This is a genomic window from Pseudomonas sp. 05L36 (genome assembly GCF_056398125.1).
Genome location: NZ_JBFTOU010000005.1, coordinates 219467 through 277137, shown reverse-complemented (window position 1 = coordinate 277137; position 57671 = coordinate 219467). Strand labels below are relative to the sequence as shown.

Below are 57671 nucleotides of genomic sequence, written 5' to 3'. Positions count from 1 at the left end.
TTCATTGAACACCGAGGTGTACAGCGGATTGCCCTTGAAGGTGCGGCGCATGAAAAACGCACCGCCGCGACGCAGCAGGCCGCCGATCACCGGCATGTTCAGGTTGATGCCGGCGGCGATGTGCGGCGGGGTCAGGCCGTTGCGGAACAGCAGGTATGACAGCAGCAGATAGTCGATGTGGCTGCGGTGGCACGGCACGTAGATCACTTCGTGACCCTGGGCGACCTTCTGCACGCCTTCGATGTGATTGACCTTGATACCGTCGTAGATCTTGTTCCAGAACCAGCTCAGCACCACTTCCATAAAACGGATCGCAGTGTAGGTGTAGTCCGAGGCGATTTCGTTGCCGTAGCGTAGCGCTTGAGCTTTGGCCTTCTCCGGTGAAATGTTCTCGCGTTCGGCTTCGTCGAGGATCGCTTGTTTGACCTGCGGCTGGTTCAGCAGGCCTTTGACCAGGTTGCGGCGGTGGGAAATGTCCGGGCCGATCACCGCCGCCTTCAGGTTGCGGAAGTGTACCCGCAGGATCCGCTGGGCCATGCGCACGGTGCGTTCATGGCCCTTGTCGTGCTCGATCAGTTCGCGCAGGTGGATCGGCGCGGAGAACTGCACACGGGTCTTGCGTCCCAGCACGATGACGCTCAGTAATCGGCGCAAGCGCCCGGTAACGGCCCAGCTGTCGGCGAACAGGAGTTTCCACGGGCTGTTTTCGCTGTCCGGCGACTGGCCCCAGAACACGCTGACCGGGATGATCTGCGCATCTTCGGCGGCGTTCTGGCTCAGGGCGCTGACCAGGCGGGTCAACGTCGGCGGCGCGCCGCGCTTGTCCTGGCGGCCCAGCCAGTCCGGGTCCGGCGTCAGGTAGAAGAACGCGGCGGGTTCCAGCAGGTTGCCCACCGATACCGGCAACACCGGGCGTGGCAGGCCGGCCTTGCTGCACTCGGTGTCGACCACGGCGAGGTCGGTCAGCGAAGGGTTTTGCAGGACGTAGAACACCGGACGACTGCGGTCGAGGTTGAGGGTGAGCGACGACTGGTTGATCGTCTCCGAGCGAACCCAGAGGTACAACAGGCGGCGCAGGGTGCCAAACACAAGACGGCGGAACGGGGAGCGGGTCATACGGCTTCTGCGTGAGTGAATAAAACCGAGCGTTTGCTTGGGAGGGCGATAGTGTGCCGGATTCATCGAAAATCGGCAAAAAAGCGCGAAAGTAAACTCCTGTTGAGAGTTTTAACGTCTGTCATATACTCGGCGCTCTGTCGCCGTTGCCCTCATGGGACCGGTATGCGCAGGCTGACGTTCCCGAGGCTTTCCTGCGAAAAGCCCGATCAATAATAAAAAGGGAGTATGAACAAATGGCAACACGCGAAACCGGCAACGTGAAGTGGTTCAACGACGCCAAGGGCTACGGCTTCATTCAGCGCGAGGACGGGGTGGACGTGTTCGTGCACTACCGCGCGATTCGAGGCGAAGGCCACCGTTCCCTGACCGAAGGCCAGCAGGTCGAGTATGCGGTGGTGGAAGGGCAGAAGGGGTTGCAGGCTGAGGATGTGGTGGGGTTGTAATCCCCGCGCAAAAACCACTGTAGGAGCGAGCTTGCTCGCGAAGAACTCAAGGACACCGCGCTTTTGCTGAATTGACGCGTTATCGTTGACGACCATCGTCGGAACGCCGCCCGGAGCAAGCTCGCTCCTACAGGGGCGGTGTTCAGGCTTTATGCAGTTTTCCAGGTGATCTCTTCTTCACCATCGGCGCTGATGCGAATCCAGCGATCCGCCGTCTCCTCACCTTCCTCCTCGACCCAGCTACCCGGTGCGCAACGCACTTCTACGTTCAGCGCGGCAAACGCGGCGCGGGCGCAGGCGATGTCGTCGTCCCACGGGGTCTGGTCGCTTTCCAGGTACAGGCTGTTCCATTTGCCGACGGCTTTTGGCAACCAGGTCACTGGCACGTTGCCGGCCTTGCACTTGTAGGTCTGGCCCTTCTGGACCCAATCGGTGCACGGACCCAATGCCGCACCGAGCCAGGCGGAAATGGCCTTGTGGTCGACGTCGGCGTCTTTCAGGTAAATCTCGATATCGGGTTGGCGCATGGATGTCCTCACTGCGGGTCTGAAAAATCCATTCGCGGATTTAGCCGGTCTTGAGCCGTTGCCCGAGACCAAAAATTTAAGTTATTGAAGAACAAAATAATCGTAGCGCATCGACACGGTGACCTCGAACGGCTCGGCCTGCTCGATAACAGCAGCACGGCGCTCGGCACTGGCGCGCCAGCCGTGGGGCGTCATCGCCAACAGGTTCGCCCGGTCCTGACCGCTTTCCAGCGTCAGCTTGAATTCCAGGGTTTCACTGTGGGCCAGCACCATGCCATCCGGTACCAGGGCCAGGTGCTTGTCGTCAGTGTATTCACGGACTTCGTCGTACAGCCGCTCACGCAGTTCCATCAGGTGGCCGCTGGTTGGCCCGACTTTCATCAGGCCGCCGCCAACACTGAGCAGGCGCTTGGCTTCTTCCCAATCCAGCGGGCTGAAGACACTGGCCAGGAACTGGCAACTGCCGGAAGCCAACGGCACCCGGGCCATACTGGCGATCAACCAGGTGAGCTTCGGGTTGCGTTTGCAGGCGCGTTTGACCGCTTCGCGGGAGATGTCCAGGGCATAGCCTTCGGCATCTGGCAGGGCCTCGGCGATTTGCGCGGTGTAGTAACCCTCGCCACAACCGATGTCCAGCCAGTGCTGTGGCGCTACACCTGCCGCCAGCTCCGCCAGACGCTTGGCTACCGGGGCGTAGTGCCCGGCATTCAGAAAGTCGCGGCGGGCTTCGACCATCGCCTGGTTATCCCCAGGGTCGCGGCTGTTTTTGTGCTGCACCGGCAACAGGTTCAAGTAACCCTGGCGCGCGCGGTCGAAACGATGTCCGGCGGGGCAGACCACGCCATTGTCCACCGCATTCAGCGGCTCACTGCAGATCGGGCACGCAAGCATCAGGCGAGCAACTTGATCAGGGTCTGGTAGTAGATTTCGGTCAGTACGTCGAGATCCGCTGCCAGCACACGCTCGTTGACCTGGTGGATGGTCGCGTTGACCGGGCCCAGCTCAACCACTTGGGTGCCCATGGTCGCGATGAAGCGCCCGTCGGAGGTCCCACCGCTGGTGGACGCCTTGGTTTCACGACCGGTGATGTCCTTGATGCTCGCCGACACCGCGTCCAGCAGCGCGCCCGGTTCGGTGAGGAATGGCAGGCCGGACAATGCCCAGTCGATGTGCCAGTCCAGGCCATGTTTGTCGAGAATGTCGGCGACGCGCTTTTGCAGGCCTTCGACCGTCGATTCGGTGGAGAAACGGAAGTTGAACACCGCCACCAGGTCACCCGGGATCACGTTGGTCGCACCGGTACCGGAGTTGACGTTGGAGATCTGGAAACTGGTCGGCGGGAAGAAATCGTTGCCGTGGTCCCAGTGCTCGGCTGCCAGTTCGGCCAGGGCCGGGGCAGCGAGGTGGATCGGGTTCTTGGCCAGGTGCGGGTAGGCCACGTGGCCCTGCACACCGCGCACGGTCAGCTTGGCGCCGAGCGAGCCGCGACGGCCATTCTTGACCACGTCACCCACCAGGGTGGTGCTCGACGGTTCGCCGACGATGCACCAGTCCAGACGCTCCTTGCGTGCGGCGAGGCGTTCGACCACGGCCTTGGTGCCGTGGTGCGCCGGGCCTTCTTCGTCGCTGGTGATCAGAAAGGCGACTTTGCCTTTGTGATTCGGGTAGTCGGCGACAAAGCGCTCGGAGGCGACAGTCATGGCGGCGAGGCTGCCTTTCATGTCGGCGGCGCCACGGCCGCAGAGCATGCCGTGTTCGTCGATCAGCGCGTTGAACGGCTCGATCTGCCAGGCCGCCACCGGGCCGGTCGGGACCACGTCGGTGTGGCCGGCGAAGCACAGCACCGGACCGTCGTCCTGGCCGTGGGTGGCCCAGAAGTTATCCACATCTTCGATGCGCATCGGTTCCAGGGTGAAACCGGCATCGCCCAGGCGCTGCATCATCTGCTTCTGGCAATCGGCGTCGATCGGCGTCACGGACGGACGGCGGATCAGGTCGATGGCGAGTTGGAGGGTCGGCGAAAGGTCGGCGTGGGCCGTCATGGAAAGCTCCGATGTGTGCAGCACGATAAACCTGTAGGAGCTGCCGAAGGCTGCGATCTTTTGATCCTGATTCTGAAAATCAAAAGATCGCAGCCTTCGGCAGCTCCTACCGAGTGTGTTGGCATTGAAAAGGGCGATCATTCTAAAGCAAAACGGCGACCCGAAGGCCGCCGTTTGACGTTATCTAATAACGGATTACGCTGTTGCAGGTTCTGGCTCAACCACCGGTTTGGGCAGCGACGACAGGAACGCCATGATCAGCGCTGCGACGTACGGCAGCGACTGCACCAGCAACATGGTGATCCAGAAGCGCATGTCGTTGCTCGGCATGCCGTTCACCAGGTAGATCCCCAGGGCCGCGCCCCACAACAGCAGCATGATGAACATCTCTTCCCGAGCTTCCGAAATCGCCACCCAGAAGCCGTGGTTGTCGGCATTCTTCGGCGTACGGAAGAACGGAATGCTGCTGGTGAAGAAGCCGTACAGCACCGCTTTGGCGATGGTATGGGACAACGCCAGGCCGGCCAGCGCCGCGCAGAACGCATCCTTCAGATTCACCCCAACCGCACGACGGTAGAGGAAGATGATCTTGGCGACCTTGAACACGAACAGCGCCAACGGCGGGATCGCGAAAATCAGCAGCGGTGGATCGACCCGTTGCGGCACGATGATCATTGCCGCCGACCACAACAGCGCGCCGACGGTGAAGAAGATGTTCATGCCGTCCGCCACCCACGGCAACCAGCCCGCGAGGAAGTGGTAGCGCTGGCCACGGGTCAGCTCGGTGTCCTTGCCGCGCAGCAGGCTGGCGGTGTGGCGTTTGATAATCTGAATCGCTCCGTAGGCCCAGCGGAAACGCTGCTTCTTGAAGTCGATGAAGGTATCGGGCATCAGGCCTTTGCCGTAGCTGGTGTGGTAATACGCCGCCGACAGGCCTTTTTCGAATACCCGCAGGCCAAGCTCGGCGTCTTCACAGATGCACCAGTCGGCCCAGCCCAGCTCTTCGAGCACCGAGCGACGGGTCATGGTCATGGTGCCGTGCTGGATGATCGCGTCACGGTCGTTGCGGGTGACCATGCCGATGTGGAAGAAGCCTTTGTATTCCGCGTAGCAGAGCTTCTTGAAGGTGCTTTCGTTCTGGTCGCGGTAATCCTGCGGCGACTGCACCACGGCGATTTTCGGGTCGGCGAAGTGCGGCACCATGTGCTTGAGCCAGTTGCGGTCGACGCAGTAGTCCGAGTCGATCACGGCAATGACTTCGGCATCCTTGGCAGTGTGCGGAATCAGGTAGTTCAACGCGCCGCCCTTGAAGCCGGCCAGCGGTGCCACGTGGAAGAACTTGAAGCGCGGGCCGAGGGTTTCGCAATAATCGCGCACCGGTTCCCAGACCGCCGGGTCCTTGGTGTTGTTGTCGATGATCAGGACTTCGAAATCCGGATAGTCGAGGTTGGCCAGGGCGTTGAGGGTCTGTTTGACCATCTCCGGCGGCTCGTTGTAGCAGGGCACGTGAATCGACACTTTCGGGCGGTAGCTGGAATCGCCTTCCACCGGCAGGAACTCACGCCGGCGCTTGTGCACCCACACCGCTTCGGCCAGTTCATGGGCTTCGGTCAGCAACACGATAAACACACCGAGCGCACCGAGGGCAAGCAAGAAGCCAACGGTCAGGCTGAACCAGGTGCTGTATTGCTGGCTGTAGTCGTAACCGATCCACACCAGCACCGAACCGCACAGGAACGCAATGAAGGTCAGGAAGGTACGGCCACGCTGGCGCAGGGCCGAGCCGTCGATCATCAGCAGGGTCAGCGACAACAGCGCCAGCACCACCGAACCGATGGCCAGTACACGCCACTGCGGAATCGCCACCACCGGGCCTTCGAAGTTGAACTTCTGCTGGCGCGCGGCGTTGAACACGCCCCAGTAGGCGCCGACGGAACCTTCGTCACTGGCCTTCCACGGCTGGTCAAACGCTTCGATCACGAAGTAGTTGAAGCCCTGACGGTTGAGTTTGTTGACCAGGGTTCGCAGGTAGATCGCCTGGTCCGCCGGGGAGGCATCGGCGCCACCGCGCATGCGGCCGTTGCTCGGCCAGCCCACTTCGGACAGCAGCAGTGGCTTTTTCGGGAACATCTTTTTCAGGTCGCGGGCGCGGTCGAGGACGAACTGCCCAGCCTTGTCCATCGGGATGAATTCCCAGTAAGGCAGGATGTGCGCGGCGATCAGGTCGACGTGCTTGGCCAGTTCCGGGTGTTCTTCCCACACGTGCCACTGCTCGGACGTGGTTACCGGCACCTTCACGGCCCCACGCACGCGATCGAGCATGACGCTGAGTTCCTGGGCGGTAATTTCCTTGCGGAAGATCGCTTCGTTGCCCACCACCACACGAACCACGCTACGCGAGGAGTTGGCGATTTCAATGGCGCGGGTAATTTCCCGTTCGTTGCGCTCCTGGTCCGGGCTGATCCAGATCCCCAGGGTCACTCGCAAGCCGAACTCTTCCGCCAGTTTCGGGATGTCTTGCAGGGTGCCATCGACCGAGTAGGTGCGGATGTTGTCCGTCAGCTTGCTCATGATCTCCAGGTCGCGACGCATTTGATCGTCGGTCGGGTACTGGTCTTTCTGTGGGAACTGGCCCTGCTGGAATGGCGAGTACGAGAAGCCGGAGATCTGTTCAGGCCAGTTGGGGGCGGTGACCGGGCGGTTGATCAGCGCCCAGAAGCCGGTAAACAAGGCTGCGATGGCGAGCACCACGACCAGGTTGAGTCCAAATTTACGCGATGACATAGCTATTTCGGGTTCCAAAGACTGTGGAACGAAGGAACGGTTGGCGGTCGCCAAGGGGCGCGCATCCTACACCGGGCATTCTCTTGTCGTACAGCGGACAGGGAATTGCCAGACATTGGGCAATATGGTTTCGCTAAAGTTCTTTCGCTTTTTCCTGTAACTGATTTTGTCTTCATATCGCCATATAATGCCCGCCGGTTTTTGGGGTAATGGTCATGAGTACAGAAGATCCGCGGTTTGCAGGCATCGCCCGTTTGTATGGCATCGAAGGCCTTGAGCGCCTGCGCGCGGCCCATGTGGCGATCGTTGGCGTCGGTGGTGTCGGTTCCTGGGCGGCGGAAGCCATGGCCCGCTGTGGGGTCGGCGAGATTTCGCTGTTCGACCTGGACGACGTCTGCGTCAGCAATGCCAACCGTCAGCTGCATGCGCTGGACAGTACCGTCGGCAAGCCCAAGGTCGAGGTGATGGCCGAGCGTCTGCGCGGGATCAATCCGGACTGCACGGTGCACGCGGTGCCTGACTTCGTCACCCGCGACACCATGGCCGAGTACATCACACCGAACATCGATTGCGTGATCGACTGCATCGACAGCGTCAACGCCAAGGCCGCGCTGATCGCCTGGTGCAAGCGGCGCAAGATCCAGATCATCACCACCGGCGGCGCGGGCGGACAGATTGACCCGACGTTGATCCAGGTCTGTGACCTGAACCGCACGTTCAATGATCCGTTGGCCTCGAAAGTGCGCTCGACACTGCGCCGCGACTACGGCTTCTCACGCACCGTGACCCGCCATTACAGCGTGCCGTGCGTGTTTTCCACCGAACAACTGCGTTACCCGAAACCGGATGGCAGCATTTGCCTGCAGAAAAGTTTTGTCGGTGATGGCGTGAAGCTCGACTGCGCCGGCGGGTTTGGCGCGGTGATGATGGTGACGGCGACGTTCGGCATGGTTGCGGCGACCAAGGCTGTGGACAAGATCGTGGCGGGTGTGCGGCGGCCGGCGGAGCGGGTCAAGCCGCAGGCCTGATCTGTAAGGCTGATGACCCCATCGCGAGCAAGCTCGCTCCCACAGGGATTTGTGTTCAATCCACCAGTTTTGGGGCAGGCATAGAACTTTGTGGGAGCGAGCTTGCTCGCGATGGGCTGCGAAGCAGCCCCTTTATTGAGCTAACTCCCGCATCCGCTGAAGCACCGCATTCAAGCCATTACTGCGCGATTCGGACAACTGCCGCCCCAACCCCAACTGATTGAACCAGTCCGGCAAATCCACCTGCTGCAACTCAGCCGCCGACAACCCGTTGACCCGCGCCAGCAGCAACGCCACCAACCCGCGAATCAGCCGCGCATCGCTGTTGGCGCTGAACAGCCAATGACCATCGCGCAATTCGCCCACCAGCCACACCTGGCTTTCACAGCCGTGTACCCGGTTGGCATCACACATCTGCGCATCACTCAAGGCCGGCAGACGCTCGCCCCATTGCATCAGCAGGCGCGCGCGTTGTTCCCAGCCGGCCGCTTTCTGAAAGGTTTCGAGTGCCGTCACGGCATCGGCAGGCAGGTTCATCGCAATAGCTCCAGCGCCTGATCCAAGGCTTCAAAGAACCGCTCCAGGTCTTCGGAATCGTTGTACAGCGCCAACGACACCCGAATCGCCCCGGCCAGTTCAAAGCGTTTAAGCAGCGGCATGGCGCAGTGATGGCCGGCACGCACTGCGATCCCTTGTTCGGTCAGCAAATGCGCGAGATCGGAGTTATGCACGCCCTCGACGGTAAAACTGGCCAGTGCCACTTGCGGCTTGCCCAGCAGGCGAATGCCGTTGCGCGCTTCAAGGCCCTTGAGCAGACAGGCATGCAGCGCCGCTTCATGGACGGACACGGCGTCCTGATCAAGCCCTGCGAGGTAATCCAGGGTTGCTCCCAGGCCGATCACACTGGCAATCGGCGGCGTCCCGGCCTCGAAACCCAGCGGTGCCGGGCGAAAGCGTGCGTCGTGATAATTGGCATCCAGCACCATTTCGCCGCCGAACTGCCAGGGACGCAGCTGTTGCAACGCTGTATTGCGCCCGAACAGTACGCCCAGGCCATCGGGGCCGTAGAGCTTGTGGCTGGAGAACACATAAAAATCGCAGCCCAGCGCTTGCACGTCGTGGCGGCCATGGACCACGCCTTGGGCACCGTCGATCACGGTCAGGGCGTTGTGCGCCTTGGCCAGTGCCAGCAATTGAGGCAGTGGCTGCCACGCGCCAATCACGTTGGACAGTTGACTGACGGCCAGCAGACGTGTGCGCGAGCCGATCAAGCCGGTCGCGGCTTCAAGGTCGATCACGCCGTCGGCATCCAGCGGCAGGATCACCAGTTTCAGGTCGCGACGGTGCGCCAGTTGCTGCCACGGCAGCAGGTTGGCGTGATGCTCCAGGGCGCTGATGACAATCTCGTCGCCCGGTTTGAAAAGATGTTCCAGGCCGTAGGCCAGGAGATTCAGCGCGGACGTCGAGCCGTGGGAAAAGATGATCTGACCGCAATCGCCAGTATTGAGCCATTGCGCGGCTTTGCGGCGGCTGTCTTCGAAAGCCTGGGTGGCGTGGGCGCCGGGCAAATGCTGCGCCCGATGCACGTTGGCCGCGCCGTTGGCGTAGTAATGCGCCAGGGCATCCAGCAGGGCTTGAGGTTTTTGCGTGGTGGCGGCGTTGTCCAGATAGGTCTGGCCTTGCCGTTGCAGGGCGGCGATGGCCGGAAAATCGGCACGCCAGGGAGAGAGAATCATCATGGTGTTCGCCTGTACGCCTGCCCCCTGTAGGAGCGAGCTTGCTCGCGATGGACGCGTGGACGACACGGGCTGTCTGATGCCGCGCGTTATCGTTGACGTCCATCGCGAGCAAGCTCGCTCCTACAGAGGTGCGGGTGGTCGTGTGGCTTAGTTGTGAGCGTGCAGCGCTTCGTTCAGTTCGATGGCCGATTTGTGGGTTTTGCATTCCACGGCACCGGTTTCCGAATTGCGACGGAACAGCAGGTCGGTCTGGCCGGCCAGTTCACGGGCCTTGACCACTTTGACCAGTTGATTGTTTTCGTCCAGCAGCGCGACTTTGGTGCCGGCGGTCACGTACAGGCCCGACTCGACGGTATTGCGGTCGCCCAACGGGATACCGATACCGGCGTTGGCGCCGATCAGGCAGCCTTCGCCGACCTTGATCACGATGTTGCCGCCGCCCGACAGGGTGCCCATGGTCGAGCAGCCGCCGCCCAGGTCCGAACCCTTGCCGACGAATACGCCAGCGGAAACGCGGCCTTCGATCATGCCCGGGCCTTCGGTGCCGGCGTTGAAGTTGATGAAGCCTTCGTGCATCACGGTGGTGCCTTCGCCAACGTAGGCACCCAGGCGCAGACGCGCAGCGTCGGCGATACGCACGCCGGCCGGAACCACGTAGTCGGTCATTTTCGGGAACTTGTCCACCGAGAATACTTCCAGCAGCTCGCCGCGCAGGCGGGCTTCGAGTTGCAGTTCAGCCAGTTCGCTCAGATCGACCGCGCCCTGGCTGGTCCAGGCCACGTTCGGCAGCAGCGGGAAGATGCCGGCCAGGTTCAGGCCGTGTGGCTTGACCAGGCGATGGCTCAGCAGGTGCAGCTTGAGGTAGGCCTCCGGGGTGGACGACAGCTGGGCGTCTTCAGCCAGCAAGGTGGCAACCAGCGGCTTGTGACTCTCGGCCAGGCGGGTCAGCAGGGCGGCCTGGGCAGCATCGACGCTTTTCAGTGCTTCAGCCAGTTGCGAGGCCTGGGCGGTGCTGAACGCAATGGCCTGATTGCCTTCGGTGTAACCCAGGATCGGTGCGATAGCGGCGAGGACTTCAGCCGATGGCTTGAGTACCGGGGCGGCGTAGAACACTTCCAGCCATGCGCCTTGACGGTTTTGAGTGCCGACGCCGAAGGCCAGGCTGAACAGGGTAGTGGACATGTGTATACCTCTAACAAAATTGAACGGGCTGCTTACTTGAGCGCGGCCGCGTAGATGTCTGGCTTGAAGCCAATCAGGGTTCGGTCACCGAGATCGAGCACCGGGCGCTTGATCATCGAGGGCTGTGCGAGCATCAGTTCGATGGCTTTCGTCTGGTCGAGATCGGCTTTGCGTTCGTCGTCGAGCTTGCGAAAGGTCGTGCCTGCACGGTTCAACACCACTTCCCAGCCGTGCTCGCTGCACCATTGGGTGAGGTGTTCACGGTCGATACCGACCGCTTTGTAATCATGAAAGTCATAGCTGACAGCGTGTTCATCGAGCCAGGTGCGCGCCTTTTTCATGGTGTCACAGGCTTTGATGCCGAAAAGGTGCAACGTTTTGCTTGAAACGGCCAAGGAATCGCCCCCTTTACAGGTGCTGGATTTGAAAGGTGACGGATTATGCCATGGCCGAACGGTTTCGCGGCGGCTGTGGCACAAAACCTGTTGTTGCGTGGCGCTGAAGCCAGTCCGGACGACAAACGGCGTAATGAAGTGCGCGGCGCCTGCGTTTGAAGGCGTTTCGGGCGCAGCGAGCCTCAGTCGTCATCACCAGATTGGCGATGACGTGTTGCGTGAGGTGTTGGGGGAACTGGATTTGAGTGAGGCCAAACCCGGCCAGGTGAAATAACACCTGGCCCTGAGCGGCGGCGCGGTTATTTGCGGCGCTGGATGAACGCGCGAATCCGCTCGGCAGCTTCGACACACTCGGCAAGCGGCGCCACCAGTGCCATGCGCACACGCCCGGCACCCGGGTTGACGCCATCCACATCCCGCGACAGGTAAGAACCCGGCACCACGGTCACGTGTTCCTGCTCGAACAGGTCGCGGCAGAAGGCGGCGTCGTCACCGGCTACATTCGGCCACAGGTAGAAGCTGCCATCCGGGCGCTGTACGTCCATGACCGGGCTGAGGATTTCCAGAACCGCATCGAATTTCTCGCGATACAGCGCACGGTTGGCGCGCACATGCACCTCGTCATTCCACGCGGCAACACTGGCCAGTTGTGTTTGAACCGGCATCGCGCAGCCGTGGTAGGTGCGATAGAGCAGGAAGCCCTTGAGGATGTCGGCGTCACCGGCAACAAAGCCTGAACGCAGTCCCGGCAGGTTCGAACGCTTGGACAGGCTGTGGAACACCACGCAACGCTTGAAGTCCTTGCGACCCAGTTCTGCGCAAGCGCTGAGCAGGCCAGGCGGCGGGGTTTGTTCGTCGAAGTACAGCTCGCTGTAGCACTCATCGGCGGCAATCACGAAGTCATATTCGTCGGCCAGGGCGATCAGCTTTTTCAGGGTTTGCACCGGAATCAAAGCACCGGTCGGGTTGCCTGGCGAGCACAGGAACAGGATTTGGCAGCGTTTCCAGATGTCTGGCGACACGGAGTCGAAATCCGGGTTGAAGCCGTTTTCGTCCAGGCACGGCAGGTAATGCGGCTTGGCCCCGGCGAGGAACGCCGCGCCTTCGTAGATCTGATAGAACGGGTTCGGGCTGACCACCAGCGCGTCATCGCCACGGTTGACCACGGTCTGGGTGAAGGCGAACAGCGCTTCGCGAGTGCCGTTGACCGGCAACACGTTGCGCGCGGGGTCGATCCAGCCCTTGGGGACGTCGAAGCGACGCTCGCACCATGCCGCGATGGCTTCACGCAGCTCCGGGATACCGAGTGTGGTCGGGTACACAGCCATTTTTTCCAGATTGCTGGCCAGGGCCTCGGCGACAAAGCTTGGCGAACGGTGTTTTGGCTCGCCGATGGACAGCGCGATCGGACGCTTGTCCGGGTTCGGCGTCACGCTGCCAAGCAGGGCGCGGAGTTTCTCGAACGGGTAGGGCTGGAGCTGGGACAGGGCGTTGTTCATCAATGTATCTCGTTCGGTGTGGGAACGGGCAAGCCCTGTTTCCTGTAGGAGCTGGCTTGCCAGCGATGGTCGTCAACGATAACGCGTGCTTACTGGGTAAGCGCGGCGCTCTTTAGTCCATCGCTGGCAAGCCAGCTCCTACAAAGGGCAGGCTCGCGTTGTTGGTTCAGATGCTGATTCGCGACAGTTTGATATCAGGTTCCTGGTTGACGCTCAGTTGTTCGACGATCGCATCCTGCAGGCGGCTGCACAGCAGCGGGTCGGACAACGGCTGATTGTTGGCGTCGGTGATGAAGAACACGTCTTCCACGCGCTCGCCGAGGGTGGCGATCTTGGCGTTCTGCAGCGACAGATCGAACTCCAGGAAGATCGTGCCAATCCGCGCCAGCAGGCCCGGGCGGTCGGGCGCCGTGAGTTCCAGCACCGTCACTGGGCGCTGGGCGTCGTTGTGGATCGTCACCTGCGGTGCAAAGGCGAAATGCTTGAGCTGGCGCGGCACCCGGCGCTGGATGATGGTCGGGTAGTCGTCCGGGTTGCGCAGGGCTTCGGTCAGACCCTCGCGGATCTGTTTAACCCGCGCCGGATTGTCGCCAATCGAGTCGCCGTCGGTGTCGAGCACGATATAGGTGTCGAGGGTGAACTGGCTGCTGGAGGTGATGACCCGGGCGTCGTGAATGTTAAGGTTGAGCTGGTCCATCGCCGCCACGGTCACGGCAAAGAAGTCGTGCTGGTCCGGGGCATAGATGAAGATCTGCGTACCGCCTTCGAACTCGCGCTGGGTGGTTTCCTTGATCAGTACCAGTGGCCCGCCGTCGGCCGGTTGCTGGAGGATCGCGTCGCTGTGCCAGGCGACGTCGCCGGCGGTGTGACGCAGGAAATAGTCATCACCCAACTGCGCCCACAGTTGCTCGACATCGTCCGGGTCGGTGCCGCCGCGCACCAGGATATCCAGGGCGGCGCTCTGGGTCTGGCGGATCTGCTCTTCGCGATCCACCGGGTTTTCCAGGCCGCGACGCAGGGCGCGCTTGGTCTCGGTGTAGAGCTGGCGCAGCAGGCTGGCGCGCCAGGAATTCCACAGGGTCGGGTTGGTCGCGTTGATGTCGGAGACGGTCAGCACATAGAGGTAGTCGAGACGGGTTTCGTCGCCGACGATCTGGGCGAAATCGTGGATCACCTGCGGGTCGGACAAATCTTTGCGCTGGGCGGTGGTCGACATCACCAGGTGGTTTTGCACCAGCCACACGATCAGGCGGCTGTCCCACACTGGCAGCTGATGGCGCTGGCAAAACGCCTCGGCATCGACCGCGCCGATGTCCGAGTGGTCGCCATGCCGGCCTTTGCCTATGTCGTGGTACAGGCCGGCCATGTAAATCAGCTCGGGTTTGGGCAGCTTGCCCATGAGCTTGCTGGCCAGCGGGAATTTTTCCGACACCTGGGTGTACTGCAACTTACGCAGGTGTTTGATCAGGTTCAGGGTGTGCGCGTCGACCGTATAGATGTGGAACAGGTCATGCTGCATCTGCCCGACGATAAAACCGAATTCGGGCAGATAGCGCCCCAGGATGCCGTACCGGTTCATCCGCCGCAGGTTGCGGTGGATACCGATCTTGCATTTGAACAGTTCGATAAACAGGCTGGTATTGCGAATGTCGTTGCGGAAATCGTCGTCGATCAGGTGACGGTTTTCCCGCAGCAGACGAATGGTATCGGCGCGCACGCCCTTGATTTCCGGCTGCTGGGCCATCAGCACGAAGATTTCGAGCATCGCGAACGGCGTGCGGCGGAAGACGTTGTTATTGCGTGCCTCGATATAACCGTCATGCAACTGGAAGCGCGAGTTGATCGGCTGCGGTGGGGCTTCGTCTTCCGGTGCGAGGATGACTTCCTCGAAGTGCTGGATGATCAGGTCGCTGAGCTGGGCGATGCTCATGACCACCCGGTAATACTGCTGCATGAAGTTTTCGATGGCTTGCTTGGCGTCGTCGCCTTTGAAGCCCAGCAGCCCGGCAATGGTGCGCTGGTGATCGAACAGCAGGCGGTCTTCGGAACGGCCGGCGAGCATGTGCAGGGCATAGCGAACCTTCCACAGGAACTCCTGGGAGGAGGCGAGCAGGGCGTTTTCACTCTCGACCAGGAATCCTTCGCCAGCCAGTGCCCGCAGGTTCAGGGTGCCGTACTCGCGACGGGCCACCCACAGAATCGTCTGGATATCCCGCAGGCCGCCGGGTGAGCCTTTGACGTTGGGTTCCAGGTTGTATTCGGTGTCGTTGTACTTGTGGTGGCGGGCCTTTTGTTCGGCACGCTTGGCCAGGAAGAAGTCCTTGCTCGGCCACATGTGTCCGGTGCTGGTGACGTCCAGCATGCGCTGGCGCAGATGCTCGGGGCCGGCGATGGTGCGGCTTTCCATCAGGTTGGTGACGACCGTCAGGTCGGCGCGGGCCTCGACGGCGCACTCCTCGACCGAGCGAACGCTCTGACCGACCTCCAGGCCGATGTCCCACAGCAGCGTCAGAAAACGCTCGATGGAATCGCGGAAAACTTCGTGGTCGGCGCTGTCCAGCAGGATCAGCAAATCGATATCGGAGTAAGGGTGCAATTCACCACGGCCGTAGCCGCCGACCGCGACCAGCGCGATGTCGGCGTCCTCGCTCCAGCTGAACTGCTCCCAGGCCTTTTGCAGGATGTTATCGACGAACCAGGCGCGATCCTCGATCAGCCGGCGAATGTCCCGGCCATCGCGAAAGCGCGTGTCGAGCACTTCGCGGGCCTGGCGGATCGCCTTCTTGAAAGCCGCGATCGGGCTTGCCTTCAGGGCCAGTTCAGCCTGGAACTGGCCTCGGTCGAAGAGTTCGGGATCCACCTGCGGCATCGATTGGCTTTCCTTTCTATAGGCGAGGTTCGGTGGCGGGATCAGGCCGAAACGCGAGGGATGGTGTCATCGCTGCGCAGGGTGAAGATCTCGTAACCGGTTTCGGTCACCAGGAGGGTATGTTCCCACTGTGCCGAGAGCTTGCGGTCCTTGGTGATCGCGGTCCAGCCGTCGCCCAGTACCTTGGTGTCGGCACGGCCCTGGTTGATCATCGGCTCGATGGTGAAGGTCATGCCGGCCTTGAGTTCCATGCCGGTGCCAGCGCGGCCGTAATGCAGGATCTGCGGTTCTTCGTGGAACACCTTGCCGATACCGTGGCCGCAGAATTCGCGAACCACCGAGAAACCGTTCTTTTCAGCGTGCTTCTGGATGATTTCGCCGATGTCGCCCAGGCGGCAGCCGGGTTTGACGATTTCAATCGCCTTGTACATGCATTCCTGGGTGACCTGGGACAGGCGCTCGGCCCAGACCGGCACGGTGCCGACGTGGAACATGCGGCTGGTGTCGCCGTGGTAACCGTCCTTGATGACGGTGACGTCGATGTTCAGGGTGTCGCCATCTTTCAGCGGCTTGTCGTTCGGGATGCCGTGGCAGACAACGTGGTTGATCGACGTGCAGATCGACTTCGGATAGCCCTTGTAGTTGAGCGGGGCAGGGATGGCTTTCTGCTCATTGACGATGTAGTCGTGGCAGATCTGGTTCAACTGATCGGTGGTAACACCCGGCTTGACATGTTCGGCAATCATTTCCAGCACATCGGCGGCCAGTTTGCCGGCGATACGCATTTTGGCGATATCCTCGGGGGTTTTGAGGGTGACGGTCATACAGGCTCTCTCTGCGCCAGGCGGCGCTTTCTAAACGGAAAGGGCGTTGCGCGATTGATCTTCGCAGCCCTGAAAAATGCGATTCTACCAGACGATCAGCGCAAATCTGCGCCTGTGTGCATCGCTTCTCTCTATAGAATGGTGCATTCTTGGCGGATTCCAAGGGATGGAGCAAAGCGTCCGCCAGGATTTCAGAATCCGGGTTCCGTTTTGCCCTGCCTTGTGATATAAAATGCGCCGCTTTCCGGGGATGTCCCGAAAAGCCTAAATCCACACACGTGTCGACACGATGACCTGGGTGCCTTCAGCTGATGCTGCTGGTTGGTCATTGGGATACGTGGAGGCCAAACCCGACTTATTAAGGAACTATCATGTCCCAAGTCAACATGCGCGATATGCTGAAGGCCGGTGTGCACTTCGGTCACCAGACCCGTTACTGGAACCCGAAAATGGGCAAGTACATTTTCGGCGCGCGTAACAAGATCCACATCATCAACCTTGAAAAAACCCTGCCAATGTTCAACGAAGCTCTGACTTTCGTAGAGCGTCTGGCCCAGGGCAAAAACAAGATTCTGTTCGTCGGCACCAAGCGTTCCGCTGGCAAGATCGTTGCTGAAGAAGCGGCACGTTGCGGTTCGCCGTACGTCGATCACCGCTGGTTGGGCGGCATGCTGACCAACTTCAAAACCATCCGTGCTTCCATCAAGCGTCTGCGTGACCTTGAAGTTCAAGCCGAAGACGGTACTTTCGCCAAGCTGACCAAGAAAGAAGCGCTGATGCGCTCCCGTGACCTGGAAAAGCTGGATCGTTCCCTGGGTGGTATCAAGGACATGGGCGGTCTGCCAGACGCTCTGTTCGTTATCGACGTTGATCACGAGCGCATCGCGATCACCGAAGCCAACAAACTGGGCATCCCGGTTATCGGCGTAGTCGATACCAACAGCAGCCCGGAAGGCGTTGACTACATCATCCCAGGCAACGATGACGCAATCCGCGCTATCCAGCTGTACATGGGTTCGATGGCTGACGCTGTCATCCGCGGTCGCAACAATGTTGCCGGCGGCACCGTTGAGTTCGCAGCTGAAGAAACTCAGGCTGCAGCTGAGTAATTGACGCCTTGGCGTTGACTCAGTAAGCAAAAAGGGGGCTTGGCCCCCTTTTTGCCACCTCGAAAACCATTTGTCGGCGCCCACTGCTCTATCTGTAACGTGCGGCAGCTAACAAGGGTGGTTCGGGAAGAATTGATCGCCCGTTCGATCGGGTGGAATGGTTGAAAACCTATCCAAGAGGATTTTGAAATGGCAGAGATTACTGCAGCGTTGGTCAAAGAACTGCGCGAGCGTACCGGCGAAGGCATGATGGATTGCAAAAAGGCCTTGACCAAGGCTGGCGGCGACATCGAGAAAGCCATTGATGACATGCGTGCTTCGGGCGCCATCAAGGCTGCCAAGAAAGCCGGCAACGTTGCCGCTGAAGGCGCTATCGCCATCAAGGCTGACGACAAGGTAGCCGTGCTGCTGGAAGTGAACTCGCAGACCGACTTCCTGGCCCTGCAAGACGACTTCAAAAACTTCGTTGCTGCCAGCGTAGAAAAAGCCTTCGACGAAAAACTGACCGACGCAGCTCCGCTGATCGCCGCTCAGGAATCGGCTCGTGAAGCCCTGGTGGCCAAAGTTGGCGAAAACGTCAACATTCGTCGCCTGGTACGCGTAGAGGGTGACGTAGTCGGCACCTACCTGCACGGTAACAAGATCGGTGTTGCTGTTGTTCTCAAGGGCGGCGATGTTCAGCTGGCCAAAGAGATCGCCATGCACGTGGCGGCAAGCAACCCTGAGTTCCTGCTGCCATCGCAGGTTTCGCCAGAGGCCATCGAGCGCGAGAAGGGCGTTTTCCTGACCTTGAACGAAGACAAGATGAAAGGCAAGCCAGCTGAAATCGTCGAGAAGATGATTGCTGGTCGTATCACCAAGTTCCTGGCTGAAGCCAGCCTGGTCGAGCAAGCTTTCGTCATGAACCCGGAAGTCACCGTGGGTGCCTTGGCCAAGAAAGCCGGCGCTGAAATCGTTTCCTTCACTTACTTCAAGGTAGGCGAAGGCATCGAGAAGCCAGTGGACAACTTCGCAGAAGAAGTTGCTGCCCAGCTGGCTGCCGCCAAGCAATAAGACGGTTTTTTAACTGTCGCCCAGAAGAGGCTGCCCGCTTACGCGCGCAGCCTCTTTTCAGATGGGGCACCAATTTTTATTTGGTTTCCTTTTGGAACTGGCTTACAAAGCCATGTTCCGATGGCGCTGAAGCAGCGCCAAGCTAGATTGAGCGCCAGCTGTAAACAGCTCGCAAAGAATTTTTAAAATACGCCGCAGGAGAGATTCGCAATGGCTCAGCAGGGCAGTGGTTATCAGGCTCGCTATAAACGCATTCTACTCAAGCTTAGCGGCGAGGCCCTGATGGGCTCGGAAGAGTTCGGGATCGACCCGAAAGTTCTGGATCGCATGGCATTGGAAGTTGGCCAACTGGTCGGCATCGGTGTTCAGGTCGGTCTGGTCATCGGTGGTGGCAACCTGTTCCGCGGCGCGGCGCTCAGCGCGGCGGGCATGGATCGGGTTACCGGCGACCACATGGGCATGCTGGCCACTGTGATGAACGCCCTGGCAATGCGCGACGCGCTGGAACGTGCCAATATCTCGGCCATCGTGATGTCGGCCATTTCCATGGTAGGCGTGACCGATCACTACGATCGCCGCAAGGCCATGCGCCACTTGAACTCCAAGGACGTGGTGATTTTCGCGGCCGGTACGGGTAACCCGTTCTTTACGACGGATTCGGCTGCCTGCCTGCGTGCAATCGAAATCGATGCCGATGTCGTGCTCAAGGCGACCAAGGTCGATGGCGTCTACACCGCTGACCCGTTCAAAGACCCGCATGCCGAGAAGTTCGATCATCTGACCTACGATGAAGTGCTGGATCGCAAGCTGGGTGTGATGGATCTGACGGCCATTTGCCTGTGCCGCGACCACAAGATGCCGCTACGCGTATTTAACATGAACAAGCCCGGCGCCCTGCTGAACATCGTGCATGGCGGCGCTGAAGGAACCCTGATCGAGGAAGGCGAACAATGATCAACGAAATCAAGAAAGACGCTAAAGAGCGCATGCAGAAGTCCGTGGAATCGCTGGCGCACAACTTCGGTCGTATTCGTACCGGCCAGGCGCACCCGAGCATCCTGGAAGGCGTGATGGTGCCGTACTACGGCGCCGACACTCCGATCAAGCAAGTGGCCAACATCTCCGTCAAGGACGCCCGTACCCTGCAAGTCGTCGCCTTCGAGCGCAACATGCTGGGTGCTGTCGACAAGGCGATCGGCAGTGCTGGTCTGAACCTGAACCCGACCAACCTTGGCGAGTTGCTGCTGATCAGCATGCCGGCGCTGACTGAAGAAACCCGTCGTGGCTTCACCAAGCAGGCTCGCGACGTTGCTGAGGATGCCCGTGTAGCGGTGCGTAACATCCGTCGTGATGCCAACAGTTCGCTGAAAGATCTGGTCAAGGAAAAAGAAATCAGCGAAGACGAAGAGCGTCGCGCCACTGGCGAGATTGACGATCTGACCAAGAAGTTCGTGGCCGAAATCGACGCGAAGCTGGCAGAAAAAGAAAAAGACCTGATGGCCGTATAAGGGTCGCGTTTTCATGGAAAAGACCAAGCAGACTGCACCGTCCGCGGTGCCGCGCCATGTCGCGATTATCATGGATGGTAACAATCGCTGGGCGAAAAAGCGCTTTATGCCGGGTGTCGCCGGGCATAAAGCGGGTGTGGATGCGGTGCGTGCGGTCATTGAGGTTTGTGCCGAGGCCAAGGTCGAAGTGTTGACCCTGTTCGCCTTTTCCAGCGAGAACTGGCAGCGTCCGGCCGATGAGGTCAGCGCCTTGATGGATCTGTTCTTCAGGGCGCTGCGTCGTGAGGCCAAGCGCCTCAACGACAACAACATCAGCCTGCGCATCATTGGTGACCGCTCGCGTTTTCATCCGGAGCTGCAGGCTGCCATGCGTGAAGCCGAGGCCATGACGGTTGGCGCCAATCGTTTTATCCTGCAGATCGCCGCCAATTACGGCGGTCAGTGGGATATCGCGCAAGCTGCGCAACGACTGGCGCGAGAAGTTCAGGCCGGGCACTTGCGTCCGGAAGACATCACACCTGGTCTGCTGCAGACCTGCCTGGTCACGGGCGACCTGCCGTTGCCGGACCTGTGTATCCGTACCGGTGGCGAGCGCCGCATCAGCAACTTCCTGCTCTGGCAACTGGCCTATGCCGAGTTGTATTTTTCCGACCTGTTCTGGCCGGACTTCAAACACGATGCCATGCGCAATGCGCTGGCCGATTTCGCTTCCCGCCAGCGCCGCTTCGGTAAAACGAGCGAGCAGGTCGAGGCTGGAGCCCGGGTTTAATGCTTAAACAACGAATCATCACCGCGCTGATCCTGCTGCCGATTGCCCTGTGCGGGTTTTTCCTGCTTGAAGGTTTCGGTTTTGCACTGTTCATCGGGCTGGTCGTGACCCTGGGTGCCTGGGAGTGGGCGCGCCTGGCGGGTTTCGCCGCTCAGGCGTTCCGCGTCGGCTATGCCGCCTTGGTCGCTTTTGCACTGTTCCTCATGTACATCCTGCCCGGCCTCGCGCCTTGGGTATTGGGTGCTTCGGTGTTGTGGTGGGCGGTGGCGACGTATCTGGTGCTGACCTATCCGCATTCGAGCGAGCATTGGTCCAATGCGGCGACCAGGTTGGTGATCGGCCTGTTGATTCTCCTGCCGGCCTGGCAAGGTCTGGTGCAGATCAAGCAATACCCGCTGGGTAACTGGCTGATCATGGCGGTGATGGTGTTGGTCTGGGGGGCCGATGTTGGCGCCTACTTCTCTGGTCGTGCTTTCGGCAAGCGCAAGCTCGCACCGCAGGTCAGTCCGGGCAAGAGCTGGGAAGGCGTGTACGGTGGTCTGGCGCTGAGTCTGGTGATTACCGCAATGGTTGCCCTGGTGCGCGACTGGACGGTGGCCGAGCTGCTCAAAGGGCTGATCGGTGCCGCGCTGATCGTGTTCATTTCGGTGGTGGGCGACCTCACTGAGAGCATGTTCAAGCGCCAGTCCGGGATCAAGGACAGCAGCAATCTGCTTCCGGGGCACGGCGGCGTGCTGGATCGTATCGACAGCCTGACAGCAGCGATTCCGGTATTTGCCGTGCTGCTGTGGATGGCGGCCCCATGAGCCGCTCGCAACAGATTACCGTTCTGGGTGCGACCGGCTCGATTGGCCTGAGTACGCTCGACGTCATCGCTCGCCATCCTGACCGTTATCAGGTCTTTGCCTTGAGTGGCTTCAGCCGCTTGAGTGAATTGCTGGCGCTGTGCGTGCGCCATGTGCCGCGATTTGCTGTCGTGCCTGAGGTCGCTGCTGCCCGCACCTTGCAGGATGATTTGCGCGCGGCCGGTCTTTCGACCCGTGTTCTGGTGGGTGAGGAAGGTTTGTGTCAGGTCGCTTCCGATCCGGAAGTCGATACGGTCATGGCGGCCATCGTCGGTGCAGCGGGATTGCGCCCGACACTGGCGGCGGTCGAGGCTGGCAAAAAGATCCTCCTGGCCAATAAAGAAGCACTGGTCATGTCCGGCGCGCTGTTTATGCAGGCGGTGCGCAAGAGCGGTTCGGTGTTGCTGCCGATCGATAGCGAGCACAACGCGATTTTTCAGTGCATGCCGCTCGATTATGCCCGTGGCCTCGAGGCGGTCGGTGTACGTCGGATTCTGCTGACAGCTTCCGGCGGTCCGTTCCGGCAGACGCCAATAGCTGAACTGGCGCATGTTTCTCCCGATCAGGCGTGTGCGCACCCGAACTGGTCCATGGGGCGAAAAATCTCCGTTGACTCGGCCAGCATGATGAACAAGGGGCTTGAGTTGATCGAAGCCTGCTGGCTGTTCGATGCCAGGCCATCCCAGGTCGAGGTGGTGGTTCACCCGCAAAGTGTGATCCATTCGCTGGTCGACTACGTCGATGGTTCTGTTCTGGCGCAGTTGGGTAATCCGGACATGCGCACGCCCATCGCCAATGCCCTGGCCTGGCCGGAGCGGATTGACTCGGGTGTGGCTCCGCTGGATCTGTTTGCCATTGCACGGCTGGATTTTCAGGCACCGGATGAAGAACGTTTCCCTTGCCTGCGTTTGGCCCGTCAGGCGGCCGAGGCGGGGAACAGCGCGCCGGCGATGCTCAATGCGGCGAACGAAGTGGCGGTGGCGGCATTTCTCGACGAACGGGTTCGTTACCCGGAAATCGCGAGTATCATCGAAGAAGTATTGAATCTTGAGCCCGTAGTAGCAGTGGGTGATCTCGAGGCAGTGTTCACGGCGGACGCGAAGGCGCGATTGCTGGCCGGACAATGGTTGAGTCGTCACGGGCGCTAAATGCTGCGGATAGTTGACCCAGGCAGCAGCGGATCGGATTGCGGAGAAAGTAGATGAGCGCGCTCTATATGATTGTCGGCACCCTGGTCGCTCTGGGTGTGCTGGTTACCTTCCACGAGTTCGGCCATTTTTGGGTCGCGCGTCGTTGTGGGGTCAAAGTGCTGCGCTTCTCCGTAGGCTTCGGCATGCCTTTGCTGCGCTGGCACGACAAGCAAGGCACCGAATTCGTCGTCGCCGCGATCCCGTTGGGCGGCTACGTCAAAATGCTCGACGAGCGCGAGGGTGAAGTCCCCCTCGATCAGCTCGGCCAGACCTTCAATCGCAAATCCGTTCGTCAGCGCATTGCCATTGTAGCTGCAGGGCCGATAGCCAATTTCCTGCTGGCATTGGTGTTCTTCTGGGGTTTGGCAATGCTCGGCAGCGAGCAGGTGCGTCCAGTCATCGGGGCTGTCGAGTCCGGCAGTATTGCGGCCAAGGCGGGTTTGAGCCCCGGCCAGGAAATCGTGGCCATTGATGGTGAGGCGACTTCCGGCTGGGCGGAGGTGAACCTGCAATTGGTTCGTCGCCTGGGTGAAAGCGGCTCGTTGCAGATAATGGTTCGCGAACAGGGGGGCACGGCTGATTCTCCTCGTGAACTTGCGCTGAACAAATGGCTCAAAGGGGCTGACGAGCCTGACCCTATCCACTCATTGGGGATTCGCCCGTGGCGCCCGGCATTGCCGCCTGTCCTGGCTGAACTCGATCCAAAGGGGCCAGCTCAGGCTGCCGGCCTGAAGACGGGTGACCGGTTGCTGGAGCTTGATGGTCGTACGCTGGATGACTGGCAGCAGGTCGTCGATACCGTCCGTATGCATCCTGATACCAAAATCATGCTGCGGGTTGAGCGCGACGGTGCTCAAATCGACGTCCCGGTGACGCTGGCCGCTCGCGGCGAGCGCAAATCACCCAGCGGATACCTGGGGGCGGGGGTGAAGGCGGTCGATTGGCCACCGGAAATGATCCGCGAGGTCAGTTACGGGCCATTGGCAGCGATTGGCGAGGGGGCTCGACGCACCTGGACCATGAGCGTGCTGACCCTTGATTCTCTGAAGAAAATGTTGTTCGGCGAGCTCTCGGTAAAAAACTTGAGTGGACCGATAACCATTGCTAAAGTGGCGGGCGCTTCGGCCCAGTCGGGCGTTGCTGACTTCCTGAATTTCCTTGCTTATCTGAGTATTAGCCTGGGCGTTCTGAATTTGTTGCCCATTCCGGTACTGGATGGGGGGCATTTGTTGTTTTATCTGATCGAGTGGGCGCGTGGTCGTCCCTTGTCGGATCGGGTGCAAGGTTGGGGGATACAGATCGGTATCAGTTTGGTGATCGGGGTGATGTTGCTTGCTCTGATCAATGATCTGGGTCGACTGTAACGCTTCGCTGAATTGCGAATCTGCCGCATTTTGCGGCAGTTTGTTTATTGCCAGTTGGAATAAGAAAGGACTTCATGAAACGTCTGCTGCTAACTGCGGTTCTCACCGTATTGATGATCGCCGAAGTTCACGCCGAGTCCTTCACTATCTCTGATATTCGCGTCAATGGCCTTCAGCGGGTCTCCGCGGGTAGCGTCTTTGGTGCTTTGCCGTTGAACGTCGGTGAACAGGCGGATGATCGTCGCCTGGTGGAATCCACTCGTGCGTTGTTCAAAACCGGTTTCTTTCAAGATATCCAGCTGGGCCGCGATGGCAACGTCCTGGTCATCACGGTAGTCGAGCGCCCGTCTGTTGCCAGTATCGAGATCGAAGGTAACAAGGCGATCTCTACCGAAGACCTGATGAAAGGCCTCAAGCAATCCGGTCTGGCCGAAGGCGAGATATTCCAGCGTGCCACCCTTGAAGGTGTTCGTAACGAACTGCAGCGCCAGTACGTCGCCCAGGGTCGCTACTCGGCTACCGTCGACACCGAAGTGGTGCCGCAACCGCGTAACCGCGTTGGCCTGAAGGTCAACATCAACGAAGGTACGGTTGCCGCTATCCAGCACATCAACGTGGTGGGCAACACGGTTTTCCCCGATGAAGACCTGATCGACCTGTTCGAACTCAAGACCACCAACTGGTTGTCGTTCTTCAAGAACGACGACAAGTACGCCCGTGAAAAACTGTCCGGTGACCTGGAGCGTCTGCGTTCCTACTACCTGGACCGTGGCTATATCAACATGGATATCGCTTCGACCCAGGTATCCATTACGCCGGACAAGAAACACGTCTACATCACCGTCAACGTCAACGAAGGCGAGAAATACACCGTTCGTGACGTCAAACTCAGTGGCGACCTGAAAGTCCCTGAAGACCAGGTCAAGTCCCTGCTGCTGGTGCAAAAAGGCCAGGTGTTCTCGCGCAAGCTGATGACCACCACCTCCGAACTGATCACCCGCCGTCTGGGTAACGAGGGCTATACCTTCGCCAACGTCAATGGCGTGCCTCAACCGCACGATGAAGATCACACCGTAGACATCCTGTTCGCGGTCGATCCGGGCAAGCGTGCTTACGTGAACCGCATCAACTTCCGTGGCAACACCAAGTCCGAAGACGAAGTGCTGCGTCGTGAAATGCGCCAGATGGAAGGCGGCTGGGCTTCGACCTACCTGATCGACCAATCCAAGACCCGTCTGGAACGTCTGGGTTTCTTCAAGGAAGTCAACGTTGAAACCCCGGCCGTGCCGGGTGTCGATGACCAGGTGGACGTCAACTACAGCGTTGAAGAGCAAGCCTCCGGTTCGATTACCGCCAGCGTCGGTTTCGCCCAGAGTGCCGGTCTGATCCTCGGTGGCTCGATCACCCAGAACAACTTCCTGGGTACCGGTAACAAGGTCAGCGTCGGCTTGACCAAAAGCCAGTACCAGACGCGTTACAACTTTGGTTTTGTCGACCCCTACTGGACGGCTGATGGCGTGAGCCTGGGTTACAACGCCTTCTACCGCACCACCGACTACAACGACCTCGACGTCGATGTAGCGAGCTATGCCGTGGATAGCCTGGGTGCAGGGGTGAGCGTCGGCTACCCGATCAGCGAGACTTCGCGCCTGACCTTCGGCCTGACTGGGCAACAGGACAAGATCAAGACCGGTCAATACACCGTCGACGAGATTTTCGACTTCGTTAACCGTGAAGGCGATCAGTACCTGAACTTCAAGGCTTCGGCCGGCTGGTCCGAGTCCACCTTGAACAAAGGCGTATTGGCGACCCGTGGTCATTCTCAAAGCTTGACGGCGGAAGTTACCGTACCGGGTAGCGACCTGTCGTTCTTCAAACTCGATTACCGTGGCCAGTTGTTCCAGCCATTGTCTGACAACTACACCATGCGCTTGCACACCGAATTGGGTTATGGCGACGGTTACGGTTCGACCGATGGCTTGCCATTCTATGAAAACTACTATGCTGGTGGTTTCAACTCGGTTCGTGGCTTCAAGGACAGTACATTGGGGCCGCGTAGTACTCCGAGCCGCGGCGCACTCAGCACTGGCAACCCGGGTACTCTTGCTGACCCGGACCAGGATCCACTGCCGTTCGGTGGTAACGTCCTGATTCAAGGTGGTGCTGAGGTTCTGTTCCCGCTGCCATTCGTCAAGGATCAACGATCCCTGCGTACCTCGGTATTCTGGGATGTGGGTAACGTGTTCGACTCCAAGTGCGAGCAGACGACCAATACCAACCCTGCGTCGAAGTCCAACACGCAGTGCAACGATGTCAGTCTGAGCAACCTGGCCAGTTCCGTCGGTGTAGGTGTGACGTGGGTCACCGCACTGGGTCCTCTGAGTTTCGCGTTGGCCATGCCAGTCAAGAAACCGGATAACGCTGAGACTCAAGTGTTCCAATTCTCTCTTGGCCAGACGTTCTAAGCGTCTGTCCCAAAATAACGACAATGGATTTTGTAGGAGTGCATCGTGCGTAAGTTGACTCAATTGGTTCTCCTGGCGACCGTACTGGTAGCAGGTCCGGCGTTCGCCGACATGAAAATTGCTGTTCTGAACTATCAGATGGCTTTGCTGGAGTCTGACGCGGCCAAGAAATACGCCGTGGATGCCGAGAAGAAGTTCGGTCCTCAGCTGACCAAGCTCAAGGCGCTGGAAACCAGCGCCAAGGGCATTCAGGACCGCCTGATGGCCGGTGGCGACAAAATGCAGCAGGGCGAGCGGGAGCGTCTGGAGCTTGAATTCAAGCAAAAGGCCCGTGACTTCCAGTTCCAGTCCAAGGAGCTGAACGAAGCTAAAGCCGTTGCCGACCGTGAAATGCTGAAACAGCTCAAGCCGAAACTGGACAGCGCTGTGGAAGAAGTCATCAAGAAAGGTGCTTTTGACCTGGTCTTCGAGCGTGGCGCAGTGATTGATGTCAAGCCGCAGTACGACATCACTCGCCAGGTTATCGAGCGCATGAATCAGCTGAAGTAACCCATGACCGTGACCATTAAGCTCGGCCAGCTGGCCGAGTTCCTCGGCGCCACGCTACGTGGCGACCCCGAGAAAGCAATTACTGGGCTAGCCACCTTGCAGGAGGCTGGCCCAGCTCAGTTGAGCTTTCTTGCAAACCCCCAATACCGTAAGTACCTGGCAGGCAGTCAGGCTGCAGCGCTGTTGCTCAAAGCCGCTGACGCCGAAGGTCATTGCGGGGATGTGCTGGTGGTGCCGGATCCGTACGCAGCCTACGCGCGTGTTTCTCACCTGTTCGATCCCAAGCCCAAGGCCGCTGCCGGCATACATCCCACGGCAGTGATCGCTGCGGATGCGGTAGTCGATCCTGCGGCGAGTATCGGTGCTTTTGTGGTGATCGAAAGCGGTGCGCAGGTTGCAGCCGGTACGACTGTCGGCGCGCATTGCTTCATCGGTGCTCGCAGCGTGGTGGGTGAGGGTGGCTGGCTCGCGCCGCGTGTGACCCTGTATCACGACGTTCGCGTCGGCAAACGGGTCGTCATTCAGTCCGGAGCGGTGCTCGGAGGCGAAGGCTTTGGTTTTGCCAATGAAAAAGGTATCTGGCAGAAAATCGCCCAGATCGGTGGCGTGTTGATCGGCGATGACGTTGAAATCGGCGTGAATACAGCTATAGATCGCGGCGCGCTGGCCGATACCATCATCGGCAACGGTGTGAAGCTCGACAACCAGATTCAAATTGCCCACAACGTTCAGGTCGGTGATCACACCGCCATGGCGGCGTGCGTCGGGATCTCCGGCAGCACCAGGATCGGCAAGCACTGCATGCTCGCCGGTGGCGTAGGGCTGGTGGGGCACATCGACATTTGTGACAACGTTTTCATTACCGGGATGACCATGGTAACCCACTCGATTACCGAGCCAGGTGCCTATTCTTCCGGTACGGCCATGCAGCCGGCAGCCGAGTGGCGCAAAAGCGCGGCACGCATTCGTCAGCTCGATGACATCGCGCGACGTCTGCGCCAGCTGGAAAAGCAAGTAGGGGAAGTGACCCCTGACGGTAATGCTTCATCAGATGGCTGATACCATTTCCATATCAAGTGTGCACAGCCGCTAGACTGCCTCCTTGATTTGCTAGAGGGGTGCGCGTCAGTCGCGCGCTCCCAATCTTTACATAGGCTTCCCCCCGAAATGATGGACATCAACGAGATTCGCGAATACCTGCCTCACCGTTACCCGTTCCTGCTGGTGGACCGGGTAGTGGAGCTGGATGTTGAAGGCAAGCGCATTCGTGCCTACAAGAATGTCAGCATCAACGAACCATTCTTCAACGGTCACTTCCCTGCGCATCCAATCATGCCGGGCGTATTGATCATCGAAGCAATGGCTCAGGCTGCCGGGATCCTTGGTTTCAAAATGCTCGACGTGAAACCGGCCGACGGCACGCTCTATTACTTCGTCGGTTCGGACAAGCTGCGCTTCCGCCAGCCGGTTCTGCCAGGCGATCAGCTGATCCTTGAAGCCAAGTTCATCAGCTGCAAGCGTCAGATCTGGAAGTTCGAATGCCAGGCTTCGGTCGATGGCAAGCCTGTCTGCTCCGCTGAAATCATCTGCGCGGAACGCAAGCTATGAGTTTGATTGACCCTCGTGCAATCATCGATCCGACAGCCGTTCTGGCTGACGGCGTCGAGGTCGGCCCGTGGTCGATCGTCGGCGCAGGTGTGGAAATCGGCGAGGGGACAGTCATCGGGCCACACGTGATTCTCAAGGGTCCGACGCGAATCGGTAAGCACAATCGCATCTACCAGTTTTCCTCGGTGGGCGAAGACACACCTGACCTGAAGTACAAGGGCGAGGAAACCCGCCTGGTGATCGGTGATCACAACGTCATCCGTGAAGGCGTGACGATTCACCGCGGCACCATCCAGGACCGTTCGGAAACGACCCTGGGCGATCACAACCTGATCATGGCGTATGCCCACATCGGCCACGACAGCGTTATCGGCAACCACTGCATCCTGGTCAACAACACTGCACTGGCGGGCCATGTGCATGTGGAAGACTGGGCAATCCTTTCCGGTTTTACCCTGGTTCACCAGTATTGCCACATTGGCGCCCACAGCTTCTCAGGCATGGGGACGGCGATCGGCAAGGATGTTCCTGCCTATGTCACTGTGTTCGGTAACCCTGCCGAAGCCCGTAGCATGAACTTCGAGGGCATGCGCCGTCGCGGTTTCAGCGAAGATGCGATCCACGCGCTGCGTCGTGCCTACAAGGTGGTGTACCGCCAGGGTCTGACCGTGGAACAGGCGCTCGTCGAACTGGCCGAGCCTTCTGCGCAGTTCCCGGAAGTAGCGGTGTTCCGCGACTCCATCCAGTCTTCGACCCGCGGCATTACCCGCTAATCATGGCCAATCTGCGTATTGCGCTGGTAGCGGGTGAGGCTTCCGGTGACATTCTGGGTGCGGGTCTCATGCGCGCGCTCAAGGCTCGTCACCCGGCTGTCGAGTTCATCGGTGTGGGTGGTCCGTTGATGCAGGCTGAAGGCCTGACCCCATATTTCCCGATGGAACGTCTGTCCGTCATGGGCCTGGTGGAAGTGCTGGGCCGGTTACGCGAGTTGCTGGCACGGCGCAAGAAGCTGGTCGCCGACCTGATCGACGCGAAACCCGATGTGTTCATCGGTATCGACGCGCCAGACTTCAACCTCAATATCGAACTCAAGCTGCGTCAAGCCGGGATCAAGACCGTGCATTACGTCAGCCCGTCGGTCTGGGCCTGGCGGCAGAAACGGGTGCTGAAGATTCGCGAAGGTTGCGACCTGATGCTCACGCTATTCCCGTTCGAAGCTAAATTCTACGAAGAGAAGGGCGTACCGGTGCGGTTCGTCGGTCATACCCTGGCCGACGCCATTCCACTCGAAGCCGATCGCACCGCAGCGCGGGCCGAACTTGGTTTGCCTGACGGGCCGCTGGTGGCGTTGATGCCCGGCAGCCGCGGTGGTGAAGTTGGCCGACTCGGCGCGTTGTTCCTTGATACCGCCCAGCGCTTGCGTGCGTTGCGCCCGGGCGTGCGGTTTGTCATGCCTTGCGCCAGTCCGCAGCGCCGGGCTCAGTTGGAGGAGTTGCTGGCCGGTCGTGATCTGCCGCTGACCTTGCTCGATGGCAACTCCCATCTGGCCCTGGCAGCCTGCGACGCCGTGCTGATTGCCTCCGGAACCGCAACGCTTGAAGCATTGCTGTACAAGCGGCCGATGGTGGTTGCCTACCGTCTGGCGCCGCTGACGTTCTGGATTCTCAAGCGCATGGTGAAAAGCCCCTACATTTCATTGCCGAACTTGTTGGCCCAGCGTCTGTTGGTACCCGAGTTGTTGCAGGACGATGCCACGGTCGAAGCGCTGGCCCAGACCTTGTCACCGCTGATCGAAGGTGGTGAAGAGCAGACCCGTGGCTTTGATGAGATTCACCGGACCCTGCGTCTGGATGCCTCCAACCAGGCTGCGGACGCAGTTCTGAACCTGATCGGCCAAGTTAAATGAGTAAAACAAGCATGCAGATGGGGCTGGATTTCACCTTGGTCGCGCAAGTCGAAGAGTTGGTTGCCGGTGTCGATGAAGTCGGTCGCGGCCCGCTCTGTGGTGCGGTAGTGACAGCAGCGGTGATCCTTGATCCGAACCGCCCGATCCTCGGCCTGAACGACTCGAAGAAACTCACCGAAGCCCGCCGCGAAAAGCTCTACGACGAAATCTGCGAAAAAGCCCTGAGCTGGTGTATCGCTCGCGCCGAAGTCGAAGAAATCGACGAACTCAATATCCTGCACGCCACCATGCTGGCCATGCAGCGTGCGGTCGCCGGGCTGCATGTCCAGCCGAAACTGGCGATGATCGACGGCAACCGTTGCCCGAAACTGCCGATGCGCTCCGAAGCCGTGGTCAAGGGCGATAGCAAGGTTCCAGCCATCGCTGCCGCATCAATTCTGGCCAAGGTCAGTCGCGACCGAGAAATGGCTGCGTTCGAATTGATTTATCCGGGTTACGGTATCGGCGGGCATAAAGGCTACCCGACGCCCGTTCATCTGGAAGCGCTGGCACGACTTGGGCCGACCCCGATTCACCGGCGTTCGTTTGCTCCGGTGCGGCTGGCGTATGAGGCGCGGGAAGGTCTCATCGAGAGTTAGTCGCGAGGCTGATTTTTTTTACCAAGGCCCGGTACAATCCGGCTCTTTAAAGCGTCACGAGCGCAGGTAAGACAAGGCGAACGGCAGCGAGAAAGCGGAGTTGACTTTAGTCAATGAGCATTTCGAGCTGCCGTTCAACGCAGTATTACCAAGTGAAGTAGCTTTAAAGCGCCGGATTTCCGGGCTTTGTTGTTTTCATGAATATACGCAGGATCACTATGCCGGCTTCATTCGTTCACCTACGCCTGCACACTGAATACTCCCTGGTCGACGGTCTGGTGCGGATCAAGCCGCTGGTCAAGACCCTGGTCGGCATGAACATGCCTGCCGTAGCGGTCACCGACCAGAACAACATGTGTTCCCTGGTCAAATTCTATAAAAACGCCATGGGTGCCGGGATCAAGCCGATCTGCGGCGCCGACCTGTGGCTGTCGAACAAGGATCCGGACAACCCGCTGAGCCGGATCAGCCTGCTGGTGATGAACGCCGAAGGCTATCGCAACCTCACCGAACTGATTTCCCGCGGCTATATAGATGGTCAGCGCAATGGCGCGATCATCATCGAGCGCGAATGGGTCGCTGAAGCCAATGCGGGCTTGATCATGCTGTCGGCGGCCAAAGAAGGCGAGATCGGCCAGGCCATGCTCAGCGGCAACTCCGCCGAGGCCGAAACCCTTGCCCGCGAATGGATGGACGTGTTTCCGGATCGTTTCTACCTGGAAATCCAGCGAACCAACCGCCCGAACGATGAAGAACAGCTGCACGGCGCCGTGGCGCTGGCCGAGAAGCTCGGTGCGCCGCTGGTGGCGACCAATGACGTGCGCTTCATCAAGCAGGAAGACTTCGCCGCCCACGAAACCCGCGTGTGCATCGGTGAGGGCCGCGCCCTCGACGATCCGCGGCGTTCGAAGAATTACAGCGATCAGCAGTACCTCAAAAGCGCCGAGGAAATGGCCGAGTTGTTCAGCGATATTCCCGAGGCGCTGGAAAACACTGTCGAGATCGCCAAGCGCTGCAACATCGAAGTGAAGCTGGGCACGCACTTCCTGCCCAACTTCCCGATCCCCGATGGCATGACCATCGACGAGTACTTCCGCAAGGTGTCCTTCGACGGCCTGGAAGAGCGCCTTTCCGTTCTGCTGCCCAAGGACACCACCGAAGACTACGAGGCCAAGCGTCAGGTCTATGTCGACCGGCTGAATTTCGAGCTGGATATCATCATCCAGATGGGGTTCCCCGGGTACTTCCTGATCGTGATGGACTTTATCCAGTGGGCCAAGAACAACGGCGTACCGGTGGGCCCTGGCCGTGGATCGGGTGCCGGATCGCTGGTGGCCTACGTACAGAAGATCACCGACCTCGACCCGCTGGAATACGACCTGCTGTTCGAACGGTTCCTCAACCCGGAACGGGTATCGATGCCCGACTTCGACGTCGACTTCTGCATGGACGGTCGTGACCGGGTGATCGACTACGTGGCCGAGAAGTACGGCCGCAACGCGGTAAGCCAGATCATCACCTTCGGCTCCATGGCGGCAAAGGCTGTGGTCCGCGACGTGGCGCGGGTGCAGGGTAAGTCCTATGGCCTGGCGGATCGTCTGTCGAAGATGATTCCGTTCGAAGTCGGCATGACCCTGGAAAAGGCCTACGAGCAGGAAGAGATCCTGCGCGACTTCATCAAGGTCGATGAAGAGGCCGCGGAAATCTGGGAGATGGCCCGAAAGCTCGAAGGCGTTGTGCGTAACGTCGGCAAGCACGCCGGTGGTGTGGTGATCGCGCCGACCAAGCTGACCGACTTCTCGCCGATCTATTGCGACGAGGCCGGTGACGGCCTGGTAACCCAGTTCGACAAGGATGACGTTGAAGCTGCCGGCCTGGTGAAGTTCGACTTCCTCGGCCTGCGGACCCTTACGATCATCGACTGGGCACTGAAAACCATCAACCGCGACCGCGCCAAGGTCAACGAACCGCCGCTGGATATCGCGTTCATCCCGCTGGATGACAAACCGACCTACACCTTGCTGCAAAAAGCCGAAACCACGGCCGTGTTCCAGCTTGAATCCCGGGGCATGAAAGAGCTGATCAAAAAGCTCAAGCCCGACTGCCTGGAAGACTTGATCGCACTGGTGGCACTGTTCCGTCCGGGCCCACTGCAATCGGGCATGGTGGACGACTTCATCAACCGTAAGCACGGCCGCGCCGAGCTGGCGTATCCGCACTCGGACTACCAGTACGAAGGCCTCAAACCGGTGCTGGCACCGACTTACGGCATCATCCTGTACCAGGAACAGGTGATGCAGATTGCCCAGGTCATGGCCGGTTACACCCTCGGTGGTGCGGACATGCTGCGTCGAGCCATGGGTAAGAAAAAACCCGAGGAAATGGCCAAGCAGCGCGGCGGCTTCATTGAAGGTTGCGCCACCAACAACATCGATGCGGACCTCGCCGGTAACATTTTCGACCTGGTGGAAAAGTTCGCCGGTTACGGCTTCAACAAATCCCACTCCGCCGCCTATGGCCTGGTGTCGTACCAGACCGCATGGCTGAAAGCGCATTACCCGGCGCCGTTCATGGCCGCGGTACTTTCGGCGGATATGCACAACACCGACAAGGTCGTGACCTTGATCGAAGAAGTGCGGACCATGAAGCTGCGTCTCGACGCGCCGGACGTGAACACGTCCGAATTCAAGTTCACGGTGAACGACGAAGGCCGGATCATTTACGGCCTGGGTGCCATCAAGGGCGTGGGTGAGGGCCCGGTCGAGGCGATCACCGAAGCGCGTCTGGCCGGTCCGTTCAAGGATCTGTTCGATTTCTGCGCCCGGGTCGACCTCAAGCGCATCAACAAGCGCACCCTCGACGGCTTGATCCGCAGCGGCGCGCTGGATCGCCTCGGGCCGTATTTCCACGATGAGCAGAAAGCCTACCAGGCCAACATCGACCGCAATCGCGCGGTGCTGCTGACGGCCATGGAAGAAGCGATCAAGGCGGCCGAACAAACTGCACGCACCCAGGACAGCGGTCACTCCGACCTGTTCGGCGGTCTGTTTGTCGAAGCAGACGCTGACGTCTACGCCAATCACCGCAAGGCCAAGGAGCTGACCCTCAAGGAGCGCCTGAAAGGGGAGAAAGATACCCTCGGCCTGTACCTGACCGGTCACCCGATCGACGAGTACGAAGGTGAAATCCGTCGCTTTGCCCGTCAGCGCATCATCGACCTGAAACCGGCGCGCGATACCCAGACGGTCGCCGGGATGATCATCGCCTTGCGGGTGATGAAGAACAAAAAGGGCGACAAGATGGGGTTCATCACCCTCGACGACCGCTCAGGACGGATCGAGGCCTCGCTGTTTTCCGAGGCATTCCACTCCGCGCAGTCGCTGTTGCAGACCGACGCGATGGTGGTGGTCGAAGGCGAGGTCAGCAATGACGACTTCTCCGGTGGCCTGAAGTTGCGGGTCAAGCGGGTGATGAGCATGGAAGATGCGCGCACCAACCTGGCCGAAAGCCTGCGCCTGAAGTTGCATGCCAAGGACCTCAAGGGCGATCAGCTACGCTGGCTGGGTGAACTGTTGAAGCGTCACCGTGGTGCGTGCCCGATCACCATGGATTACACCAGCCCTGATGCGAAGGCCTTGTTGCAGTTCGGCGAAGGCTGGCGGATCGATCCGGCGGATGCGTTGATTCAAGCCCTGCGTGACCAGTTCGGGCGAGACAACGTCTTCCTCCAATACCGTTGACCGGCAGGTGATATCAGAACGCCTGCCCGCAACCTGAATTTTTAATCTCGACCTTAACGCGCCTCTCCCTTAAGGTAGGGCGCGAATAGACAACCGGCCGGCCCAAGATCCCTTGGGACTCGACCCAAGACGGACGCCTATGAACCCGAATTTTCTAGATTTCGAACAGCCGATCGCCGACCTGCAAGCCAAGATCGAAGAGTTGCGCTTGGTCGGTAATGACAATTCGCTGAATATCGGCGATGAGATCTCCCGCCTGCAGGACAAGAGCAAAACGCTGACCGAAGACATTTTCGGCAAGCTGACCAGCTGGCAGATCGCACGTCTGGCGCGTCACCCGAAACGTCCGTATACCCTGGACTACATCGAACACATCTTCACCGAGTTCGACGAGTTGCACGGTGACCGTCACTTCTCCGACGACGCTGCCATCGTTGGCGGCATTGCCCGTCTGGACGACCAGCCGGTGATGATCATCGGTCACCAGAAGGGCCGTGAAGTGCGCGAGAAAGTTCGCCGCAACTTCGGCATGCCACGTCCGGAAGGCTACCGTAAGGCTTGCCGTCTGATGGAAATGGCCGAGCGTTTCAAAATGCCGATCCTGACCTTCATCGACACCCCGGGCGCCTACCCTGGCATCGACGCCGAAGAGCGTAACCAGAGCGAAGCGATCGCCTGGAACCTGCGGGTCATGGCTCGTCTGAAAACCCCAATCATCGCCACCGTGATCGGTGAAGGTGGTTCTGGTGGTGCACTGGCGATCGGTGTCTGCGACCAGTTGAACATGTTGCAGTACTCGACCTACGCGGTGATCTCGCCGGAAGGTTGCGCTTCGATTCTGTGGAAAACCGCCGAGAAAGCACCGGATGCCGCAGAAGCGATGGGCATCACCGCCGAGCGCCTCAAGGGCCTTGGCATCGTGGACAAGGTGATTGGCGAGCCATTGGGCGGCGCGCACCGCGATCCGGGCGCCGCAGCCGCATCGATCCGCGCCGAGTTGAGTTCGCAACTGGCGATGCTGAAGAAGTTCGATAACGACGCGCTGCTGACCCGTCGTTATGAGCGTCTGATGAGCTACGGCCTGTAATCGACCACGCAATACCCCTGTGGGAGCGAGCTTGCTCGCGATAGCGGTGTAACTGCCAACAGATATGTTGAATGTTCGATCGCAATCGCGAGCAAGCTCGCTCCCACATTTGATTTGCGCAAGGTGGCGGATATGAGTCGGTCCAATGTTGATCTGTCAGCCAGACTCCTGCAGAACCTGGTCTCGTGGCGCAATGCTGCGACCTGGCGCGTCGCCTTCTCTGGCGGCCTGGACTCCACCGTCCTGCTGCACCTTCTTGCACACCTCGCAAAAACCGAATCCCTGCCGGCGCTGAGCGCCATCCACGTTCATCACGGCCTTCAAGCCGTGGCCGATGCGTGGCCGGAGCATTGTCGTTCTGTGTGTGCTGCGCTGGGCGTCCCGTTGCAGATTGTTCGTGTACAGGTGCAGCCCGGTGCCAGTCTGGAGCGTGCGGCCCGGGACGCGCGTTATCTCGCGTTCACCGAAGTGACTCGGCCCGGTGAAGTGCTGCTGACTGCCCAGCACCGCGACGATCAGGCGGAAACCCTGTTGTTTCGCCTGTTGCGCGGAGCGGGCGTGCGCGGATTGTCCGGGATGCCGCGTCAGCGCCCGTTGGGCAAGGGGCATTTGCTGCGGCCATTGCTCGATGTCACGCGGGCTGAACTGGAGGCTTATGCCAGTGCGCATGGCTTGAGCTGGATTGAAGATCCCTCGAACCAGGATCGGCAGTACTCGCGCAATTACCTTAGGCATCAAGTCTTCCCCGTGCTGATCCAGCGCTGGCCACAAGCGGTGGCGACCATGGCCCGCAGCGCGGCGCATTTGACGCAAGCGCAGGGGTTGCTCGAAGAACTGGCGGACATGGATTTGCGTGAGGCCAGCTCTGCCAGTGAGTTGGCCTGGCTGGGCTTGCGATCCCTTGAACTGGCGCCGCTTGCGCAATTGTCTGTTGCCCGGCAGCGCAATGCCTTGAGTCATTGGCTCGATCCGCTGACTCGCTTGCCGGATACTGACCATTGGTCGGGTTGGGAGAATTTGCGCGACGCCAACGGCGATGCCTGCCCGGTGTGGCGGCTGGCCGATGGCGAACTGCATCGGGCGGGCGGGCGCATCTGGTGGCTTTCCGGTTGCTGGTTGCGCACTGCGCCCTCTGCTGGAGCGTGGCAAAGTCCGGTATCACCGCTGATATTGCCGGATAACGGTGTACTGAGTGTCACCGGCCAAATCCCCGATGGCCCCTTACAGATCCGCTATCGTGAAGGGGGAGAGGTCATGGTTTTGCCAGGCCGCGGCCATCGGGACCTGAAACGTTTGCTCAATGAAAGCGGTGTACCGTCCTTCGTACGCGGCAGATTGCCGCTGCTCTACAAAGACGGGAAACTGCTGGCGGTAGCGAACCTCAAGGGGCTCGATGGTGGTGCGCTCGGCGACTGGCATTTGCATTGGCAGCCACTGAACGAAGATCAAGGTTTGAGCTGAAAGGGGCTTTCCGGTAGACTACGCTCCCTTCTTGATACAACTTCTGTGGATTCGCCTGAATTGCAGGAGTTGCCGATTACCAAGCAGTCTTTGCTGGGCGATTCCAAAAAATGTGTAGCGAGCAACGAACCGGTGTTTCATTTTCCGGTCTGTCCCAACGCGGCGGTTTTTTTGAAAGGTGCGCTGTGATTAATGCAGGTGATCGGGGGCTTCGGCCTTCCTTCGCTTTCCCCGGCGGCTCGGACCGCTTTAACGCAGACTTCTAGGGTTTTTCATGACGCGCTACATATTCGTCACGGGCGGTGTTGTTTCTTCATTGGGGAAAGGCATTGCATCGGCATCATTGGCGGCCATCCTGGAGGCGCGGGGACTTAAGGTCACCATGCTGAAGCTGGACCCGTACATCAACGTCGACCCGGGCACCATGAGCCCGTTCCAGCACGGTGAAGTGTTCGTCACTCACGACGGCGCCGAGACCGACCTGGACCTGGGCCACTACGAGCGGTTCATCCGCACGACCATGACCCAGAACAACAACTTCACCACCGGCCGTGTCTACGAACACGTCCTGCGCAAAGAGCGCCGTGGTGACTACCTGGGTGCAACCATCCAGGTGATCCCGCACATCACCGACGAAATCAAGCGCCGCATCATCAAGGGTGCGGGCGACGCTGACGTGGCAATGGTCGAGATCGGTGGCACCGTGGGTGACATCGAGTCGCAACCGTTCCTCGAGGCGATCCGCCAACTGCGTTTCGAAGTCGGCGCCAAGCGCGCGATGCTGATGCACCTGACACTGGTGCCGTACATCGCCACTGCCGGCGAAACCAAGACCAAGCCAACCCAGCACTCGGTGAAGGAACTGCGTTCCATCGGCCTGCAACCAGACGTGCTGGTGTGCCGCTCCGATCACCCGATCGATATTTCCTCGCGTCGCAAGATCGCGCAGTTCACCAACGTTGAAGAGCGTGCGGTGATCGGCCTGGAAGACGCCGACACCATCTACAAGATCCCGGGCATCCTGCACTCCCAGGGCCTGGACGATTTCGTCGTCGAGCGTTTCGGCCTGCAATGCGGCGGTGCCGATCTGTCCGAGTGGGAAGCCGTGGTCGACGCCAAGCTCAACCCTGAGCACGAAGTCACCATCGCCATGGTCGGCAAGTACATGGAACTGCTGGACGCCTACAAGTCGCTGATCGAAGCGATGAGTCACGCCGGCATCAGCAATCGTACCAAGGTCAACCTGCGCTACATCGACTCTGAAGACATCGAAAACCAGGGCACCGCACTGCTGGAAGGCGTCGATGCAATCCTGGTACCTGGCGGCTTCGGTCTGCGTGGCGTTGAAGGCAAGATCACTGCCGTTCAATACGCTCGCGAAAACAAGGTTCCGTACCTGGGCATCTGCCTGGGCATGCAAGTGGCCGTTATCGAGTTCGCACGTAACGTGATGGGCTGGAAAGACGCCAACTCCACCGAGTTCGATCGTGCAAGCGGTCATCCGGTCGTGGGCCTGATCACCGAGTGGGAAGATGCCACCGGTGCCGTCGAAACCCGTACCGAAACCTCCGATCTGGGCGGCACCATGCGCCTGGGCGCGCAGGATTGCCTGCTGGAGCCGGGTTCCCTGGTCCACGGTTGCTACGGCAAGGACGTGATTGTCGAGCGTCATCGTCATCGCTACGAAGTGAACAACAACCTGCTGCCGCAAATCATGGAAGCCGGTTTGAAAATCTCCGGTCGTTCCGGTGATGGCGCACTGGTTGAAGTGGTAGAAGCTCCGGATCACCCATGGTTCGTCGCTTGCCAGTTCCACCCAGAGTTCACCTCGACGCCACGCGACGGTCACCCGCTGTTCAGCGGTTTCGTCAAGGCAGCGTTGGTTCAACACCAGAAGAAGGCGTAACCCCGATGGCACAGAAGATCATCCGCGTCGGCGACATCGAGATTGCCAACGACAAGCCCATGGTGCTGTTTGGCGGCATGAACGTGCTGGAAAGCCGCGACATGGCAATGCAGGTTTGCGAAGAGTATGTGAAGGTCACCGAAAAGCTCGGTATCCCTTACGTGTTCAAGGCCAGTTTCGACAAGGCCAACCGGTCTTCTGTGACCTCCTATCGTGGTCCTGGCCTGGAAGAAGGCATGCGCATCTTCCAGGACATCAAGCAAGCCTTCGGCGTGCCGATCATCACCGACGTCCACGAGCCGGATCAGGCCGCGGTCGTCGCTGAAGTCTGCGACATCATCCAGTTGCCAGCCTTCCTGTCGCGCCAGACCGACCTCGTGGTCGCGATGGCCAAGACCGGTGCAGTGATCAACATCAAGAAAGCCCAGTTCCTCGCACCTCATGAAATGAAACACATCCTGAGCAAATGCGTGGAAGCGGGTAACGATCAGTTGATCCTCTGCGAGCGTGGTTCGAGCTTCGGCTACAACAACCTGGTCGTCGACATGCTTGGCTTCGGCATCATGAAGCAGTTCGAATACCCGGTGTTCTTCGACGTGACCCACGCGCTGCAAATGCCTGGTGGTCGCTCCGATTCCGCCGGCGGTCGTCGCGCCCAGGTCACCGACCTGGCGAAGGCCGGCATGAGCCAGTCCCTGGCCGGCCTGTTCCTGGAGGCCCACCCGGATCCGGACAACGCCAAATGCGACGGTCCTTGCGCCTTGCGCCTGGACAAACTGGAGCCATTCCTGGCCCAGCTCAAAGCTTTGGACGAACTGGTGAAGAGTTTTCCGACGGTAGAAACCGCGTAATCCTCAATTCTCCCTGTAGGAGCTGGCTTGCCAGCGAAAGGGCCCTTAAGTCTTGTCGAGATTTTGAGACCGCCTTCGCCGGCAAGCCAGCTCCTACAAAAAGCAATATGACCCACAAGTTATAATTCGAGCGGTACCAAGCGTTTTCGTCAACTTTGGAGTGTTTACAACAATGGCTAAAATCGTCGACATCAAAGGTCGTGAAGTTCTCGACTCCCGTGGCAATCCCACCGTGGAAGCGGACGTGCTTCTCGACAACGGCATCATCGGCAGTGCCTGCGCGCCGTCCGGTGCTTCCACTGGCTCGCGTGAAGCGCTCGAGCTGCGTGATGGCGACAAGAGCCGTTACCTGGGCAAGGGCGTTCTGAAGGCCGTAGGCAACATCAACGGTCCGATCCGCGACCTGTTGAAAGGCATGGACCCAAGCGACCAGAAAGCGCTCGATCTGGCAATGATCAAGCTCGACGGTACTGAAAACAAAGGTTCCCTGGGCGCCAACGCGATCCTCGCCGTTTCCCTGGCCGCGGCCAAGGCAGCAGCACAGGACCAGGACCTGCCGCTGTACGCTCACATCGCCAACCTGAACGGCACCCCGGGTGTTTACTCGATGCCGGTTCCGATGATGAACATCATCAACGGCGGCGAGCACGCCGATAACAACGTCGACATCCAGGAATTCATGGTTCAGCCGGTTGGCGCCAAGTCTTTCTCGGAAGGTCTGCGCATGGGCACCGAGATTTTTCACCACCTCAAAGCCGTGCTGAAGGCACGTGGCCTGAGCACTGCCGTCGGTGACGAAGGTGGTTTCGCGCCGAACCTGGCTTCCAACGAAGACGCTTTGAAAGTGATCTCCGAAGCCGTGGCTAACGCCGGTTACAAGCTGGGCACCGACGTGACCCTGGCCCTGGACTGCGCAGCCAGCGAATTCTACGAAGACGGCAAGTACAACCTGTCCGGCGAAGGCCAGGTGTTCACCGCCGAAGGTTTCGCTGACTACCTGAAAGGCCTGACCGAGCGTTACCCGATCATCTCCATCGAAGATGGCCTGGACGAGTCCGACTGGGCTGGCTGGAAGATCCTCACCGACAAGATCGGCGAGAAGACCCAACTGGTAGGCGACGACCTGTTCGTCACCAACACCAAGATCCTGAAAGAAGGCATCGACAAAAAGATCGCCAACTCGATCCTGATCAAGTTCAACCAGATCGGCACCCTGACCGAAACCCTGGAAGCCATCCAGATGGCCAAGGCTGCCGGTTACACTGCCGTGATCTCGCACCGCTCCGGCGAAACCGAAGATTCGACCATTGCCGACCTGGCCGTGGGCACCTCGGCTGGCCAGATCAAGACCGGCTCCCTGTGCCGTTCCGATCGCGTTTCCAAGTACAACCAACTGCTGCGTATCGAAGAGCAGTTGAACGGCAAAGCCAAGTACAACGGTCGCAGCGAGTTCCGCGGTTGATCGATTGCTGGTAAAAAGACACCGGATTGTGTCGGAAAAATCGCTACAGCGACGTTTTTGCCACTAATCTGATGCCTTACAAGCACAAGCCTGGTTCTTCCAGGCTTCGTGCTATCAGAAGCTTCACGTTTTGGCATGGCTGTCTTTTTTCACTGGATACCTGATATTCGATGCGCAGTCCCAATTGGTTGTTCCTCGTCTTGCTCCTGCTGCTCGCTGGCCTGCAGTACCGCCTGTGGGTGGGTAATGGCAGCCTGGCGCAAGTAGCCGAGTTGACTCAGCAGATTGCCGATCAGCAAGCTGAGAACCAGGCGTTGCTGGAGCGCAATCGGGTGATGGACGCTGAAGTCAGCGAGTTGAAAAAGGGCATGGAGACCGTTGAAGAGCGGGCTCGCCATGAGTTGGGCATGGTCAAGGACGGTGAAACCCTTTACCAGCTGGCGCAATGAACCAGACGTTACCGGCCTTCTGGGCCGTGATTCCTGCCGCGGGCGTCGGAGCCCGTATGGCCGCGGACCGTCCCAAGCAATACTTGCAACTGGGCGGGCGCACTATTCTCGAACACAGCCTCGGCTGTTTCCTTGGTCATCCAGGCCTGAAAGGCTTGGTGGTCAGTCTTGCTGTTGACGATCCTTATTGGCCGAACCTGGCGTGTGCCAATGATCCGCGTATTGCCCGGGTCGAGGGTGGCACCGAGCGTTCCGGATCGGTGCTCAATGCGTTGCTGCACCTGCATGCGCAGGGCGCTGATGACGAGGATTGGGTACTGGTTCACGATGCCGCACGGCCGAACCTCAGTCGTGACGACCTGGACAAGCTGCTGGTTGAGCTGGCTGACGATCCTGTCGGCGGACTGCTGGCGGTTCCGGCTCGGGATACGCTCAAGCGAGTCGACAAGCACGGTCGTGTGGTCGAAACCGTGGATCGCAGCGTGATCTGGCAGGCCTACACGCCGCAGATGTTTCGCCTTGGGGCGTTGCATCGGGCTTTGGCGGACAGTCTGGTGGCCGATGCCGTTATCACTGACGAAGCTTCGGCGATGGAGTGGGCAGGTTCGGCACCGCGACTGATCGAAGGGCGGTCCGATAACCTCAAGGTTACGCGTCCTGAAGACCTTGAATGGTTGAGACAGCGTTGGGCCAATCGTCGCTAAAAGATCGCAGCCTGCGGCAGCTCCTACGGAGATCGGGTACGACATCCATTTGCGGATCACCCGAAATCCTGTAGGAGCTGCCGCAGGCTGCGATCTTTTGATCTTAAATCCTGTACTCCTGCCTTTCAGCCAATCCCTCCTTCAAAAAATCCACCAGCTTGCGCACCTTCGGCGACAAATGCCGCTGCTGTGGATACAGCGCCCAAACCGCCGTGTTCGGTGGTTGATTTGCTTCCAGCAACGAAATCAACGCGCCGCTATTCAAATGTTCCAGCACGTAATAGTCCGGCAACTGACACAGCCCTACGCCTTGCAGCGCGGCATCCAGTACCGCCTGCCCACTGTTGCAACGCCAGTTTCCCTGCACCCTTTGCGAAAACTCCCGCCCGTTCTGCTCCAGTTGCCAGAGGTCCGAACTGCCGATGAGGCAGTTGTGGCGACTGAGTTCCGACAGGCTGTGCGGCCGACCGTAATGCTCAATGTAAGAAGGTGACGCGCAGAGAAACATGCGCCGCGGCGCGAGGCGGGTGGCGACCAGTCGTGAATCCTGCAAGCGCCCGAGGCGAATCGCCAGGTCGAGGCCTTCGTGCACCAGGTCAAGCTGACGATTGGTCAGTTCGATGTCGATGCGCAGTTGCGGATACAGCCCCATGAAGCGGGTCACCAGCGGCACGATGAAGCGCTCGCCGTAAGCCACGGCGCAGGTCATGCGCAGCATGCCCTTGGGTTCGCTGGTCAAGTCACCGACCGCGCGCAAGGCCTCTTCGCGGCCGTCCTGCAAACGCTGGCAATGTTGCAGGAAGGTTTGCCCTGCTTCGGTCAGCGTGACCCGGCGAGTACTGCGGTAGAGCAGACGGGTTTGCAGACGTTCTTCGAGGCGTACGATTTGTCGACTGATATGGGAGGAAGAAACCCCCAGGCGTTGCGCGGCAGCGGTGAACTGGCTGCACTCGGCAACGGCGACAAACTCGTCGATCCCTTCCCAGCGATTTTCGGACATCAATGATTATCCCTGTACGGCAATAATATTTTGCATTTACATCGATTATTCATCGTTGAGTCGTGTATTACACTCACTGTCTCGTTTTTATTCACTGGAGAGTCACCATGATCAAGTCGCGCGCCGCCGTTGCCTTCGAGGCCAAGAAGCCCCTCGAGATCGTTGAAGTCGATGTCGCCATGCCCAAGGCCGGCGAAGTCTTGCTGCGCGTGGTGGCCTCCGGTGTCTGCCATACCGATGCCTACACATTGTCCGGTGCCGACCCGGAAGGCATCTTCCCATCGATCCTCGGCCATGAAGGCGGGGCGATCGTGGAAGCGATTGGCGAGGGCGTGACTTCCGTTGCGGTCGGCGACCATGTGATCCCGCTGTACACCCCGGAATGCCGTCAGTGCAAATTCTGTCTGTCGGGCAAAACCAACCTCTGCCAGGCGATTCGTGCGACCCAGGGCAAAGGCTTGATGCCGGATGGCACTTCGCGCTTTTCCTACAAAGGCGAAACGATTTTCCACTACATGGGTACCTCGACTTTTTCCGAATACACCGTGCTGCCAGAGATCTCCGTCGCCAAAATTCCTAAAGAAGCACCGCTGGAAAAAGTCTGCCTGCTGGGTTGTGGCGTCACCACTGGCATCGGCGCGGTAATCAATACCGCCAAGGTCAAACCGGGTGACACCGTCGCCATCTTCGGCCTGGGCGGCATCGGTCTGTCGGCTGTGATTGGCGCGGTCAAAGCCAAGGCAGGGCGGATCATCGCCATCGACATCAACCCGGCCAAGTTCGAGATCGCCAAACAATTGGGCGCTACCGATTGTGTAAACCCGAAAGACTTCGATCGTCCGATCCAGGAAGTCATCGTCGACATGACCGATGGCGGCGTCGATTTTTCCTTCGAGTGCATCGGCAATGTGCAACTGATGCGCGCAGCGCTGGAGTGCTGTCACAAGGGTTGGGGCGAGTCGGTCATCATCGGTGTTGCCGGTGCCGGTCAGGAAATCTCCACCCGTCCGTTCCAGCTGGTCACCGGCCGCGTCTGGCGTGGTTCGGCGTTCGGCGGCGTGCGCGGCCGTACCGAGTTGCCGAGCTATGTGGAAATGGCCGAGACCGGTGAGATTCCGCTGGATACCTTCATCACCCACACCATGGGCCTGGAAGATATCAACAAGGCGTTTGACCTGATGCATGAAGGAAAAAGCATCCGCTCCGTCATCCATTTCTGAGGTCTGTCATGAGTCTGGAAAATATCTCCTGCCAGAAAAGCTTCGGCGGCTGGCACAAACGCTATCGCCATCGCTCGGAAGTGCTCGGTTGTGACATGGTGTTCGCCGTCTACCTGCCGCCACAGGCGGAGCAGGGCGGCAAGCTGCCGGTGTTGTACTGGTTGTCCGGCCTGACCTGCACCGACGAGAACTTCATGCAAAAGGCCGGCGCCATGCGCATGGCCGCCGAGTTGGGGCTGATCATCGTCGCACCGGACACCAGCCCTCGCGGTCCTGATGTGCCGGGCGATCCGGATGGCGCCTGGGACTTCGGCCTCGGCGCCGGTTTTTACCTGAATGCAACCCAGGAACCCTGGTCGCGCCACTATCGGATGCATGACTATGTCGTGCAGGAATTGCCGACATTGGTCGAAGCCCATTTCCCGGCGTCGGACAAGCGCGGCATCAGTGGCCATTCCATGGGTGGCCACGGTGCGCTGGTCTGCGCATTGCGCAATCCGGGGCGCTATCTGTCGGTGTCGGCGTTCTCGCCAATCAACAATCCGATGGATTGTCCGTGGGGGCAGAAAGCGTTCTCCCGCTATCTGGGAGAGGACCGTTCGAAATGGCGCGAATGGGATGCCTGCGCGTTGATTGCCGAGGCTGATGAAAAGCTGCCGCTGCTGGTCGACCAAGGCGATCGCGACGATTTTCTCGCCAACCAACTCAAGCCGGACGCCTTGCAACAGGCGGCCAAACTGGCCGGTCATGCGTTGAGGTTGCGTCTGCAACCCGGCTATGACCACAGCTATTTCTTCATCGCCAGTTTCATTGACGATCACTTGCGGCATCACGCGCATGCTCTAGGTGCCTAATGCAGGTAGAATCACGCCCTGACAAAAATCGGGGCGTTTTTTTATGCGTATTGGCCACGGCTATGATGTGCACCGTTTCGCTGAAGGCGATTTCATCACTCTGGGCGGCGTGCGCATTGCACACAGCTTCGGGCTGCTCGCTCACTCTGACGGTGACGTCCTCTTGCACGCCTTGAGCGATGCCTTGCTCGGCGCCGCGGCGCTGGGCGACATCGGCAAGCATTTCCCGGATACCGACCCGCAATTCAAGGGCGCCGACAGCCGTGCGCTGTTGCGTCATGTCGTTGCACTGGTCCATGCCAAAGGCTGGAAAGTCGGCAACGTCGATAACACCATCGTCGCCCAGGCGCCGAAAATGGCCCCGCATATCGAATCGATGCGCGCGCTGATTGCCGCGGATCTTCAAGTAGAGTTGGATCAAGTGAACGTGAAAGCTACCACCACCGAAAAGCTCGGCTTTGTCGGTCGCGAAGAAGGCATTGCCGTGCACTCCGTTGCCTTGTTGCTGCGCGCATGAACGAACTGCAACTGCTCGGCCCGCGGGCCTATGGTGAGCCCCTCGGCACCGCGGTACTGAAAGCCATCGCGGAAGATTTCCAGGTCGACGAAGTCCTCGACATCCCCCTGAGTGGCGAAGGCGAACACTTGTGGATCTGGGTGGAAAAGCGCGGTCTGAACACAGAAGAAGCGGCACGGCGGATTGCCAAGGCAGCAGGTGTGCCATTGCGCACAGTCAGCTATGCCGGGCTCAAGGATCGTCAGGCGTTGACTCGCCAGTGGTTCAGCGTGCAACTGCCGGGCAAGGCCGACCCCGATCTGTCGGCCGCGCAAAACGATACGCTGAAGATCCTCAAGACCGCCCGTCACAAGCGCAAACTGCAACGCGGTGCGCACTCAGCCAACGGTTTTACGTTGCGCCTGACTCAATTCGCCGGTGACAAGCCTGCGCTTGAACAGCGACTGCAACTGATTGCCAAACAAGGTATCCCCAATTATTTCGGCGCCCAGCGTTTCGGCCATGACGGTGGCAACGTCGTCGACGCACGCGCCTGGGCCGCGCGCAAGGCCTTGCCGGAGCAGCGCAATGTGCGCTCGCGTCTGCTTTCCACGGCGCGCAGTTTTCTGTTCAATCAAGTGCTGGCCGCACGTGTTGCCGATGGCACCTGGCAACGTGCCCAGGTTGGCGATTTGCTGGCGTTCACCGACAGCCGCAGCTTTTTCCCGGCAGGCGAAGCCGAGTGCAGCGACCCGCGCCTGGCGATTCTCGATCTGCACCCGACCGGTCCGCAGTGGGGCGAAGGTGACTCGCCGGCCACGGGCGTTGTCCATGAACTGGAGCAGGCCATCGCCGCACGCGAAGCGGATTTGCGTGACTGGTTGATCAACGCCGGTATGAGCCACGAACGTCGCATCCTGCGGCTGCCCATTGGCGGGCTGACGTGGCATTATCCCGAGCCTGACATTCTGCAACTGGAATTCATCCTGCCGGCCGGATGCTTCGCCACCGTATTGGTGCGTGAGCTTGTTGATCTGGTGCCGGTGGGGCAGACGGACAGCCCATGCGTATTCTGATTTCTAACGACGATGGGGTAACCGCACCCGGTCTCGCCGCGCTTTATGCTGCGCTGGCGGATTACACCGAATGCGTGGTTATCGCCCCGGACCAGGACAAAAGCGGCGCCAGCAGTTCGCTGACGCTCGACCGTCCGTTGCACCCGCAAACCCTGGCCAACGGCTTTATCAGCCTCAACGGCACACCCACCGATTGCGTGCACCTGGGCCTCAACGGCCTGCTGGAGCGCGAAGCGGACATGGTGGTTTCCGGGATCAACCTGGGCGCGAACCTGGGGGACGATGTCCTGTATTCCGGCACGGTGGCGGCGGCCCTTGAGGGGCGTTTCCTGAAACACCCTTCGTTTGCCTTTTCGCTGGTCTCACGCCAGGTAGACAACCTTCCCACAGCTGCCCATTTCGCGCGCAAACTGGTCGAAGCCCATGCTGACCTGGATCTGCCACCGCGTACGGTACTGAACGTGAACATTCCCAATTTGCCGCTGGACCGTATCCGCGGTATCCAGTTGACCCGCCTGGGCCATCGCGCCCGTGCCGCGGCACCAATGAAAGTGGTGGATCCGCGGGGCAAGTCCGGTTACTGGATCGCGGCGGCCGGGGATGCCGAAGACGGTGGCCCGGGTACCGATTTCCATGCAGTGATGCAGGGTTATGTTTCGATCACGCCGTTGCAACTGGATCGCACGTTCAATGATGCCTTCAGAAGTCTGGATGGCTGGCTGGAGGGACTGCGCTGATGGGTCGCGAACAAGACGATATGCTGCGTCGCGGCATCGGCATGACCTCCCAGCGAACCCGCGAGCGGCTCATCCAGCGCCTGTACGAAGAAGGTATCTCCAACGCCAGGGTGCTGGAGGTCATTCGCCGGACCCCGCGCCACCTGTTCGTCGACGAAGCGCTGGCGCATCGTGCTTATGAAGACACAGCGCTGCCGATCGGCAATAACCAGACTATCTCCCAGCCATATATGGTGGCGCGCATGAGCGAGCTGCTGCTGGAGGCAGGTCCCCTCGACAAGGTGCTGGAGATCGGCACCGGCTCGGGTTATCAGACGGCGGTGCTGTCGCAACTCGTCGAGCGTGTGTTCTCGGTCGAGCGCATCAAGGTATTGCAGGATCGTGCGAAGGAACGTCTGGTCGAACTGAACCTGCGCAACGTGGTGTTCCGCTGGGGCGATGGCTGGGAGGGCTGGCCGGCACTGGCGCCGTACAACGGGATTATCGTCACTGCAGTGGCGACCGATGTGCCCCAGGCATTGCTTGACCAGTTGGCACCGGGAGGCCGAATGGTGATCCCTGTCGGGTCCGGAGAAGTCCAGCAATTGATGCTGATCATTCGCGAGGAGCAGGGTTTTTCCAGGCATGTTCTGGGGGCTGTACGCTTCGTGCCATTGCTCAATGGGCCACTGGCCTGAGCATTTGTTTCGGCACGCTGAATTCTCTGCGATTGCCTTTGTCTTACAGCGGCATCGTGCGGTTAAACGGGATTCATCGTCAGGCAGCAAACGTGTGCGCGACACCGATTCGCTACATTAAAGGTAAAGCGTGCACGGCCCGTTATACTTGCGACAGTTCATTGCCGGACTCCGGCATTTCACATTTTCAGCCACCACAGAGGGAGCGGCGGGTGAGTCTCACAGTCATTGCGCAGCGAATGAGTAAAACGAGCTTTCAGCGCCTGGTGACTGGCCTTGTCTTGAGCACCTTGCTGGTCGGTTGTTCCAGCAACAAATCCAGCGATGTTCGTGTCGTGGACCGCAACAATGCCGCGCCACAGCGACCGGTCGTGACCACCGGACAATACGTCGTTCGGCCCAAGGACACCCTGTTCTCCATCGCCTTTCGTTACGGCTGGGACTACAAGGCCCTGGCGGCACGCAATAACATTCCTGCGCCCTACACCATCCATCCGGGTCAGACGATTCGCTTTGATGGTCGCACTGATTCAACGTCGACGGCGGTGGTCAGTTCGTCCAGTTCAACACCTTCGTCGTCGAGTAAAACCACGGTCATCCGTCGCTCGGCAAACGGTACGACCACCAGTACAACGACGGTTGTACCGTCCGTCGCGAACAAGCCTGCACCCGCTCCATTGCCCCCTCCCGGACCAGCCCCGACCGGCTGGGGATGGCCATCTAATGGCATTCTTATCGGGAAATTCTCTTCAAACGGTAGTTTGAATAAAGGAATTGATATCGCCGGAGATTTGGGACAGCCTGTTTTAGCTGCGTCTGATGGGACGGTGGTGTATGCCGGGAGTGGCTTAAGGGGCTACGGCGAATTAGTGATCATCAAACACAGTGAAACCTACGTCAGTGCCTACGGACATAACCGCAGGCTGTTGGTTCGGGAGGGGCAGCAGGTCAAGGTCGGACAGACAATTGCCGAAATGGGGTCAACGGGTACAGACCGGGTGAAACTGCATTTTGAGATTCGCCGCCAGGGTAAACCTGTAGATCCGCTGCAATTCCTGCCACGTCGTTGATCGCTTACCAGCCTGTTCCGTCGCGTAGAGGGGACAGGCTCCAGCGTTGCCAGGGAGAAAGGCGCCGCTTGAGCTTGAGGTCGAACTCACCAAAGGACTATAACAATGGCTCTCAGTAAAGAAGTGCCGGAGTTTGACATCGACGATGAGGTTCTCCTGATGGAGAGCAGCATCGATATGGATCCGATGTCGAATGATGAAGGGGCGGCTCCACCTTCCGTTCGTGCCAAATCCAAACACTCCGCATCGTTGAAACAACACAAGTACATTGACTACACGCGGGCACTTGATGCCACGCAGCTGTATCTCAATGAAATTGGTTTCTCTCCCCTGCTGTCACCCGAAGAAGAAGTTCATTTTGCGCGCCTGTCGCAAAGTGGCGATCCGGCCGGGCGCAAACGCATGATTGAAAGTAACCTGCGGCTGGTGGTGAAAATCGCCCGACGCTACGTCAATCGTGGGTTGTCGCTGCTGGACCTGATCGAAGAGGGCAACCTCGGCTTGATCCGGGCGGTGGAGAAGTTCGATCCGGAACGCGGTTTCCGCTTCTCGACCTACGCGACCTGGTGGATTCGCCAGACCATCGAACGCGCAATCATGAATCAGACCCGGACCATCCGGTTGCCGATCCATGTGGTCAAAGAGCTGAATGTGTACCTGCGGGCCGCGCGGGAGCTGACGCAAAAACTCGACCATGAACCCTCACCCGAAGAAATCGCCAACCTGCTGGAAAAGCCGGTGGGAGAGGTCAAGCGTATGCTCGGCCTTAACGAACGGGTTTCTTCGGTCGACGTCTCGCTGGGTCCGGACTCGGATAAAACCCTGCTTGATACCCTGACTGACGACCGTCCAACCGATCCATGCGAACTGTTGCAGGACGACGACCTGTCCCAGAGCATCGATCAATGGCTCTCGGAGCTGACCGACAAGCAACGCGAAGTGGTAGTACGCCGCTTCGGCCTGCGCGGTCATGAAAGCAGCACCCTTGAAGATGTGGGCCTGGAGATCGGCCTGACCCGGGAACGGGTCAGACAGATTCAGGTGGAAGGCTTGAAGCGGCTGCGCGAGATCCTGGAAAAAAATGGTCTGTCGAGCGAGTCGCTGTTCCAATAAGGCGCTCACTGCGATGGCATGAAAAACCCCGACCGGCTCGGGGTTTTTTATTGTCTGGTCTGGGGATCGAATCCCCTCGGGATTTTGGTTTCGTGCTGTAAGCCTTGGCTTACTCTTGCGTAAGTGTTCGTTATTTTTACACTCTGGCAGTCGCCTATGTTGAGCGCTATTTGCCTTTATCTTTTTGATTTATATAACTATTTTTTATTATTAATGATGTGTGACAGTTGGGATTCGCGCCAAGGGGCGATTGATCCCGCAGGGGAAAGCTCTAGTATTCAGGTTGTGTCGACGGACAGACACGTCCTTCAAGGATGAGGGATATGGATATCGCAGGACGCGATTCATCAGGACGATGAAAAGGAACACAGGGAATAGGGAAAAAATGTGGGCGGGTCAAACCGCCCCTTTTTTTGCCTGCAAAAAAGCAAAAAGGCCCTTTTGGGGCCTTTTACAGGAACGCGGGGGTAATCAGCGTTCGAGGTCTTTGAGCTTGTTGCCAACAGATTTGTTGATGACGCGATCAAACTCTTCTGCATCAGGCAACGATTCTTTCTTCTCGGTGATGTTCGGCCAGATATCGGCCAACTCAGCGTTCAGCTCGATGAAGTTTTCCATGCCGGCCGGAACCTCATCTTCGGAGAAGATAGCCACGGCAGGGCATTCAGGTTCGCACAGCGCGCAATCGATGCACTCATCCGGGTGGATCACCAGGAAATTCGGGCCTTCGTAAAAGCAGTCCACCGGACAGACTTCTACGCAGTCGGTGTACTTGCACTTGATGCAGTTGTCGGTGACGACGAAGGTCATTTCTAATTTTCTCCTCAGGTGCGGCTTGCTGCGCCCCTTCTCGTAGGGGTCGCCAGGTTCGGGAGCGATAGTCTGCTAGCCAGGCTATTAGCCAGCAGCATCCCAAACCGCGCGAGATTCTAACAGCTTGCAAGCCGCTGCGTTAGATCCGTGTCTTAAGTGTATAGAGCATTTCGAGAGCACGACGTGGCGTCATGTCGTCCAGGTCGAGCTTGGCCAGGTCATCCAGCACCGGATGCGGCAGGCTGGCAAACAGGTCGCTTTGCTGCGGTGCCGCCGGTTTGCCTTTGGCCGGTGCCGGTGCTTCATGGGGCAGGGCGGTGTCTTCCAGGCGGCTCAAGTGCTCGCGAGCACGGGTGATGACTTCACTCGGTACGCCCGCCAGCTGCGCAACGGCCAGGCCATAACTCTGACTGGCCGGCCCGGGCAGAACGTGGTGCAGGAACACGATGCGTTCATTGTGCTCGGTGGCATTGAGGTGCACGTTGGCCACCAGTGGCTGGGCTTCCGGCAGGACGGTCAGTTCAAAGTAGTGGGTGGCGAACAGCGTGTAGGCACGCAGATGCGCCAGGCGTTCGGCCGCCGCCCATGCCAGGGAAAGACCGTCGAAGGTGCTGGTGCCGCGCCCGACTTCGTCCATCAGAACCAGGCTGCGCTCGGTGGCGTTGTGCAGAATGTTCGCGGTTTCGCTCATTTCCACCATGAAGGTCGAACGCCCGCCGGCCAGGTCATCGCTAGAGCCGATCCGGGTGAAGATGCGGTCGACCAGCGACAGTTCGCAACTGGCCGCTGGCACGAAGCTGCCGATATGCGCCAGGAGCACAATCAAGGCGGTCTGACGCATGTAGGTGGATTTACCGCCCATGTTCGGACCGGTGATCACCAGCATGCGGGTGTTGTCGTCCAGGCTCAGGTCGTTGGCCACGAACGGCGTGGTCAGCACTTGTTCGACCACCGGGTGACGACCCTGGCTGATGCGCATGCACGGTTCGCTGACGAAGCGCGGGCAGTTCAGGTCGAGGTTCAGCGCACGCTCGGCCAGGTTGCTCAACACGTCCAGCTCGGCCAGGGCGCCGGCGGTGTCCTGCAAGGGTGGCAGCTGGGCGATCAGGTCTTCGAGGAGTGCTTCGTACAGCATCTTCTCGCGGGCCAGGGCACGGCTCTTGGCCGACAATGCCTTGTCTTCGAACGCTTTGAGTTCCGGTGTAATGAAGCGCTCGGCACCTTTGAGCGTCTGGCGGCGAATATAGTCGGCAGGTGCCGATTCTGCCTGCTTGCTTGGCAACTCGATGAAGTAACCGTGGATGCGGTTGTAACCGACCTTCAGGTGCGACAGGCCGGTGCGGGCCTTTTCCCGTGCCTCGAGGTCGATCAGGAATTGCCCGGCGTTTTCGCTGAGCGACTGCAGTTCGTCGAGTTCGCTGTCGTAGCCGGTTTTCAGCACGCCGCCGTCACGAATGACTGCGGGCGGGTTGTCGATGATGGCTTTTTCCAGGAGTGCCGCCAGTTCCGGGTAGGTGCTGGTGATGGTCGCGAGTTGCTGGAGGTGCGGGGCTTCGAGCTCCGTCATTGCCACTTGCAGTTCGGGCAGTGCGCCGAGGGCGTCACGCAAACGGGCGAGGTCGCGCGGGCGGGCATTGCGCAGACCGATCCGCGCAAGAATCCGCTCGATGTCACCGATTTCCTTGAGTTGCGGTTGCAGTCTTTCGAAGCGGTAACCGTCGAGCAGGCAAGTGATCGAGGTCTGACGCGCCAACAGCACCGTCAAATCGCGCAACGGGCGATTCAGCCAGCGGGTCAGCAGTCGACTGCCCATGGCGGTCTGGCAACGGTCCACCACCGATTGCAGGGTGTTGTCGCGGCCGCCGGCCAGGTTGGTGTCGAGCTCCAGGTTGCGACGGCTGGCGCCATCGAGCACCACGGTGTCGTCCAGGCGCTCATGACGCAGGCTGCGCAAATGGGGCAGGGCGGTGCGCTGGGTTTCCTTGGCGTAGGCCAGCAGACAACCGGCGGCGCCGATGGCCAGGGTCAGGTTTTCGCAGCCAAAGCCTTTGAGATCCTGGGTCGAGAATTGCTGGCACAGGCTTTTGAGCGCCGAATCGCGCTCGAAATCCCAGGGGGCACGGCGACGCACGCCGCGGCGTTTTTCCGCCGGCAAGTCCTTGGGCCAGTCATCCGGGATCAGCAGTTCCACCGGGTTGACCCGCTCCAGTTCTGCCAGCAGGTTTTCCCAACCCTTGATTTCCAGCACGCTGAAGTTGCCGCTGGTGATGTCCAGCACCGCCAGGCCGAACAGGCGCTCATCGCCCAGGACGGCGGCGATCAGGTTGTCCCGACGCTCGTCGAGCAGCGCCTCGTCACTCACCGTCCCCGGCGTGATGATGCGCACCACCTGCCGCTCCACCGGCCCTTTGCTGGTGGCCGGGTCGCCGACCTGCTCGCAGATCACCACCGATTCGCCAAGCTTCACCAGTTTTGCCAGGTAACCCTCAGCAGCGTGGTAAGGAATCCCGCACATCGGAATCGCCTGGCCAGCCGACTGCCCGCGGGCCGTCAGGGTGATGTCCAGCAACTTGGCGGCCTTCTTCGCGTCTTCATAGAAGATCTCGTAGAAGTCGCCCATGCGGTAGAACATCAGCTGGTCCGGGTGCTGGTTTTTCAGGCGCCAGTACTGCTGCATCATCGGGGTGTGGGAGGACAGGTCGGAGACGGCTTTATTCATCGGATTGTCAGGAAGCTCGTTGAAAGAGATGGGGCAAAAGCGGGGCAACGGCCGGGCTTTTCCGCGATGGGCGCAAGGTTACCATGGGCGGTCTACCCGACGCAGGCATCACGGCCGGGTGACTTCCTTTGCCATTTAAAATCTGGATATGCATGACTTATGCAAATCGGCATTGTCTTCTTCGAGAAGAGCAAGCACTATGCGCGTTATGCAAAAACGCAACGTATCTACCGTATTAAGAGCATTGCTCGATCAGCACGGGATCTCCCCCACGGAGCTTCACCGTCGAACCGGCGTGCCTCAATCCACGCTCTCGCGCATTCTCAGCGGGAAGATCGTCGATCCTTCGGACAAACATATTTCGAAGATCGCCGAGTATTTCTCCTTGAGTACCGACCAGTTGCGTGGCCGCGCGGACGTCTCGTCTGCCGCAAATGCCGGGCGCGCTCCAGTGCATTCGGAACTCAAGGATATAAGTCTGTGGGATGACGATACCCCTGTCGATGACGACGAGGTGTCGGTCCCCTTTCTTCGCGAGGTTGAATTGGCCGCGGGATCAGGAAGATTCGTCATCGAAGAAAGCGAGCGCTCTAGCCTGCGCTTTGGCAAGCGAAGCCTGCGCCATAACGGTGTGCAGTTCGACCAGGCAAAATGCGTGACAGTACGGGGCAACAGCATGTTGCCGGTACTGCGCGACGGCGCCACGGTCGGGGTCAATGCCGGCAAGTGCGGCATTGGCGATATCGTTGACGGCGACCTTTATGCAATCAATCACAACGGTCAATTGCGGGTGAAGCAGCTGTATCGCCTGCCGTCCGGGATTCGCTTGCGCAGCTTCAATCGTGATGAGCATCCGGACGAAGATTACACCTTTCAGGAAGTCCAGGAGGAGCCGATTGTTATCCTGGGGCATGTCTTCTGGTGGGGCATGTACGCCCGCTGACACTCCCTGCGTCCAGATAAAGCCCGCTTCCCGAGCGGGTTTTTTTTGCGTGCTGAAAGCATTGGATCAAATTTACAATGCGTTAATGCATTGACTGTCTATGCATCAATGCATAATCTGATGCCTGTCTATTCAAGAACGCGGTGTGACCGTTCACTCAAGGAGGCATGAAATGACCGCTGAGCAATATGCGTTGCTGGACATGCCTCTGTGGCTGGTCATCAGCCTGCCAATACTTGGTGGCGTTACCGGTGAAATGTGGCGTGCCGACAAAGAGGGCGTTCGTGGCTGGCCCCTTGTCCGGCGCCTGAGCCTGCGGTCCGGCTCCAGCATGATCTGCGGCGCCTCGGTCATCATGCTGCTGCACGCCGCCAATGTTTCCATCTGGGCTGCCTGTGCGGGTGGCTGTTTAGCGGCGATGGCCGGGACAGAAGTGGTTCTAGGGTTGTATGAGCGTTGGGTGGCCAAGCGTATGGGGGGCGGACATGTTCCGCCCGGCGACGTGGAAGATTGATTCTCCGACAGTCCCTTTCCAGAGCCTCTGATTCCTTACATTTTGATCGGCCCTGTCGCTTGCAAGTGCGGTCTGCTCGTGTACGGTTAACCTCATCCCGCCCGATCAGGAGATGACCGTGAACGAAATCACCCAGCTCGCCGCCGAACTCGGCAGACGCTTGCAGGTTCTCAATGCCCACGTCACCACGGCGGAGTCCTGCACCGGCGGAGGCATCGCCGAGGCTATTACCCGTATCCCCGGGAGTTCGGCCTGGTTCGAGGCCGGTTATGTCACCTACTCCAACCGGCAGAAAACCCTGCAACTGGATGTCCCGGTGGAGTTGTTCACCACCGTGGGCGCGGTCAGCCGCGAGGTGGTCGAGGCCATGGTCCGGGGGGCGCAGAAGAAAAACAGCGCGTATTTCTCCGTCGCGGTCAGTGGCATCGCCGGTCCGGATGGTGGAACGGCGAACAAGCCGGTTGGCACGGTATGGCTGGCCTGGGGCATCGGAGACCAGGTGTTCTGTGAGCGGCAGCACTTCCCGGGTAATCGCGATGACGTCCGCCGACAAACGGTGAAGGCCGCGCTAGAGGGGCTGCTGCGGTATGCCGCGGCAGAAATCTCAAATCAGGGGTAGGCGATCCGGAATCGCTGTGGAATAATACTGGCTACTTATACAGGTGTTGGCCGTCAGGCCTTATTGATTACGTGAGGACTTTAATGGACGACAACAAGAAGAAAGCCTTGGCTGCGGCCCTGGGTCAGATCGAACGTCAATTCGGCAAGGGTGCCGTAATGCGTATGGGCGATCAGGACCGTCAGGCGATCCCGGCCATCTCCACGGGCTCTCTGGGTCTGGACATTGCTCTCGGCATCGGCGGTCTGCCAAAAGGCCGTATTGTTGAAATCTACGGCCCTGAATCTTCCGGTAAAACCACGCTGACCTTGTCCGTGATCGCCCAGGCTCAAAAAGCCGGCGCGACCTGCGCATTTGTCGACGCCGAACACGCCCTCGACCCTGAGTACGCCGGCAAGCTGGGCGTCAACGTCGACGACCTGCTGGTTTCCCAGCCGGACACCGGTGAACAGGCTCTGGAAATCACCGACATGCTGGTGCGTTCCAACGCGGTTGACGTGATCATCGTCGACTCCGTGGCCGCCCTGGTGCCAAAGGCTGAAATCGAAGGCGAAATGGGTGACATGCACGTGGGCCTGCAAGCCCGTCTGATGTCCCAGGCGCTGCGTAAAATCACCGGTAACATCAAGAACGCCAACTGCCTGGTGATCTTCATCAACCAGATCCGTATGAAAATCGGCGTGATGTTCGGTAGCCCGGAAACCA

At 59.5% G+C, this 57671-nt stretch carries 53 protein-coding genes (2 of these 53 running past the window's edge); 38 read left to right on the top strand and 15 right to left on the bottom strand.

Annotated features, from left to right (window positions below):
• Positions 1-1116 carry the 5' end (the start) of a glycerol-3-phosphate 1-O-acyltransferase PlsB gene (gene plsB / locus AC1DKH_RS08410; RefSeq protein ID WP_477797923.1) on the bottom strand. It extends 1377 nt beyond the left edge of the window, so only the first 1116 of its 2493 coding nucleotides appear in the window; its start codon is at positions 1114-1116; its stop codon lies off the left edge, out of view.
• 236 nt (positions 1117-1352) lie between these two features.
• Here plsB and AC1DKH_RS08405 point away from each other — a divergent pair, with 236 nt between their 5' ends.
• On the top strand, positions 1353-1562 hold the full coding sequence (locus AC1DKH_RS08405) for a cold shock domain-containing protein (RefSeq protein ID WP_007954750.1): 210 nt from the start codon (positions 1353-1355) through the stop codon (positions 1560-1562).
• A gap of 149 nt (positions 1563-1711) precedes the next feature.
• Here AC1DKH_RS08405 and AC1DKH_RS08400 read toward each other — a convergent pair whose 3' ends face one another.
• The 4 genes from AC1DKH_RS08400 to AC1DKH_RS08385 all read right to left on the bottom strand — a co-directional run bounded on the left by AC1DKH_RS08400 (position 1712) and on the right by AC1DKH_RS08385 (position 6915).
• Complete coding sequence (locus AC1DKH_RS08400) at positions 1712-2089, bottom strand: hypothetical protein (RefSeq protein ID WP_223442721.1); 378 nt, start codon at positions 2087-2089, stop codon at positions 1712-1714.
• A gap of 81 nt (positions 2090-2170) precedes the next feature.
• Positions 2171-2980 (bottom strand): putative RNA methyltransferase, encoded by an 810-nt coding sequence (locus tag AC1DKH_RS08395; protein ID WP_477797922.1) that lies wholly within the window; start codon positions 2978-2980, stop codon positions 2171-2173.
• Positions 2980-4131 carry a succinyl-diaminopimelate desuccinylase gene (gene dapE / locus AC1DKH_RS08390; RefSeq protein WP_223458812.1) on the bottom strand — a complete coding sequence of 384 codons (1152 nt, stop codon included), beginning with the start codon at positions 4129-4131 and terminating at the stop codon, positions 2980-2982. Before dapE ends, AC1DKH_RS08395 begins: the two co-directional genes overlap by 1 nt.
• Positions 4132-4326: 195 nt before the next feature.
• Positions 4327-6915, bottom strand: a complete 2589-nt coding sequence (locus AC1DKH_RS08385; RefSeq protein WP_477797921.1) for a glycosyltransferase — start codon at positions 6913-6915, stop codon at positions 4327-4329.
• A 215-nt stretch (positions 6916-7130) separates the two neighbouring features.
• Between AC1DKH_RS08385 and tcdA the strand changes: the two genes are divergently transcribed.
• Positions 7131-7943 (top strand): tRNA cyclic N6-threonylcarbamoyladenosine(37) synthase TcdA, encoded by an 813-nt coding sequence (tcdA, locus tag AC1DKH_RS08380; RefSeq protein WP_414929169.1) that lies wholly within the window; start codon positions 7131-7133, stop codon positions 7941-7943.
• 132 nt (positions 7944-8075) lie between these two features.
• On the opposite strand, the gene AC1DKH_RS08375 is transcribed toward tcdA, so the two are convergent.
• The 4 genes from AC1DKH_RS08375 to AC1DKH_RS08360 all read right to left on the bottom strand — a co-directional run bounded on the left by AC1DKH_RS08375 (position 8076) and on the right by AC1DKH_RS08360 (position 11259).
• On the bottom strand, positions 8076-8480 hold the full coding sequence (locus AC1DKH_RS08375) for a SufE family protein (RefSeq protein WP_477797920.1): 405 nt from the start codon (positions 8478-8480) through the stop codon (positions 8076-8078).
• Positions 8477-9682, bottom strand: coding sequence for an aminotransferase class V-fold PLP-dependent enzyme (locus AC1DKH_RS08370; protein WP_477797919.1), 1206 nt, complete (start codon positions 9680-9682; stop codon positions 8477-8479). The genes AC1DKH_RS08375 and AC1DKH_RS08370 overlap by 4 nt, the downstream gene beginning before the upstream one ends.
• A 147-nt stretch (positions 9683-9829) precedes the next feature.
• Positions 9830-10864 (bottom strand): 2,3,4,5-tetrahydropyridine-2,6-dicarboxylate N-succinyltransferase, encoded by a 1035-nt coding sequence (dapD, locus tag AC1DKH_RS08365; RefSeq protein WP_223458821.1) that lies wholly within the window; start codon positions 10862-10864, stop codon positions 9830-9832.
• A 32-nt stretch (positions 10865-10896) separates the two neighbouring features.
• Complete coding sequence (locus AC1DKH_RS08360; RefSeq protein WP_477797918.1) at positions 10897-11259, bottom strand: ArsC family reductase; 363 nt, start codon at positions 11257-11259, stop codon at positions 10897-10899.
• Between AC1DKH_RS08360 and AC1DKH_RS08355 the strand changes: the two genes are divergently transcribed.
• Positions 11243-11533 (top strand): hypothetical protein, encoded by a 291-nt coding sequence (locus AC1DKH_RS08355; protein ID WP_477797929.1) that lies wholly within the window; start codon positions 11243-11245, stop codon positions 11531-11533. The two genes, AC1DKH_RS08360 and AC1DKH_RS08355, sit on opposite strands and share 17 nt — an antisense overlap.
• Positions 11534-11558: 25 nt before the next feature.
• On the opposite strand, the gene dapC is transcribed toward AC1DKH_RS08355, so the two are convergent.
• The 3 genes from dapC to map all read right to left on the bottom strand — a co-directional run bounded on the left by dapC (position 11559) and on the right by map (position 16451).
• Entirely contained in the window at positions 11559-12758 is a 1200-nt protein-coding gene (gene dapC, locus AC1DKH_RS08350) for a succinyldiaminopimelate transaminase (RefSeq protein WP_477797917.1), read from the bottom strand.
• A 166-nt stretch (positions 12759-12924) separates the two neighbouring features.
• Complete coding sequence (locus tag AC1DKH_RS08345; RefSeq protein ID WP_477797916.1) at positions 12925-15627, bottom strand: [protein-PII] uridylyltransferase; 2703 nt, start codon at positions 15625-15627, stop codon at positions 12925-12927.
• 41 nt (positions 15628-15668) lie between these two features.
• Positions 15669-16451, bottom strand: a complete 783-nt coding sequence (gene map / locus AC1DKH_RS08340) for a type I methionyl aminopeptidase (RefSeq protein WP_015093761.1) — start codon at positions 16449-16451, stop codon at positions 15669-15671.
• Positions 16452-16822: 371 nt separating this feature from the next.
• On the opposite strand from map, the gene rpsB reads away from it, so the two are divergent.
• From rpsB to ispD, 23 genes are all read left to right on the top strand, one after another.
• On the top strand, positions 16823-17560 hold the full coding sequence (rpsB, locus tag AC1DKH_RS08335) for a 30S ribosomal protein S2 (RefSeq protein WP_003222119.1): 738 nt from the start codon (positions 16823-16825) through the stop codon (positions 17558-17560).
• 189 nt (positions 17561-17749) lie between these two features.
• Positions 17750-18613 carry a translation elongation factor Ts gene (gene tsf / locus AC1DKH_RS08330; RefSeq protein WP_477755108.1) on the top strand — a complete coding sequence of 288 codons (864 nt, stop codon included), beginning with the start codon at positions 17750-17752 and terminating at the stop codon, positions 18611-18613.
• 210 nt (positions 18614-18823) lie between these two features.
• Positions 18824-19567, top strand: coding sequence for a UMP kinase (pyrH, locus tag AC1DKH_RS08325; RefSeq protein ID WP_108216656.1), 744 nt, complete (start codon positions 18824-18826; stop codon positions 19565-19567).
• Positions 19564-20121, top strand: a complete 558-nt coding sequence (gene frr, locus AC1DKH_RS08320; protein ID WP_477755109.1) for a ribosome recycling factor — start codon at positions 19564-19566, stop codon at positions 20119-20121. The genes pyrH and frr overlap by 4 nt, the downstream gene beginning before the upstream one ends.
• 13 nt (positions 20122-20134) lie before the next feature.
• Positions 20135-20890, top strand: coding sequence for a polyprenyl diphosphate synthase (gene uppS / locus AC1DKH_RS08315; RefSeq protein WP_477755110.1), 756 nt, complete (start codon positions 20135-20137; stop codon positions 20888-20890).
• Positions 20890-21696, top strand: a complete 807-nt coding sequence (locus AC1DKH_RS08310; RefSeq protein WP_477759819.1) for a phosphatidate cytidylyltransferase — start codon at positions 20890-20892, stop codon at positions 21694-21696. The genes uppS and AC1DKH_RS08310 overlap by 1 nt, the downstream gene beginning before the upstream one ends.
• Positions 21693-22883 (top strand): 1-deoxy-D-xylulose-5-phosphate reductoisomerase, encoded by a 1191-nt coding sequence (gene ispC / locus AC1DKH_RS08305; RefSeq protein ID WP_477756750.1) that lies wholly within the window; start codon positions 21693-21695, stop codon positions 22881-22883. Before AC1DKH_RS08310 ends, ispC begins: the two co-directional genes overlap by 4 nt.
• A 53-nt stretch (positions 22884-22936) precedes the next feature.
• Positions 22937-24289, top strand: coding sequence for a sigma E protease regulator RseP (gene rseP / locus AC1DKH_RS08300; RefSeq protein ID WP_477759818.1), 1353 nt, complete (start codon positions 22937-22939; stop codon positions 24287-24289).
• A 74-nt stretch (positions 24290-24363) separates the two neighbouring features.
• Positions 24364-26754: an outer membrane protein assembly factor BamA gene (gene bamA / locus AC1DKH_RS08295; protein WP_477797915.1), complete on the top strand. Its 2391-nt coding sequence runs from the start codon at positions 24364-24366 to the stop codon at positions 26752-26754.
• 45 nt (positions 26755-26799) lie between these two features.
• On the top strand, positions 26800-27303 hold the full coding sequence (locus AC1DKH_RS08290) for an OmpH/Skp family outer membrane protein (RefSeq protein WP_046041136.1): 504 nt from the start codon (positions 26800-26802) through the stop codon (positions 27301-27303).
• 3 nt (positions 27304-27306) lie between these two features.
• The gene (gene lpxD / locus AC1DKH_RS08285) at positions 27307-28362 is read left to right on the top strand and encodes a UDP-3-O-(3-hydroxymyristoyl)glucosamine N-acyltransferase (protein ID WP_108216664.1); all 1056 of its coding nucleotides are present in this window, start codon (positions 27307-27309) and stop codon (positions 28360-28362) included.
• Positions 28363-28470: 108 nt separating this feature from the next.
• Positions 28471-28911 carry a 3-hydroxyacyl-ACP dehydratase FabZ gene (fabZ, locus tag AC1DKH_RS08280; RefSeq protein ID WP_007978374.1) on the top strand — a complete coding sequence of 147 codons (441 nt, stop codon included), beginning with the start codon at positions 28471-28473 and terminating at the stop codon, positions 28909-28911.
• On the top strand, positions 28908-29684 hold the full coding sequence (gene lpxA / locus AC1DKH_RS08275; protein WP_046041139.1) for an acyl-ACP--UDP-N-acetylglucosamine O-acyltransferase: 777 nt from the start codon (positions 28908-28910) through the stop codon (positions 29682-29684). Before fabZ ends, lpxA begins: the two co-directional genes overlap by 4 nt.
• Before the next feature lie 2 nt (positions 29685-29686).
• On the top strand, positions 29687-30817 hold the full coding sequence (gene lpxB / locus AC1DKH_RS08270; protein ID WP_477797914.1) for a lipid-A-disaccharide synthase: 1131 nt from the start codon (positions 29687-29689) through the stop codon (positions 30815-30817).
• A gap of 11 nt (positions 30818-30828) precedes the next feature.
• The gene (rnhB, locus tag AC1DKH_RS08265) at positions 30829-31455 is read left to right on the top strand and encodes a ribonuclease HII (protein ID WP_477755709.1); all 627 of its coding nucleotides are present in this window, start codon (positions 30829-30831) and stop codon (positions 31453-31455) included.
• Positions 31456-31673: 218 nt separating this feature from the next.
• Entirely contained in the window at positions 31674-35195 is a 3522-nt protein-coding gene (gene dnaE, locus AC1DKH_RS08260; protein WP_477759817.1) for a DNA polymerase III subunit alpha, read from the top strand.
• Positions 35196-35334: 139 nt separating this feature from the next.
• The gene (locus AC1DKH_RS08255) at positions 35335-36282 is read left to right on the top strand and encodes an acetyl-CoA carboxylase carboxyltransferase subunit alpha (RefSeq protein ID WP_477759816.1); all 948 of its coding nucleotides are present in this window, start codon (positions 35335-35337) and stop codon (positions 36280-36282) included.
• 132 nt (positions 36283-36414) lie between these two features.
• Complete coding sequence (gene tilS / locus AC1DKH_RS08250; protein WP_477797913.1) at positions 36415-37743, top strand: tRNA lysidine(34) synthetase TilS; 1329 nt, start codon at positions 36415-36417, stop codon at positions 37741-37743.
• Positions 37744-38017: 274 nt separating this feature from the next.
• Positions 38018-39649, top strand: coding sequence for a CTP synthase (locus AC1DKH_RS08245; RefSeq protein WP_223458857.1), 1632 nt, complete (start codon positions 38018-38020; stop codon positions 39647-39649).
• Positions 39650-39654: 5 nt separating this feature from the next.
• Complete coding sequence (kdsA, locus tag AC1DKH_RS08240; RefSeq protein WP_007949350.1) at positions 39655-40500, top strand: 3-deoxy-8-phosphooctulonate synthase; 846 nt, start codon at positions 39655-39657, stop codon at positions 40498-40500.
• A 172-nt stretch (positions 40501-40672) separates the two neighbouring features.
• Positions 40673-41962 carry a phosphopyruvate hydratase gene (eno, locus tag AC1DKH_RS08235; RefSeq protein ID WP_046041152.1) on the top strand — a complete coding sequence of 430 codons (1290 nt, stop codon included), beginning with the start codon at positions 40673-40675 and terminating at the stop codon, positions 41960-41962.
• Positions 41963-42132: 170 nt separating this feature from the next.
• Entirely contained in the window at positions 42133-42411 is a 279-nt protein-coding gene (gene ftsB / locus AC1DKH_RS08230) for a cell division protein FtsB (protein ID WP_007996937.1), read from the top strand.
• The gene (gene ispD, locus AC1DKH_RS08225; RefSeq protein ID WP_477797912.1) at positions 42408-43115 is read left to right on the top strand and encodes a 2-C-methyl-D-erythritol 4-phosphate cytidylyltransferase; all 708 of its coding nucleotides are present in this window, start codon (positions 42408-42410) and stop codon (positions 43113-43115) included. Before ftsB ends, ispD begins: the two co-directional genes overlap by 4 nt.
• Positions 43116-43218: 103 nt before the next feature.
• Here the strand turns inward: ispD and AC1DKH_RS08220 are convergent, their stop codons facing one another.
• On the bottom strand, positions 43219-44115 hold the full coding sequence (locus AC1DKH_RS08220; protein ID WP_477797911.1) for a LysR family transcriptional regulator: 897 nt from the start codon (positions 44113-44115) through the stop codon (positions 43219-43221).
• Positions 44116-44222: 107 nt separating this feature from the next.
• On the opposite strand from AC1DKH_RS08220, the gene AC1DKH_RS08215 reads away from it, so the two are divergent.
• The 8 genes from AC1DKH_RS08215 (at position 44223) to rpoS (ending at position 51358) form a co-directional block, all read left to right on the top strand.
• Positions 44223-45335: an S-(hydroxymethyl)glutathione dehydrogenase/class III alcohol dehydrogenase gene (locus tag AC1DKH_RS08215; protein WP_477754886.1), complete on the top strand. Its 1113-nt coding sequence runs from the start codon at positions 44223-44225 to the stop codon at positions 45333-45335.
• 8 nt (positions 45336-45343) lie between these two features.
• On the top strand, positions 45344-46189 hold the full coding sequence (gene fghA / locus AC1DKH_RS08210) for an S-formylglutathione hydrolase (RefSeq protein WP_477754887.1): 846 nt from the start codon (positions 45344-45346) through the stop codon (positions 46187-46189).
• A 43-nt stretch (positions 46190-46232) separates the two neighbouring features.
• Positions 46233-46706 carry a 2-C-methyl-D-erythritol 2,4-cyclodiphosphate synthase gene (gene ispF, locus AC1DKH_RS08205; protein ID WP_007970721.1) on the top strand — a complete coding sequence of 158 codons (474 nt, stop codon included), beginning with the start codon at positions 46233-46235 and terminating at the stop codon, positions 46704-46706.
• The gene (truD, locus tag AC1DKH_RS08200) at positions 46703-47761 is read left to right on the top strand and encodes a tRNA pseudouridine(13) synthase TruD (RefSeq protein WP_477797910.1); all 1059 of its coding nucleotides are present in this window, start codon (positions 46703-46705) and stop codon (positions 47759-47761) included. The genes ispF and truD overlap by 4 nt, the downstream gene beginning before the upstream one ends.
• Positions 47749-48498 (top strand): 5'/3'-nucleotidase SurE, encoded by a 750-nt coding sequence (gene surE, locus AC1DKH_RS08195; RefSeq protein WP_008054064.1) that lies wholly within the window; start codon positions 47749-47751, stop codon positions 48496-48498. Before truD ends, surE begins: the two co-directional genes overlap by 13 nt.
• A gap of 41 nt (positions 48499-48539) precedes the next feature.
• Positions 48540-49175, top strand: coding sequence for a protein-L-isoaspartate(D-aspartate) O-methyltransferase (locus tag AC1DKH_RS08190; RefSeq protein WP_177323574.1), 636 nt, complete (start codon positions 48540-48542; stop codon positions 49173-49175).
• A 212-nt stretch (positions 49176-49387) separates the two neighbouring features.
• Positions 49388-50245 carry a peptidoglycan DD-metalloendopeptidase family protein gene (locus AC1DKH_RS08185; RefSeq protein WP_477753005.1) on the top strand — a complete coding sequence of 286 codons (858 nt, stop codon included), beginning with the start codon at positions 49388-49390 and terminating at the stop codon, positions 50243-50245.
• Positions 50246-50350: 105 nt separating this feature from the next.
• Complete coding sequence (rpoS, locus tag AC1DKH_RS08180; RefSeq protein WP_477753004.1) at positions 50351-51358, top strand: RNA polymerase sigma factor RpoS; 1008 nt, start codon at positions 50351-50353, stop codon at positions 51356-51358.
• 471 nt (positions 51359-51829) lie between these two features.
• On the opposite strand, the gene fdxA is transcribed toward rpoS, so the two are convergent.
• On the bottom strand, positions 51830-52168 hold the full coding sequence (gene fdxA, locus AC1DKH_RS08175) for a ferredoxin FdxA (RefSeq protein ID WP_347910910.1): 339 nt from the start codon (positions 52166-52168) through the stop codon (positions 51830-51832).
• 142 nt (positions 52169-52310) lie between these two features.
• Positions 52311-54890 carry a DNA mismatch repair protein MutS gene (mutS, locus tag AC1DKH_RS08170; protein ID WP_477753003.1) on the bottom strand — a complete coding sequence of 860 codons (2580 nt, stop codon included), beginning with the start codon at positions 54888-54890 and terminating at the stop codon, positions 52311-52313.
• 208 nt (positions 54891-55098) lie between these two features.
• Between mutS and AC1DKH_RS08165 the strand changes: the two genes are divergently transcribed.
• The 4 genes from AC1DKH_RS08165 to recA all read left to right on the top strand — a co-directional run.
• Positions 55099-55833, top strand: coding sequence for a LexA family transcriptional regulator (locus tag AC1DKH_RS08165; protein WP_477753009.1), 735 nt, complete (start codon positions 55099-55101; stop codon positions 55831-55833).
• A gap of 172 nt (positions 55834-56005) precedes the next feature.
• Positions 56006-56347 carry a phage holin family protein gene (locus tag AC1DKH_RS08160; RefSeq protein WP_477753002.1) on the top strand — a complete coding sequence of 114 codons (342 nt, stop codon included), beginning with the start codon at positions 56006-56008 and terminating at the stop codon, positions 56345-56347.
• Between the two features lie 118 nt (positions 56348-56465).
• The gene (locus AC1DKH_RS08155) at positions 56466-56966 is read left to right on the top strand and encodes a CinA family protein (RefSeq protein WP_008054081.1); all 501 of its coding nucleotides are present in this window, start codon (positions 56466-56468) and stop codon (positions 56964-56966) included.
• An 83-nt stretch (positions 56967-57049) separates the two neighbouring features.
• Positions 57050-57671, top strand: the 5' portion of a protein-coding gene (recA, locus tag AC1DKH_RS08150; RefSeq protein ID WP_477753001.1) for a recombinase RecA. The gene runs 437 nt beyond the window's last position; only the first 622 of its 1059 coding nucleotides appear in the window; its start codon is at positions 57050-57052; the stop codon falls past the right edge of the window.

Bases quoted from the DNA above. Each gene is read 5' to 3' on its own strand.
- AC1DKH_RS08160 (WP_477753002.1), top strand. From the start codon at position 56,006: ATGACCGCTGAGCAATATGCGTTGCTGGACATGCCTCTGTGGCTGGTC.
- fdxA (WP_347910910.1), bottom strand. From the start codon at position 52,168: ATGACCTTCGTCGTCACCGACAACTGCATCAAGTGCAAGTACACCGAC.
- rpsB (WP_003222119.1), top strand. From the start codon at position 16,823: ATGTCCCAAGTCAACATGCGCGATATGCTGAAGGCCGGTGTGCACTTC.
- bamA (WP_477797915.1), top strand. From the start codon at position 24,364: ATGAAACGTCTGCTGCTAACTGCGGTTCTCACCGTATTGATGATCGCC.
- dapE (WP_223458812.1), bottom strand. From the start codon at position 4,131: ATGACGGCCCACGCCGACCTTTCGCCGACCCTCCAACTCGCCATCGAC.
- AC1DKH_RS08385 (WP_477797921.1), bottom strand. From the start codon at position 6,915: ATGTCATCGCGTAAATTTGGACTCAACCTGGTCGTGGTGCTCGCCATC.
- ispF (WP_007970721.1), top strand. From the start codon at position 46,233: ATGCGTATTGGCCACGGCTATGATGTGCACCGTTTCGCTGAAGGCGAT.
- surE (WP_008054064.1), top strand. From the start codon at position 47,749: ATGCGTATTCTGATTTCTAACGACGATGGGGTAACCGCACCCGGTCTC.
- AC1DKH_RS08345 (WP_477797916.1), bottom strand. From the start codon at position 15,627: ATGCCGCAGGTGGATCCCGAACTCTTCGACCGAGGCCAGTTCCAGGCT.
- AC1DKH_RS08310 (WP_477759819.1), top strand. From the start codon at position 20,890: ATGCTTAAACAACGAATCATCACCGCGCTGATCCTGCTGCCGATTGCC.
- fabZ (WP_007978374.1), top strand. From the start codon at position 28,471: ATGATGGACATCAACGAGATTCGCGAATACCTGCCTCACCGTTACCCG.
- ispC (WP_477756750.1), top strand. From the start codon at position 21,693: ATGAGCCGCTCGCAACAGATTACCGTTCTGGGTGCGACCGGCTCGATT.
- map (WP_015093761.1), bottom strand. From the start codon at position 16,451: ATGACCGTCACCCTCAAAACCCCCGAGGATATCGCCAAAATGCGTATC.
- ispD (WP_477797912.1), top strand. From the start codon at position 42,408: ATGAACCAGACGTTACCGGCCTTCTGGGCCGTGATTCCTGCCGCGGGC.
- AC1DKH_RS08220 (WP_477797911.1), bottom strand. From the start codon at position 44,115: ATGTCCGAAAATCGCTGGGAAGGGATCGACGAGTTTGTCGCCGTTGCC.
- AC1DKH_RS08395 (WP_477797922.1), bottom strand. From the start codon at position 2,980: ATGCTTGCGTGCCCGATCTGCAGTGAGCCGCTGAATGCGGTGGACAAT.
- tilS (WP_477797913.1), top strand. From the start codon at position 36,415: ATGAGTCGGTCCAATGTTGATCTGTCAGCCAGACTCCTGCAGAACCTG.
- rnhB (WP_477755709.1), top strand. From the start codon at position 30,829: ATGCAGATGGGGCTGGATTTCACCTTGGTCGCGCAAGTCGAAGAGTTG.
- AC1DKH_RS08255 (WP_477759816.1), top strand. From the start codon at position 35,335: ATGAACCCGAATTTTCTAGATTTCGAACAGCCGATCGCCGACCTGCAA.
- pyrH (WP_108216656.1), top strand. From the start codon at position 18,824: ATGGCTCAGCAGGGCAGTGGTTATCAGGCTCGCTATAAACGCATTCTA.
- tcdA (WP_414929169.1), top strand. From the start codon at position 7,131: ATGAGTACAGAAGATCCGCGGTTTGCAGGCATCGCCCGTTTGTATGGC.
- AC1DKH_RS08245 (WP_223458857.1), top strand. From the start codon at position 38,018: ATGACGCGCTACATATTCGTCACGGGCGGTGTTGTTTCTTCATTGGGG.
- AC1DKH_RS08190 (WP_177323574.1), top strand. From the start codon at position 48,540: ATGACCTCCCAGCGAACCCGCGAGCGGCTCATCCAGCGCCTGTACGAA.
- lpxD (WP_108216664.1), top strand. From the start codon at position 27,307: ATGACCGTGACCATTAAGCTCGGCCAGCTGGCCGAGTTCCTCGGCGCC.
- AC1DKH_RS08165 (WP_477753009.1), top strand. From the start codon at position 55,099: ATGCAAAAACGCAACGTATCTACCGTATTAAGAGCATTGCTCGATCAG.
- rpoS (WP_477753004.1), top strand. From the start codon at position 50,351: ATGGCTCTCAGTAAAGAAGTGCCGGAGTTTGACATCGACGATGAGGTT.
- lpxB (WP_477797914.1), top strand. From the start codon at position 29,687: ATGGCCAATCTGCGTATTGCGCTGGTAGCGGGTGAGGCTTCCGGTGAC.
- dnaE (WP_477759817.1), top strand. From the start codon at position 31,674: ATGCCGGCTTCATTCGTTCACCTACGCCTGCACACTGAATACTCCCTG.
- frr (WP_477755109.1), top strand. From the start codon at position 19,564: ATGATCAACGAAATCAAGAAAGACGCTAAAGAGCGCATGCAGAAGTCC.
- dapC (WP_477797917.1), bottom strand. From the start codon at position 12,758: ATGAACAACGCCCTGTCCCAGCTCCAGCCCTACCCGTTCGAGAAACTC.
- mutS (WP_477753003.1), bottom strand. From the start codon at position 54,890: ATGAATAAAGCCGTCTCCGACCTGTCCTCCCACACCCCGATGATGCAG.
- dapD (WP_223458821.1), bottom strand. From the start codon at position 10,864: ATGTCCACTACCCTGTTCAGCCTGGCCTTCGGCGTCGGCACTCAAAAC.
- AC1DKH_RS08405 (WP_007954750.1), top strand. From the start codon at position 1,353: ATGGCAACACGCGAAACCGGCAACGTGAAGTGGTTCAACGACGCCAAG.
- truD (WP_477797910.1), top strand. From the start codon at position 46,703: ATGAACGAACTGCAACTGCTCGGCCCGCGGGCCTATGGTGAGCCCCTC.
- AC1DKH_RS08215 (WP_477754886.1), top strand. From the start codon at position 44,223: ATGATCAAGTCGCGCGCCGCCGTTGCCTTCGAGGCCAAGAAGCCCCTC.
- fghA (WP_477754887.1), top strand. From the start codon at position 45,344: ATGAGTCTGGAAAATATCTCCTGCCAGAAAAGCTTCGGCGGCTGGCAC.
- kdsA (WP_007949350.1), top strand. From the start codon at position 39,655: ATGGCACAGAAGATCATCCGCGTCGGCGACATCGAGATTGCCAACGAC.
- eno (WP_046041152.1), top strand. From the start codon at position 40,673: ATGGCTAAAATCGTCGACATCAAAGGTCGTGAAGTTCTCGACTCCCGT.
- rseP (WP_477759818.1), top strand. From the start codon at position 22,937: ATGAGCGCGCTCTATATGATTGTCGGCACCCTGGTCGCTCTGGGTGTG.
- AC1DKH_RS08375 (WP_477797920.1), bottom strand. From the start codon at position 8,480: ATGAACCTGCCTGCCGATGCCGTGACGGCACTCGAAACCTTTCAGAAA.
- uppS (WP_477755110.1), top strand. From the start codon at position 20,135: ATGGAAAAGACCAAGCAGACTGCACCGTCCGCGGTGCCGCGCCATGTC.
- ftsB (WP_007996937.1), top strand. From the start codon at position 42,133: ATGCGCAGTCCCAATTGGTTGTTCCTCGTCTTGCTCCTGCTGCTCGCT.
- AC1DKH_RS08370 (WP_477797919.1), bottom strand. From the start codon at position 9,682: ATGATGATTCTCTCTCCCTGGCGTGCCGATTTTCCGGCCATCGCCGCC.
- AC1DKH_RS08400 (WP_223442721.1), bottom strand. From the start codon at position 2,089: ATGCGCCAACCCGATATCGAGATTTACCTGAAAGACGCCGACGTCGAC.
- tsf (WP_477755108.1), top strand. From the start codon at position 17,750: ATGGCAGAGATTACTGCAGCGTTGGTCAAAGAACTGCGCGAGCGTACC.
- lpxA (WP_046041139.1), top strand. From the start codon at position 28,908: ATGAGTTTGATTGACCCTCGTGCAATCATCGATCCGACAGCCGTTCTG.